Consider the following 56,771-nt stretch of genomic DNA (forward strand, 5'->3'; position numbering starts at 1 on the left):
CCTCGGGGGACGCGGGCTGGGGGCGGCGGGGGGCCGGGCGGGGCGGGGGCAGGGTGGGGTTAGAAGCCTTGGGCTTGGGCTCGGCGTTTTACCTCGCGGGCCTGATCGCCGGAGAGGGCGGCGGCCGGGGTGGAGCCGGGCAGGGTGTCGTCCGGCTCGTAGAGCCAGCGCAGGGCGGCCTCGTCGTCGTAGCCGTTGTCGGCGAGCAGGTTGAGCACACCGGGCAGGTGCTTGAGCACGGTCTGGTTGGCAACCAGGTCCGCCGGGATGCGGCGGACGCCGTCGCGGCGGACCGCCAACAGCTCCCGGTCACGGATCATCTGGTGCACCTTGCTGATCGACACGTCGAGGCGTTCCGCGACGTCGGGCAGGGTCAACCAGCCGGCCGGGTCGGTGGGTCCGGCGAGCTCCAGGCCGGGCGCGGCCTGATCGGGTACGGGTTCGGTCACCCGACCACCCTGCCACGCCGCCGCCGCGGCGAGCCACCGGCACCCCGGCGACCCGTCGGCACACGCTCTCGTGAGCGCCCCTGACCAGCGAACAAGGGGCACACCGCGCGGCCGGACGGCCCGGGCCGGCGTACGGCTGTAGCATCCTGTTCATCCTTAGCCCCCTGGACACATAGACTCCCTGCCGATGGACACTCAGGTCGCCGACACGTTGCTGGGCTCGCTGATCGACGGGCGCTACCGCATTCGCGGTCGCGTGGCCCGTGGTGGCATGGCGACCGTGTACACCGCCACGGACGAGCGCCTTGAGCGCACCGTCGCTGTCAAGATCATTCACCCGACCCAGGCGAGCGAGGCGCGCGCCAGGATCGCCAACTTCGTGGCCCGGTTCACCGACGAGGCGAAGACGATCGCCCGGCTGACCCACCCGAACGTGGTGGCGGTCTACGACCAGGGCACCCACGCCGGTCTGCCGTACCTGGTGATGGAGTACGTCCGTGGCCGCACGCTGCGCGACGTGCTGGCCGAGCGCCGCCGACTCAACCCGGACGAGGCGCTGGCCATCACCGAGCAGATGCTCGCCGCGATCGCCGCCGCGCACCGGGCGGGTCTCGTACACCGCGACGTCAAACCGGAGAACGTGCTGGTCGCCGAGGCGCCCACCGGTGGCGTCGCCAACCTGGTCGACAGCGTCGTGAAGGTGGCCGACTTCGGGTTGGCCCGGGCGGTCGAGGCGAGCGCCGACGAGGAGCAGGGCAACCAACTGATGGCCACCGTGGCGTACGTCGCCCCGGAACTGGTCACCGAGGGCCGCGCCGATCCGCGCACCGACGTCTACTCGGCCGGCATCGTGCTGTTCGAGATGCTCACCGGCCGGGTGCCGTACGACGGGGACCGCCCGGTGGACGTCGCCTGGCAGCACGTCGACCGGGACGTGCCGGCGCCCTCGACGCTGGTGCCGGGCCTGCCGTCGGTCCTCGACGACCTGGTGCAGCGGGCCACCCGGCGTGACCCCGGCGCCCGGCCCGCGGACGCCGGCGCTCTGCTGGCCGAGGTGCAGGTTGCCCGGGATCGGCTGGGCGACGCCAACAGCCACACCGCCGTGCTCCGCCCGGTCAGCGACGAACCGTTGCTCTCCCAGCCGACCATGATGGTCGCGACGGTCCAGCCGCCCAACCGCCCGTCCTGGGCACGGCTGCCCGAGGGGGCCAGCAGCCAGGGGCCGGGTCGGCGTCGGGCCGCCCCGGAGCCCGCCGAGGGCCTGGGCGCCCGGCTCGCCGCGCTGCGCACCACGGTGCTGAACCACCCGCGTGGCCGACTGGCCGTCGCGGCCGTGGTGGTGACGCTGGGGCTGGTGGCCGCGATCGGTGGTTGGTGGTTCGGCGTCGGTCGCTACACGGACGCTCCGCAGCTGGTGAGCCTGAGCAAGGCCGAGGCGCAGGCACAGGCCGACCGCGCCGGGCTCGTCCTCGAGTACGCCGAGCCGCGCTTCGACGAGAAGGCCCCGAAGGACAGCGTGCTGGGGCAGGATCCGGCGTCCGCAACCAAGATCGTCAAGGGTGGCACGATCACCCTGACCCTCTCGCTGGGCCCGGAGCGTTTCCCCGTACCGGACGTGATCGGCAAGGAGTTCGAGCTCGCCGAGGCGGACCTGCTCAACGCGAAGCTGGTGGTGGCCAAGGGCACCCCCCGCTACGACGACAGCCTGCCGGCCGGCGTCGTGGTGGAGAGTTCCCCCAAGGTGGGCGCCGAGGTCAAGCCAGGGACGAAGGTCACCCTCATTTTGAGCCGGGGCAGGGCGCCGGTGACGGTGCCGAACCTGGTCGGCAAGAGCCTGACCGAGGCCCGGACGACCCTGGCCCAGCTCAACCTGGTGCTGGTGGAGAACTACAAGGACTCCGACAAGCCGAGGGACGAGATCCTCGGGCAGAGCCCGGCCGATGGCGCCGGCGTGGAGAAGGGCACCCAGGTCAAGTTGGACGTCAGCAAGGGGCCGCCGCTGATCGCCATGCCGCGGGTGGTGGACCTGCCCTGCCAGCAGGCCAAGCAGGCGCTGGAGGGCCAGGGGTTCCCGGTGACGGTGGCGATCAACCCGAACGCCGTGGTCCGGATCCAGATCCCGGGCGAGAACCAGCAGGTGGCTCCGGGCACCCCGGTCACCCTGACGTGCTTCTGATGCCGACGATCTCGCGGCCGGTGGGCACGCACACTCCGACCTCGGGTGGGCTGGCGAAGGCCGCCCTGCCGTACGCCGACGTGACGGGTGCGCAGGTGGTGCAGGTCTACGTCTCCAATTCGCGAGGCTGGGCACTGCCCAACGGCGACCCCGGGCAGGACGCCCTGTTCCGCGACGGTTGCGCCGAGCGGGGCATTCCCGCGTTCATCCACGCCGCGCTGCTGGTCAATCTCGGCTCGCCCACCCCGGCCACCGTGGAGAAGTCGGCCCAGACGCTGGCGCACGCGCTGCGTCGGGGGGTGGCGATCGGCGCGCGCGGGGTGGTGTTCCACGCGGGCAGTTCGGTGGACGAGGGGCACGCCGAGGCGGCGATGCGACAGGTTCGCGAGGTGTTGCTGCCGTTGCTCGACTGGACCGCCGACGCTGGCGGGCCGATGTTGCTGGTCGAGCCGAGCGCGGGTGGAGGCCGGTCACTCGCCTCCCGGGTGGAGCAGCTCGGGCCCTACCTGGACGCGGTGGACCGGCACCCCATGCTCGGGGTCTGCTTCGACACCTGCCACGCCTGGGCGGCCGGTCACGACCTGGCGGCCGAGGGCGGCATGACGGCGACCCTGGACACCCTGGTGGCCACTGTCGGTGCGGACCGGCTGCGGCTGGTCCACGCCAACGACTCGAAGGATCTGTGCGGTTCCACCCGGGATCGGCACGAGAACATCGGCAAGGGCACCATCGGTGAGCCGGCCTTCGCCGAGCTGATGGCCCACCCGGCCACCGCCGGCGTCCCGACCGTCGTGGAAACCCCCAGCGAGAAGCACGTGGGCCACGCCGCCGACATCACCACCCTCACCCGCCTGACCCCCCAGTAACCCCACCTGACCCCACCGGGAACCGCACCTGGTTGATCAAGAGGTTTGCGTCATCCGGGGGCCGGAATCTGACGCAAACCTCTTGATCACCGAGGTGAGCGGTGGGGTGGGGGTTGGTTGGGTGGGGTTAGGCGTTGGCCAGGATGCGGGGTAGGGCCGCGAGGGCGCGGTCGATGTCCGCGTCGCTGACGCCCAGGTGGGTGACCAGGCGGGCGGTACGGGGGCCGAGCACCGAGATGAGGACACCCTCGGCCCGTGCCGCGGCTGCCAGGGCCCGCGCGTCCAGAGTGTGCTTGGTGAGGTCCAGCGCGACCAGGTTGGTACGGACCGTCGTGGCCAGCACACCGAACGGCGCGACCGCCTCGGCGAGCCGGGCCGCCTTCGCGTGGTCGTCGGCCAGCCGGTCGATGTGCTGCGCGAGCGCGTACCGACCGGCGGCGGCGAGGACGCCGGCCTGGCGCATGCCACCGCCCATCCGCTTACGGATCGTCCGAGCACGCTCGATCTTCTCGGCGCTGCCCACCACCAGCGAGCCGACCGGCGCGCCGAGGCCCTTGGAGAGGCACACCGACAACGTGTCGAAGAGCCGGCCGTACTCGATCAGCGGCACCCCGTCGGCGACGTGCGCGTGCCAGATCCGGGCGCCGTCGCAGTGCAGCGCGACCCCCGCCTCGTCGGCGACCCCGCGCAGATCCCGCAGAGTCGCCAGCGGAATCACCCCACCGCCGCCCCGGTTGTGGGTCTGCTCGACGGCGATCGCCCGGGTGGGAACGGCGAAGTAGCCGTCCGGCCGGATCATCCCGGCCACCACCTCCGGGTCGATGTCCGCGCCCACCGCGGGCCAGGTCCGCGAGGAGATTCCGCCGTACGCGGCCGCGGCACCAATCTCGTACGTGACCACGTGCGCGTCGGCGTCGCAGAGCAACTCGTCGCCGGGCGACACCAACAGTTGCAGGGCGATCTGGTTCGCCATCGACCCGCTCGGGGCGAACAGCGCCGCCTCGTGCCCGAACAACGCGGCGACCTCGGCCTCCAGCGCGTTGACGCTCGGGTCCTCGCCGTACACGTCGTCACCGACCTCGGCGGCGGCCATCGCCTCCCGCATCCCGGCGGTGGGTCGGGTCACCGTGTCGGACCGCAGGTCCACGAACAGATCAGCCACTGTCATCCCTTCGGTTCGCCGACTGCGGGGCTCGCAGGCTCAGCCATGCGGGGGCTCGCGAGATCAGCCACGCAGCATCTCCGCCACGAGGAACGCCAACTCCAACGACTGCTGGGTGTTCAGTCGCGGGTCGCAGGCGGTTTCGTACCGGTCGGGCAGGTCGAGGTCCTCGATGCCCTGGGCGCCACCGAGGCACTCGGTGACGTCCTCGCCGGTCAACTCGACGTGCAGGCCACCGGGGTGGGTCTCCAGCCCTCGGTGCACCTCGAAGTAGCCGAGCACCTCGTCGACGATGCGGTCGAAGTGCCGGGTCTTGTAGCCGTTGGACGACTCGTGCGTGTTGCCGTGCATCGGGTCGCACTGCCAGACCACCTTGGCCCCGGCAGCGGTGACCTTGGCGACGATCGGCGGCAGCGCGTCGCGTACCCGGTGGTTGCCCATCCGGCTGATCAGGGTGAGCCGGCCCGGGATGTTGTCCGGGTTGAGCTTCTCGCACAGCTCGATCGCCTCATCCGGGGACGTGGTCGGGCCGAGCTTGACCCCGATCGGGTTGGCGATCCGGGAGATGAAGTCGATGTGCGCCCCGTTGATCTGCCGGGTGCGCTCGCCGATCCAGAGGAAGTGCCCGGAGAGCCCGTAGGCGCGCCGGTCGGAGACCCGGGTGAGCGCGCGGTCGTACTCCAGGGCGAGGGCCTCGTGGGAGCAGTACAGCGTGACGGTACGCAGCGCCTCGTCGTCGGTCATGCCGCAGGCCCGGATGAAGGCCAGCGCCCGGTCGATCTCCCGGGCGATCGCCTCGTAACGCTCCCCCGCCGGGGAGTTCTTCACGAAGCCCTTGTTCCAGTCGTGCACGGCGTGCAGGTCGGCGAGCCCGCCGGCGAGGTACGCCCGGAGCATGTTCATCGCCGCGGCCGAGTTGGCGTACGCCCGGATCATGCGCTGCGGGTCGGCGACCCGGGCGGCCGGATCGGCCTCCAGCGAGTTGATCATGTCGCCGCGGTACGCGGGCAACCCACGGGCGTCGGTCGGCAGCGAGCGGGGCTTCGTGTACTGCCCGGCGACCCGGGCGACCTTGACCACCGGCAGTGACGCGCCGTAGGTGAGCACGATCGCCATCTGGAGCAGGGTGCGGGCGTTGGCCAGCAGGTGGCTCTCGGTGTTGTCGACGAACGTCTCGGCGCAGTCACCGCCCTGCAACAGGAACGCCTTGCCCTCGCAGACCAGGGCCAGCTTCTGCCGGAGCTGGTCCACCTCGTAGGGCGCGACGACCGACGGCACGGTGTCGAGGACCTTGCAGACGGCGGCGACGGCGGTCGGGTCGGACCACGGCGGAACCTGCTCGCGGGGCAGCTCCCGCCATCGGTCCAGGCCGAGCGCGGCGTCCTCGGCGGAGTCGACTGTCGGACGGCTGGTCTGCAGGCCCGGGCTGCCCACCGCGGGATGGCTCAGCTGATGCCACTCATGGCGCATGACAGAAAGCGTACGGCGACCGTCGCGGTGCCCGGGCGGCGAGGGGGACGGTTCCGGCAGATGGGAGATCAATTCGCCGGGCGCTGGTCAGGACGCGGGGGTAGGGGGAGCCTTCGCCGGCGGCGCGCTGTCGGCCGGGGCACCCGGTGCCTCACCGGCGATGCACCAGTCGCTGCCGTCGCGGGTGACGGTGAACACCAACGGCCGGACAACGGTGCGCTTACCGGCGGTGACCGAGACCGAGACGCTGACCTCCTGCCCGAGCGGGCCGGACCGGATGTCGGTGATGGCCGCCTCGGGCACCTGGAAGTGGTCGGCGAAGTCACCGTTGGGGCCGGTAGCGCCCAGGTCGAAGCCGTCGTGCAGCAGCGCGCAGAGCTGGCTGCGGCCGGCGGCGACGTCCTTGGCCGCCATCGCGTCGAGGTACGCCTGCACGCGCTCGCGGGAGCGGGTGGTGGCCTCCTCGGCGGGCGCTCGGGCCGGCTTGGCGGCGGACTCGTCCTCGTCCCCGCCGCCGATCCCGCAGCCGACCAGGGCGACCGGCAGCAGCATCAGCCCGGCGGCGGTCGCCGCCAGCCCGCGGTGGGTCGAGCGCATGATCACCTCCGTCGACGCTGAGATCGAGACGTGCCGAGCCGCGAGTCTGCCACATCCAGCTGATCGAACCCAACGGTGGCGGCCCGGGCGACGCGGGGCGTCGACCGGGCCGCTGTGTCACGGGCGGGAAGGGACGGTGCGGGTCCCTTCCCGCCGTGTGGGTGGTGCGCCGGCCTTCGGCTCAGCCGAGGCCGCCCTTGATGGCGCCGATGAGCTCGCCGTTGCTCGTGTCACCGGAGAGTTCCCAGAAGAACGCGCCACCGAGGCCCTGGTTGTTCGCGTACGTCATCTTGCCGTTGATGGTCGACGGGGTGTCGTAGCTCCACCAGTTGCTGCCGCACTTGGCGTACGCGGTGCCGGCGATCGTGCCGGTGGCCGGGCAGGTGTTCTTGAGGACCTTGTAGTCCTCGATGCCCGCCTCGTAGGTGCCCGGTGCCGCGCCGGTGGCGCTGCCGCCCGGCGCCGCCTGGGTGACACCGGTCCAGCCCCGCCCGTAGAAGCCGATGCCGAGCAGCAGCTTGCTGGCCGGGACACCCTTGCTCTTGAGCTTCTGGATCGCCGCGTCGGAGTTGAAGCCCTGCTGCGGGATGCCGGTGTACGAGGTCAGCGGCGAGTGCGGCGCCGTCGGCCCCTGGGCGTTGAACGCCCCGAAGTAGTCGTACGTCATCGGCATCAGCCAGTTGAGGTTGCCGATGGCGCCGGCGTAGTCGGTGGCGTCGATCTTGCCGCCGTTGCTGCCGTCCGCGGTGATGGCGGCGGTGACCAGGGCGTTGGAGCCGAACTTCGACCGCAGCGCGCTGATCACGTTCTTGAAGGCGTTCGGGCCGCTGGTGTCACAGCTCAGACCGCAGGCGTTGGGGTACTCCCAGTCGACGTCGATGCCGTCGAAGACGTCCGCCCAGCGCGGGTCCTCGACCAGGTTGTAGCAGCTCTCGGCGAAGGCGGCCGGGTTCTGCGCGGCCTGCGTGAAGCCGCCGGACCAGGTCCAGCCACCGAACGACCAGATCACCTTCAGGTGCGGGTTCAGCTGCTTGAGCTTGCGCAGCTGGTTGAAGCTGCCCCGCAGCGGCTGGTCCCAGGTGTCGGCGACGCCGTCGACGCTGTCCGCCGCCGTGTACGCCTTCTCGTAGTCGGCGTAGCTGTCACCGATCGAGCAGCGACCGCCGGTGGTGTTGCCGAACGCGTACAGGATGTGGGTCAGCTTGGCGGCCGAGCCGCTGGTCTGGATGTTCTTGACGTGGTAGTTGCGGGCGTACACGCCCCACTCGGCGAAGTAGCCGACGACCTTCTTGCCACCGGTGTTCGGCGGCGGCGTGGTCGGCGGTGGCGTGGTGGGTGGCGGGGTGGTCGGTGGCGTCGTGGTCGGTGGGGTGGTGGTCGGCGGGGTCGTGGTGGGCGGGGTCGTTCCGCCGCCGCACGCGGCACCGTTGATGGTGCAGTTCAGCGGTGCCTTGTAGGCGCCGCTGCCGTTGTAGCCCCAACTGAACGAGGCGCCGGGGGCGAGGCCGCCGGCCCAGCTCTTCTTGACCGCGACGTAGTGGTTGCCGCTGCTGGTGACGTCGGCGTCCCACGCGCTGCTGATGGTGGTGCCCGACGGCAGGTCGAACTCGATGCGCCAGGTGGTGACGGTGGCACTGGACCCGTTGGTGACGGTCACCCTCGTCTCGTGACCGGTCCCCCAGTCCTGCGCCTTGGTGAAGGTGGTGGTGACCGTGCCGGCGCCGAACGCGGTGGTCACCGGCACCGCTGCGACGGTCACGGCGACCACGGCACCGGCCCAGAGGGCTCGGCGGAGCGATCTTTTCATGCGGCGTCTCCCGAACTGTTAGGAAACTTTCCAAAAGAGATGGTGAGACGGTACTCACGCCGTCATCAGTTCGTCAAGATGTGCATGTTTCGATTTCTCCTGGTGCACGGAGTGCACACGCTGCGCCCATACCCGGCCGACGCCCGGCCCGCGAGTAGCCTCGGTCCATGACCGTCTTCGACATCCCGATCGACGCCCTCAACGGCGGCCCCGCCGACCTGGCCCGCTACCGCGGCAAGACGTTGCTGGTCGTCAACGTGGCCTCCCGCTGCGGCCTCACCCCGCAGTACGCCGGCCTCCAGAAGCTCGCCGACTCCTACGCCGACCGGGGCCTGGTGGTGCTCGGCGTGCCGTGCAACCAGTTCGCCGGGCAGGAGCCGGGCAGCGCCGCCGAGATCAGCGACTTCTGCCAGGTCAACTACGGGGTCACCTTCCCGTTGACCGAGAAGGTCGACGTCAACGGCCCCGACCGGCACCCGCTCTACGCCGCGTTGGTGCAGACTCCGGACGCCGACGGGCACACCGGTGACGTGCGGTGGAACTTCGAGAAGTTCCTGGTGGCCCCGGACGGCTCGGTCGCCGCCCGCTTCGCCCCCACCGTCGAGCCCGGCTCGGACGAGCTACGCACCGCCATCGAGAAGACCCTCCCTACCTCCTGACACCCCAGGGCGCCGCGCGTGCCGCCCTGATCACGCTCGAACATGGATGTAGTGGCCTCCCGGCTTCCGGACGCCACTACATCCCGGATCGAGCACGATCTTGCGGGCCGGGCCGGGCCGGGCCGGCACCGCACGGCGGCCGGCACGAACCGCTGGCCACCGGAGAGGGGCATGTCACCGGAGAGCCGGTCGTCGACCAGCGTGAGCAGTACGTTGTCCAGGACGGGTGCGGCGCCACCAGGCACCCGCCGGGAAGGCGAGGTCGCGAGCAGCCCCCGCCGGGTGAGCGAGTCCGTGGGCAGCCGCCCGCCGGGGTGACCGGAATAACCCACCAGGCTGGTCGGGAATGCGTCGCGGGTGGACGGAGTTGGGAACGAGCATGACAACTGTGGGACTGATCGGCAGTGGCAACATCGGCGGCACCGTGGCCCGGCTTGCCGTCGACGCCGGCTACGACGTGGTGCTGAGCAACTCGCGCGGCCCGGAGACCCTCACCGACCTGGTCGAGGCCCTGGGCGGGCACGCCAGCGCCGGCACCGCGCAGGACGCGGCACAGGTGGGTGACCTGGTGGTGGTCAGCGTGCCGCTGAAGGCGTACCGCGCGGTGCCCGTGGAGCCACTGGCCGGCAAGGTCGTCATCGACACCAACAACTACTACCCGCAGCGCGACGGGGCCTTCCCGGAGCTGGACTCCGGCGAGATCACCAGCAGTGAGCTGCTGCAGCGGCACCTGCCGCAGTCGCGGGTGGTCAAGGTCTTCAACAACATCTACTTCAAGGGCCTGGCCGCGCTCTCCCGGCCGTCCGGTGCGGCCGACCGCAGCGCCCTCGCGATCGCCGGTGACGACGCCGACGCGAAGGCCGAGGTGACCGCCTTCCTGGACCGGATCGGGTACGACGCGGTCGACGTCGGCCCGCTGGCCGAGGGGTGGCGCTACCAGCCGGACACTCCGGCGTACGGCACGCTCTACTCCGCCAGCCCTACCGACTGGGAGCACCCGGCCACCGGCGACGCCGCGAAGCTGCGCGCCGCCCTGGCCGCCGCCACCCGCTGACCAACCGCCGCCGCCCTCCTGCGACCGCCTACCGGCTCCTCGCGCGGAGGGCGGCGGCGAGTTCGTCGTCGTAGCTGGCGATCGGCCGCCCGTCCGCGTCGTACGCGACGAGCCGGCCCTGCGCCATGCTGGCCGAGCGGAACGAGAACGTCCGGCTCCCCGGGTACGCGTCGAGCAGCGGAATGACCCGGGGTGGCCCACCCGGGGCGGAGAAGTATTCCAGCCTGGTCACCTGCGGGGAGACCACCCCGTTGACCCGCACCTTGGTCCTCTCGGCCCGGGTGCCGAAGGTGACCGGCGCGTCCGTGCCGTAGGCGGCGCACTCGACCGGGCCCCGGCAGACGAAGAAGTATCGCGGGTTGACCACGTCGTCGAGGGCGTACGCCTTGAAGGTCGGGTCGGCACCGGCGGGCAACGGTTGTACCGCGAAGAACGCGACAGCCACGGTGGCCGTCACGCCCACCCGCAACCAGCCCCGTCGGCCCGCCGGTCGCCGGTGCGGGCGGGCGGCGGCGACCGCGACGCCACCGAAGCCGACCAGGCACAGCAGGAGCACCCCGATCGCGCGGGCGTTCTCGAAAAGGAACTGCACCCCCGGCCGCGTCGACACCGGACTGAGCACCGCGCCCAACGAGACGACCATGGCGGCCAGCAGCGCTCCCCCGGCCGCCCGCTGGGTGACGCCGGACGCGCCGATCAGCAGCATCGCCGCGAGCACCGGCCACACCTGGTGGTGGGTCCAGGACACCGGGGACGCGGCGACGGTGGCGCAGCCGACCAGCACCGCCGCGTGCCCGCTGCGGCCCTGTCGCGTCAACTGTCGCGCCCGCAGCAGGGCCGCCACGCAGACGAACGCCACCAGGGTGGCCCAGAGCACTGGCAACGCCGCCTCGTCCACGCCGACGCGCAGCAGCATGCCGTGCAGGGACTGGTTACCCAGTGACGCCAGGTTGCCGATCCGTGAGGTCTGCCGGACGGCCTCGGTCCAGTAGGTCCAACTCTCGCCGGGCAGCACGATCCCGGCGAGCCCCGCGCAGGCCAGGAATGTCGCCACGGCGCGGCCCGCGTCGCGGTAGCGGCCGGTGGCGAGGAAGTAGACGACGAACAGCAACGGGGTCAGCTTGATCGCCGAGGCGACCCCGACCAGCACCCCGCGCAGCCGGGGCGGGACCAGGCCCACCCCGTCGAGCAGGGCCATCAGCACGATGAAGATGCTGACCTGACCGAAGCGCAGATTGCTCTGCACCGGTGCGGAGAGCATCAGCACCGTGGCCGCCACCGCCACCACGAGCGGTCGCCGGGACCGCCGGGTGGTCAGCGCGACACCGACCGTCCCGGCGATGGCGACGACCGCCGCGCACGTCGCCACCAACCAGATTCCCTGCAGGACGCCCTCCGGCACGGCGGTGATCGGCCCCAGCACGAGGGCGGCGAACGGCGGATAGGTGAACGGACCGCCGTTGGCCGCCACGAAGCCGTACAGCGGCCGACCGGCGTGCAGGTCGGCCAGCGCGCCATAGTAGATGTGCAGGTCGGAGAGGCGATCCGGACGGCGCAGAACGAGCACACAGGACACCAGCGCGACGACGACGAAGGCCGCCCACGCCAGCGCCACCCGGCGATCCCGCATCGACCGAGAATAATCGGGACGGCACCAAGAAACACCCGCTGGGGCAACTTGCGCCGTAGTCCCGTTCACGGGACCCTGTTCTCTGGGTTGCCAACCGCTCACCGAACGTGCCCCCGGAGGCGACATGCACATGCCCCGTACCCTCCCCCGCCGACTGCTGGCCGGCACCGGCGTGCTCCTGCTCGGCACCGCCCTCGCTGCCGCCGGCGTCGGTGTTCCGGCCGTCGCCGCGACGGGCGCGGACACCGTCGGATACGTCCGGCTCGCCCACCTCTCCCCCGACACCCCGGCCGTTGACGTCTACCTGGCCGCACCGGGCACCGCGAAGCCGCGGGTCTTCCCGGGGGTCGGCTACGGCGTGGTCTCCGACTACCTCGAACTCGCGCCCGGCCGGTACGCGGTGGCGATGCGCGAGGCCGGCGCTCCCGCCAGCGATCCCCCGGTGCTCACCACCGAGGTCGCGGTGACCAGTGGCGACGCGTTCACGGTGGCCGGTGTCGGGCGGCACGCCGACCTCGGCCTGCGGGTGCTCAACGACGACCTCAGCGCCCCCAGCGACGGGCGTGCCAAGGTGCGGGTCGTGCAGGCGTCGGTGCGGACCCCGATCCTCGACGTGGCCGCCTCCGACGGCCCGAAGATCGCCGACGGGGTGCAGTTCGCCACCACCACCGACTACCAGCAGGTCGAGCCGGGTAGGTGGCGGCTGAAGCTGACCGGTGCCGGTGGTCCGAGCACCGACGCCGAGGTGCGGCTCACCGGCGGCGCTGTCTACTCGCTGCTGGTGCTCGACGCGAAGCAGGGCGGGCTGACCGCCGAGCTGCGCCGCGACGCCGAGGGCGGCACCGTCGTCCCGGCCGGTGGGGTGGACACCGGCGCCGGGGGCACCGCCCGCACCGGGCTCGACGCGTACCCCCTGGTGGCCGGCGGCCTGGCCGCGGTGGCCGGGGTGGTCGCGTTGCTGCTCTGGCGTCGGCGGCGCAGCACCTGGTGAGCGCCGGGCCGGGCCCGTCGATCCGGCGGCACCGTGACCGTCGGGTGCCGCTGGCCGCGCTGGTCGCGGCCGGCGCGGCGGTCTGCCTCGCCGCGAGCACCGGGGTCGGGCTGGCCACCACCGACCCGCCGCCGCCGGTCGCGACCTGGCACCCCGGCTGCGGCGACGACTGCCCGTCGGTGGCCGCCGCGCCCACGCCACACGGTCCACCCACGCGGGTACGCGTACCGCACATCGGTGTCGACTCACCGCTCACGGTGCTGGGCCTGGACGGCGCGGGCGCGCTGATCCCGCCGACCGACTTCGACACCGCCGGCTGGTACGGCGGCGGCCCGGCTCCCGGCGACACCGGCCCGGCCGTACTCGCCGGGCATCTGGACTCACGACGCGGGCCGGCGGTCTTCGCCCGGCTCGGTGAGCTGCGGCCCGGCGACCTGGTGGAGGTGTGGCGCGGCGGGCAGCGGTTGCCGTTCCGGGTGACCGGGTCGTTGCGTACCCGCAAGGACCAGTTTCCGACGGCAGTGGTCTACGGGCCGACGCCCGGGGCGGAGCTGCGCCTGGTCACCTGCGGGGGCGACTTCGACCGGCGGCGCGGGCACTACGTCGACAACGTCGTGGTGTTCGCGGTGACCGAGGCCGCAGGCCCGGTCCTGCCGACGTCCGCGGCGGGTTGAGCCGCGCACCCGGCCGGCATGGGCCCGCGCCGCGAGGTCCCGGCCCGCCGCGGCCCGCGCCGCGAGGTCCCGGCCCGCCGCGTGATCAACTCGGGTTCAAGGAAGTCGCGGTGTCCGGCGTGCCCGGATGCCGCGACTTTCAGGAGCCCGAGTGGATCAAGCCTTCAACCCGGCGGCCTCGCTCCGCCTCGGCGCGGATCAGCACGGCAGGCCGCGCGGGCCCCGGCGCCAGGGCCGGGGGTGTCAGAGAGGGCGGCGGCCGGCGAAGCCGCACTCGGCCCGGTGATACCAGCGCACGTCGGAGTCGCCCTCCAACCAGCACCAGAGCACGGCCCGGCCGGCCCGCTCGCCGGGGAAGTCGAGCAGCACCGGGGCGATGCCCTTGACCTGGATGTCGTGCTGGTGCAGCTCGTCGACGACGGCGTGCAGCCGGGCCTCCAGCGCCTTCACCTCGGCCAGCCCGCCGAGCGCGCTCACGCCGTGGTCGGCCAGGTCGGCGCGCAGCTCGGTCAGGTCAGCCCGCACCCGGATCAACTCGTCGACGCGGGGTTGCAGAGTGGCCACCAGGTGCCGGGCCTGGGCAAGTGTGAACACCCGGCCAGTATGCGGCACGCACGGCCCCGCGACGTGCCCGCAACCGCTGGGCGTGACGCGTCCGGACGGTCAGTCGGCCTGTGCCGCCAGTTCGCGCGCCCGATCCCGGGCGGCCTCCAGCGCGGCGAGCAGCGCCGCGCGTACGCCGTGCTTCTCCAGCTCGCGGATGGCGGAGATGGTGGTGCCGGCCGGCGAGGTGACCGCCTCGCGCAGCTTGACCGGGTGCTCACCGGAGTCACGCAGCATCACCGCCGACCCGATCGCGGTCTGCACGATCAACTCGTGTGCCACCTGGCGGGGCAGCCCGAGCAGGATTCCCGCGTCGATCATGGCTTCGACCAGCAGGTAGAAGTAGGCCGGGCCGGAGCCGGAGAGCGCGGTGACCGCGTCCTGCTGCGACTCGGGCACCCGGATCGTCTGGCCGAGCGGCTTGAACATCTCCTCGGCCAACGTCAGGTGCGCCCCGGTGGCGTACGCACCGGCGGAGATCGCGGTCATCGCCTCGTCGACAAGCGCCGGGGTGTTGGTCATCACCCGCACCACCGGGGTGCCGTCGGGCAGCCGGCGGCTGAAGAAGCTGGTGGGAAGGCCGGCGCAGAGCGAGATGACGAGCTTGTCGGCCGGCACCTTGGGGCCGACCTCGTCGAGCAGCGCGGCGGCGTCCTGGGGCTTCACCGAGATCGCGAGCACCGCCGCCTCGTCCACGGCGGTCAGGTTGTCGACCACCCGTACGCCGTAACGGGCTGTCAGCTCCTCGGCCCGAGCGGGCCGGCGGGCGGTGGCCAGCAGCCGGTCCACCGGCCATCCCGAGCGCAGCAGCCCGGAGAGCATCAGCTCACCGATCTTGCCCGCGCCGATCACCGCGACCGTGTGCACTCCGGCGGACATGTCGGCCGTACCCCCTCGCGTCGGGTCGCGGGGGGGCGGGGGGGGGGGGGCCCGCGGGCCCGCCACGCCGTCGACGATCGATCAGCTGCCGAAGAAGACCTCGGCCTCGGCGTACCGCTCCAGCGGCACGGTCTTCAGCTCGCGGGTCGCGTCGGCCAGCGGCACCCGGACGATGTCGGTGCTCTGCATCGCGACCATCTTGCCCCAGTCGCCGTCGTTGACGGCGTCGATGGCCTGCAGGCCCAGGCGGGTGGCGAGCACCCGGTCGAAGGCGGTCGGGGTGCCACCGCGCTGGATGTGACCCAGCACCACGGTGCGGGCCTCCTTGCCGGTCTTGGCCTCCAGCTGCTCGGCGAGCCACTGGCCGATGCCGCCGAGGCGGACGTGGCCGAAGGAGTCGAGCTCCTGGTTGGCGAGCACCATCTGGCCGTCCAGCGGCTGGGCGCCCTCGGCGACCACGACAATCGGGGCGTACTGGTGCTGGAAGCGCTTCTCGACGTAGCCGGCCACCTGGTCGACGTCGAACTGGCGCTCGGGCAGCAGGATCACGTTGGCGCCGCCGGCCAGGCCGGCGTGCAGGGCGATCCAGCCGGCGTGGCGGCCCATCACCTCGACGACCAGGGTGCGGTGGTGGCTCTCCGCGGTCGTGTGCAGCCGGTCGATGGCCTCCATCGCGATGTTGACAGCGGTGTCGAAGCCGAAGGTGTAGTCGGTGGCACCGAGGTCGTTGTCGATCGTCTTCGGCACGCCGACGACGTGCACGCCCAGCTCGTAGAGCTTGGTGGCCACGCCGAGGGTGTCCTCGCCGCCGATCGCGATCAGCGCGTCCACGCCCTGGGCGGCGAGGTTGTCCTTGATCCGCTCGACGCCGTTCTCGATCTTGAACGGGTTGGTACGGGACGAGCCGAGGATGGTGCCGCCGCGGGGCAGGATGCCGCGGACGTCGGCGATGTCCAGCGGCCGGGACAGACCCTCCAGCGGGCCCTTCCAGCCGTCCCGGAAGCCCACGAACTCGTGACCGTAAGTGGCGACGCCCTTGCGGACCACCGCCCGGATGACCGCGTTGAGACCGGGGCAGTCGCCGCCGCCGGTGAGCACGCCGATACGCATGATCCGCTCATCCTCCTGGAGCATCAGGTAAAGCCCGATTTGCCCCAGGATATGTGTCAGGTCAGACCATCGGCGCCGTTGCCGGCCCGGGGCGGGCCGTCACTGCGCACTGTAGTCGGCCCGCCGGTACGACGACAGCGCGCCCCGGCCACCCACCCCCGGTCAGTAGGTCACCTCGTGGTTCTCGCCGAGCTCCGGTGGCCGGCCGGTGACGGCGGACTTCGCGTAGCCGAGCAGGTTCACCACGGTGCTGCTCGGCGAGTCCCAGTACTCGGCGGAGCTGGCGTGCACCTTGATCAACGTCAGCCCTGGGGTGTCCAGCCCATCCGGGAACCACACCTTGAGCAGCGGGTTCCACAGCTGCTCGGCGCGGGCCCGGTCGAACCCCTCGGTGGCGGTGCCGGAGATCGACACCCAGGCGTTGTGCTTCTGGTCAGAGAAGGCGATGTTGACCTCCGGGTTCACCCGGATCTGGCGGACCTTGGCCGAGTCGGCAGAGGCGAAGAACCACAACTCACCGTCGAACTCGGCCTCCTGGAGCCCCATCGGCCGGCTCACCTGCCGCCCGTCCAGAGCGGTGGTGGTCAACATGCAGATCCGCGCGGCACGGGCCAGGCCGGTGACCCGGGCGCGCGCCTCCGCGGCGCTGGTCGGCTGGTCGCTCATGGCAATCTCCCTCGGCTCGGCTGGTCGAACCGTTGCCCGGGACAGAACCGGTCAAACCTAACGGCGGCGTGGCCACCACTAGCGGGCGGTCATCGCCCGCCAGCGGGCCAGATTGTGCCGGGCATCGACCAGAGCATCGTGCCGGGCCGCGTCCGCGTCCGGCAGGGGCGGCCTACCCCGGTCGTCCCAGAGCTGCCGCAGCTCCTTGGTGTAGCGGGGAATCTCCCGGGGCAGGGCCGGCATCGCACCCCAGAGCTGGGCGAGCACCACGTGGTCGTACGCGGCGAACCAGGCCCACAACTCCAGCTGCTCCCCCGGCCGGTCCCGGATCGGCTCGATGAGGAAGTCGTACAGGTCGTCGCGGATGCGCTCGCGCGAGCGCCAGGCCCGGTCCGCCGGGGATGGCAGCTTGTCCAGCACGTTGCGGCGGACCCAGGGCACGGCGCGGGAGTCGTCGAACTCGGTGGAGACCGCGTAGAACTCGCGGCCGTACTCGTCGACGACACCGATCGAGACGAGGTCGACCGTCGTGCCGTCCTCGATGAACTCGCAGTCGTAGAAGTAGCGGTAGACCATTCCGGGCATCTTCGCCCACCGCCGCTTCATCGTCCCCGGCGGGGCCCACCCCGCGCCCCGGCGACACCTTGTGAGTGGCGCGTCGCAGCTCGTGACGGTCACGGAAGTGCTTCGAGGGGTGTACAGCAAGCGACCGGACCGTCATGATCTGATGTGTACCGCTACCGGACGCCGAATCGGTGTCAGTTCACCTTGTCGGGGCCCATCAGGTTCGCCCGGTGAGCGAGTTGTGGTCCATGACCGGGGGAGGGGTTGGGCCGTGGAGGTTCGCCTGCCGGAGCCGGGTGACGCGCTCACGGGTGTGGAGATGTTCGCTGGGCTGGAGCCCGAGGTGCGGCAGCGCGTCATCGCCGCCGCTGTTCCACGTACCTATCGCAAGGGCCAGCTGCTCTTCGTGGAGAACGACCCCGGCGAGTCACTGATAGTGCTGCGCCGTGGCGCGGTGGCCGTGTTTCGGACCGCGCCCACCGGCGAGCGGGCCGTGCTGTCGGTTATCCGTCCGCCGGACGTGCTCGGCGAAGTCTCCCTGCTCGACGCGTCCACCCGGTCCGCCTCGGCGGAGGCCATCGAGGACTGCGCGGCGCTCGCGCTGTCGCGGGGCGCGTTCATGGAATTGGTGCACTCCAACCCCCGCATCCTGGACGCGGTGATGCGCTCACTGGGCGGGTTGATCCGCCGGCTCACCGAGCAGAACGCCGACCACGTCTTCCTCGACCTGCCCGGTCGGGTGGCGAAGACGCTGGTCCGGCTGGCCGGCGAGAGCCAGGCACCGATGATCACGATCGAGCTCAATCAGAGCCAGCTGGCCGAGATGGCCGGGGGTTCCCGGCAGAGCGTCAACCAGGCGATCGGCTCGTTCGCGAGTCGCGGCTGGCTGCGTACCGAGGGTCGTCGGATCGTGGTGACCGACGTGGCCGCGCTGCGTCGGCGCGCCGGCATGAACGACCGCTAATCGGTCGGCCGGCACCGGGCGGCTGCACGACGGGTGCGGCCGGCGGACCGAGGGCCCACCGACCGCACCCGGGCGATCAGTTCTCCGTGCTGTCGGCCGGCGGCGCGCCCGGCCCCGGACCGATCTTCTTCGGATCGGTCGGCTTACCAGCCGTGGACGTGCTCGACGAGGTGGTCGTGGTCTCCCCCGACCCGCCCGACTGACCCTCAGGCTCTTCCACCATGCCCTGCTCCTCCAGTTCGGCGAGAGTGACAGCATCGACGTCGATCGTGTCGCCCGGAGCCCACTGTGTGCCACCCGGATCGGTCCACGAGGCGGACAATCGTACTTGCACGGCACTCTCCCTGACATGAAACTTCCTGGTACGGAACACTAACCCCGGCCGATCGACGACGTTGCCCGTCCACCCGTCGGTTACCCGACTGGCGGGTCAGCCGCGATACTGGCCCCTCTCGCCCACGGAGCTGAACATCGACCTCAAGTGTGGACACTGCGCCCGCGCGGCCGGGCCGGACGACCGCTTCTGCGGCGGCTGTGGCCAGCCGCTCGGCGTCAACTGTGCGCACTGCGGGCACGCCAACAGCACCGAGGTCAACTTCTGCACCAGCTGCGGTCAGCCGCTGCGCGACCACGTCGTCGTGGTGCAGGAGGACCGGCGTCAGGTCAGCGTCCTCTTCGTCGACATAGTGGACTTCACCAGGTACGCGGAGCAGGCCGACCCGGAGCAGGCCCGCAGTCTGCAGCAGACCTACTTCGCCACGGTGCGCCGGATCGTGCACCAGTACGGCGGGGTGGTCGAGAAGTACATCGGTGACGCGGCGATGGCGCTGTTCGGCGCGCCGGTGGCCACCGACAACGACGCGTTGCGGTGTGTGCGCGCCGGCCTGGAGCTGCAGCGGAGCCTGGCCCGTCAGCCCGCCGGTCCGCAGCCGCCGCTGGGCTTCCGGGTCGGCATCGCGACAGGCGAGGCCCTGGTCGACCTCTCCGCCACCCGCGACGGTGGGCAGGCGTTCGTCACCGGAGACGTGGTCAACACGGCCTCCCGCCTGCAGGGGTTCGCCCCACCGGGCGGTGTCGTCGTCGACGAGAGCACCTGGTCGGCCACCCGGCACGAGATGGAGTACGCCGACCAGCCACCGGTCACCCTGCGCGGCCGGTCCGCGGTGAGCCGGATCTGGCTGGCCGTCCAGGTCCGACCGCACCGGGACCCGCGCGGCGCCGAGCTGACCCCGATGGTGGACCGGGAGCACGAGCGCGGCCTGCTGGTCAACGCGCTGCACCGGATGGTGACCGAGCGGACCTCCCAGTTGGTGACGGTGTTCGGCCCGGCCGGTGTGGGCAAGAGCCGGCTGCTGCGCGAGCTGGCCCGCAACGCCGGCAGCATGCCCGGCCCACCGGTCACCTGGCTCGTCGGGCAGTGCCCGCCGTTCGGCGAGAACGTCACCTGGGCCGCACTGTCGGACATCGTGAAGACCTGGGTGGGCGTGCCGGAGGTCGACGACCCGGCCGCGCTGCGCGAGCGGCTGCGGGCCCGGCTGGCGCAGCTCGCCGACCCGCACGCGACCCGGCTGGCCGAGGCGCTCGGGCCGCTGATCGGCGTACCCGGCGAGCGGCTCACCCCCGGCGAGACCGAGGCGGCCTGGCGGCGCTTCCTGCTCGCCCTGGCCGCCACCGGTCCGACCGTGCTCGCCTTCGAGGACATGCACTGGGCGGACCAGGCGATGCTCGCCTTCGTCGAGCAACTCGGCGCGACGGCGCGCGGCATACCGCTGCTGGTCGTCGCGACCGCCCGCCCGGAACTGCGGGAACGGCACCCGGCCTGGACCGGCACGATCAGTGGCGCGATGTCCATCTCGGTGCCGCCGATGCACGACACCGACATCGACACGCTCTACTCGCTGCTTCTCGGGCAGTCGACGCTGCCCTCCGCCTCGCGTACCCCGCTGATCGAGTTCGCCGACGGCAACCCGCTCTACGCCCAGGAGTACGCCCGGATGCTGCTGGATGGTGGCCTGCTCGACGGCGTCGACTCGGTCGCCCGCCCCGACCTCGACGGCGGCCCGGAGATGCCCCGCACCGTGCAGGCGGTCATCGCGAACCGGCTGGACCTGCTGGACCCGGCCGACCGGGCGGTGCTCCAGGCCGCCGCCGTGGTCGGCGTGGTGTTCTGGGCCGCGCCGGTGGCGATGGCGCTGGGGCGGCCGGTGGAGTGGGTCGAGCGCGCGCTGGACCGCCTGCAACGTCGCGACCTGGTGTACGAGCAGAGCACGTCGACGATGCCCGGTCAGCCCGAGTACCGGTTCCGGCACATCCTGGTGCGCGACGTCTGCTACCAGCGGCTACCCCGGGCCGAACGGGTGCTGCGTCACCAACGCACCGCCGACTGGATGGCGCAGCTCACCGACGGCCGCCAGTACGACCTGGCCGAGGTGCTGGCCCACCATCGCTGGGCGGCACACGAGATCGCCCGGACCGTCGGGCTGGACACCGCCCCCTACGCCCCGCCGGCTCGGGCCGCGCTGCACCGGGCGGCCCGCCGGGCGTACGAGCTGCACGCGCTGGACACCGCCGCCGCGCTGGTCAGCCGCGCGCTGGCCCTCGACGTCGGGCCGGACCCGGCGTTGGAGCTGTTCGACGCGGAGCTGGCGTTCTATCGGGACGGGGACGCCTTCCTGGTGGCGGGGGGCACGGACACCCTCAGCCGGCTGGCCGAGCGGCTCACCGCCGGCGGCGACCGGACGGGGGCGGCGCGCGCCTGGACGCTGCTGGCCACCGCCGCGTGGAGCCGGGCCGACCGTTCGGCGACGTTGCACTGCCTGGACCAGGCGATCGGCATCTACAGCGACCTGCCGGACAGTCAGGAGAAGGCGGGCGCCCTGCTGGAGCTGGCCCGGGTGCACATGCTGAACGCGGAGACCGAGCCGGCGTGCGCGGCGGCGCGGGCGGCAGCAGCCCTCGCCGAGCGGCTGGAGCTGCGCGAGGTCCAGGCCAACGCCCGGATCACCCTGGCCGTGGCGCGCTACCTGGCCGGCTCCGCCTCGGCGTTCCCGGAGCTGGCGGAGGTGACCGAGCACTGCCGGGTGGAGCGGCTGACCAGTCGACGGCGGGCGGTGCAGAACCTGGCCTGGGCGTTGCAGGAGGAGGGCGACCTGGCCGGCTCGGCCCGGTTGGTCGACGAGCAGCTCACCCTCGACCTGGGCGGCGAGCACAGCCTGGCCACCAGCTTCGCCGACCAGTGGGCGCGGTCGTACTACGCGGGTGACTGGACGGCGGCGCTGGCGATGGCCGCGGAGTCGACCCGACGACCGACCGCGGAGTGGGATCTGCACATCGTGGCGGTCTCGGGTTGGATGCGCGGGCTGGCCGGAGCCGAGCTGGACGAGACCGCGGGACCGGACGGACCGGGTGGGGACCTGGTCGAGCAGGCGCTGGTGGCGGCGCGGCGCAGCGGATTCCACCGGGTGCTGCGCTCCACCCTGGCGCACGCCGCGTTGTGCCGGGCGGTGCAGGGCCGCCGCGACGAGGCGATGGCGCTGCTCACCGAACTGGACGAGGACTGGCGGCGGACCCGGATGATTCCGTTCGCGGAGTGGGTGCCGACGGTCGGTCACGTCGCCGGAGTGCTCGGCGCGGACGCGGCCCGGCTGGTCCGGCAGCTGCTCGACCGGGCGCCCCGGATGACCCCGTGGGCGCACGCCGCCGGTCAGGTCGCCGACGCCACGCTGGCCCGGCACGTCGGGGACGCCCCGACCGCGGCGAGCCTGCTGCGGTCGGCGGCAGGGAGCTACGCCCGGATGACCGACGTGACCGACGAGGTCATCACACTGGCGCTGGCAATCGGCCCGCTGGCCGAGACCGACCCGCCCGCCGCCGCGGCGACCCGGGCCCGTCTGCACGACTTCGCCACCCGCCACCGCGCCCCCCACCTGCTCCAGCTGCCCTGACCGTCGACGGGCGGTGGCTAGGCGGCCAGCGGCGCCGGGATGGGTTCCTTGAGCTTCTGGGCGTAGATGTCGACGTACTCCCGGCCGGAGAGCTCCATCAACTCGTACATGATCTCGTCGGTGACCGCGCGCTCGACGAACCGGTCGCCGGCCAGCCCGGCGTAGCGGGAGAAGTCCAGCGGCGCCCCGAACCGGATCCGCACCCGGTCGATCTTGGGGATGAGCTTGCCCGGCGGTTGGATCTCGTCGGCGTTGAGCATCGCCACCGGCACCACCACCGCGCCGCTCTCCAGGGCGAGCCGGGCCACCCCGGTCTTGCCCCGGTAGAGCCGCCCGTCCGGGGAGCGGGTGCCCTCCGGGTAGATGCCGGCCACTCCCCCGGCCCGCAGCACCTGCAACTGGGTGTCCAGGGCGGCGCGGGCGGCCCGGCCGCCGGAGCGGTCCACCGGGATCGTGCCGGTGCCGACGAAGAACATCTTGGTCAGCCAGCCCTTGATGCCCTTGCCGGTGAAGTATTCGGCCTTGGCGACGAAGGTGACCTTCCGGGCGGTGATCAGCGGTGTGAAGATCGAGTCGGAGAAGGAGAGGTGGTTGCTCGCCAGGATCACCGGGCCGGTCGCCGGCACGTTGTGCAGGCCCTCCACCTGCGGGCGGAAGATCAGCTTGAGCAGCGGACCGAGGATGACGTACTTCAGCAGCCAGTAGAGCACCGGCGTCCTTTCCCGTGGTGTGCCCGCGACAGCGCCAGCCGTCGTCGCCGCCGAGCCTACGAAGCGAGCGCTCCCACCACAACGGACGGCGCTGCGGGGCTGCGGCATCGAGCTATGCCACGATCACCGAGATCGCACTTGTCGCGCAAGAACGGACAAAGGAGCCCTGCCGCGACCTGCGGGAGGAGCCGTGACTTTGGAAGACGCGACACAACGCACTCCCGGAACCATGCCCTGACGTGTCACGATTCAGAGCACGGCGTACGGACGGGCGTCGAAGGGCAGCGGTGGCCGCGCCGGAAGGCGCGTTAAGGGGGATGTCCGGGTGTCAGCGGGTGGGGCCCGCCGGGGACGGCGGGACAACGGGCTCGACGCGAACGAGTACGCCGTCGTCGGCGACGTCGATCCGCGCGTCGGCGAGCACCTGCTCGACGTGCTGGCCGCCGGTGGGATCGCCGCCTACCTCCAGCCCTCCGCCGACCTCAACCCGGTCACCCGCACCACCACCGTGCCGGCCCGACCGGTCGACCGGCTCTACGTCGACCGGTCGCATCTGACCACCGCACGGGACTACCTGACCCAACTCGCCGACGAGACCGCCGTGGAGCAGCCGCCGGCCCGCGACGAACCGGACATCGACGCCGAGTGGGCGCGGATCGTGGAGGGCTTCCACACCACCTCCGCACCCGGTGACCACCCGTGGCCCGCCTCCGAGGACGTGGACGAACGGGACACCCGGGACGAGTCGACCCCCGGGTCGTTGACCCGCTCCAGCACCGACGAGCCCGGTCCGACCGCCACCGACGTTCGCCGGCTCCCGTCCGCCACCGACATCTCCGGGATCTCCGTGGGGCGCGGCACCCGACCGGACGAACCCTCGCTGCTGGACGGGCTGGACACCTTCGGTGCCGACCTGCCCGACGACGATGACGACGAGGGCTACCACCCGCCGCCACCGCCCCCACTGCCACGGGTCAGCAAGTACGCGGTGATCGGCGTGCTCGGGGTGGTCGTCGGTTTCGTGCTGTTCCTCTTCCCGTGGCTGCTCCCGATCGACCGCTCGGCGGTCACGCTGTTCGGGTTCACCGGCATCCTGGCCGGTTTCGTCACGTTGGTCTGGCGGCTGCGCCCCGGCGACGAGGACGACGACGACCCGGACAACGGCGCCGTCGTCTGACGTCGGCCCGCATCCCGGGACAGCAGCGCCCCGCCGGTGGCGTAACAGTGGTGTAACTTACTGTCAGTAGGAATACCGCTGTACGTCACTTCCCCCGCTGACTGACCGGTTTTCCCTTGCTCGCGGCGGTCAGTCCTCTGCTGATCGGAATGCCCGAGATGCGACAGAGTTCTCTCGTGGTGGTCGCCAACCGCCTCCCCATCGATGACAATCAGGCGCCCGACGGCGCCTGCGAGTGGCGGCGCAGCCCCGGCGGGCTGGTCAGCGCACTGCACCCGCTCCTGCGGCACACCCCGGCGACCTGGGTCGGCTGGGCCGGTGGCACCGGGCCTGCCCCCGCACTGCCCGACGTCGACGGCGTGCGGATGCACACCGTCGCGCTCAGCCCGGAAGACCTGCGCGACCACTACGAGGGGTTTGCCAACGCCACCCTCTGGCCGCTCTACCACGACTCGGTCGAGCAGCCGCAGCACCACCGTCGGTGGTGGGAGGCGTACCAGCGGGTCAACCAGCGCTTCGCCGAGGCGACAGCGGAGGTGGCCGAGCCGGGCGCGGTGATCTGGGTGCAGGATTACCACCTGCAACTGGTCCCCGGTCAGTTGCGCGCGCTCCGCCCCGACCTGCGCATCGGGTTCTTCCTGCACGTGCCGTTCCCGCCGCCGGAGCTTTTCATGCAACTGCCCCGTCGGGCGGAACTGCTGCGCGGCATGCTCGGCGCCGACCTGGTCGGCTTCCAGCGCGTGCAGGCGGCGCACAACTTCGCCCAACTGGTGACCCGGGTGCTGGAACTGCCCGCCACCGACCGGCGGATCGGCATCGACGACCGGGTCGTCCGCATCGGCGCGTTCCCGGTCTCCATCGACACCGCCGAGATGGCCGCGCTGGCCGACCGGCCGGACGTGGCCGCGCGGGCCCACCGGCTCCGACAGGACCTCGGCGATCCCCGGCAGGTCATCCTCAGCGTCGACCGGATGGACTACACCAAGGGCATCGAGCAGCGTCTCAAGGCGTACAGCGAGTTGCTCGCCAGCGGCGACGTCAAGGTCCGCGACACGGTGCTCGTGCAGGTCGCCATGCCGAGCCGGGAACGCGTCGGCCAGTACCAGATCCTGCGCGAACGCATCGAGCGCGAGGTCGGCCGGATCAACGGCGAGTTCGGCCGGGTCGGCGAGCCGGCGATCCACTACCTCACCCAGCCCTTCGACCGCGCCGAGCTCGCCGCGCTCTACCGGGTCGCCGACGTGATGGCGGTGACCCCGCTGCGCGACGGAATGAACCTGGTCGCCAAGGAGTACGTGGCCGCACGGGTCGACGACACCGGCGCCCTGCTGCTCAGCGAGTTCGCCGGCACCGCCGCCGAGCTGTCCCAGGCGTACCTCGTCAACCCGCACGACCTGGAAGGGCTCAAGCAGGGCCTGCGGGCGGCACTGCGGGCCAGCCCGGCCGACACCACGCAGCGGATGCGCGCCATGCGCGCCCACCTGCACCAGCACGACATCCGGGCCTGGGCCCGCTCCTACCTGCGCGCCCTCGACGAGGGCGGTGCCCTGATCAGCCGCCTGACCAGCACCGAAACCGGCTCCGAGGGCACCGCGCGGGTGCCCCGGCCGGTCGCCCCGACCGGCAGCCCGGCCGTCCACCAGGGCGGCACCTGAGCACTGTCGGCCCGGCTGCTCAGTGCGCCGCGGGCTCCTTCTCCAACCAGTCCAGGATCGCGTCGATCGGCTCCGCCCACCGCACGTCCACCATCAGGTCGTGGCCCATCCCGGGAAAGAGCAACGGGGCCGACCCGTACCGGCGGGCCACCCGGGTCAACGTCGACGCCGGCACCACCCGGTCGTCCGGGCTGCCCAGCACCAGCACCGGGGGCGCGCCCACGGCCGGCTCCGCCTCCGGCGCGCCCAGCAGCGCCCACTGCGCCCGCCGACCCGCCCGACCGAGGCGTCCGACGTAGCGCCGAGCCTCCTCGTCGGGCAACTCACTACTGAACAACTGCCGCCGGTTGAGCCGCAACGGCCCGCCGAACACCGCCGGCAGCGTCCCCGCGGGGTTGCGGCGCAACGCCGCGCCCAGCAGACCCCAGCCGCCGAAGACCGGCGCCACCAGCACCGCGCCCCGCGCCGGGTAGCGGGCCAACGCGTGCGCCACGACCAGGGCCCCGGCGCCGTGCCCCACCAGCACCGCCTGCCGCGGCAGGCTCGCCGCCACCTGGACCACATCGTGGGCGTACGCCCGCAGCGTCGCCTCCGGCGCCGGCTCGCTGCCACCGTGCCCCCGCAGGCTCACCGCGTACGCCGGGAACCCCCGCGACGCGGCGTGACCCAACCAGTGCTCGGCGAACGCCCACGCGCCGTGCCCGAACCCGGGCACGAAGAGCAGCGGCGGACGCCCCTCCTCCAGCTCGGGGATCGCGCTGAGCACCTCCCGCCGGGCCGGCCGGACCGGGCGCGACCACTCCCGGCCGCGCATGATCCGCAGCTCGCTCACTGGTCTGCCTTTCGTTCGCGACGATGCGGCTGGGCGCTCACTTGCCCTCCAGCTCGGTCAGGGCGCGTTGGACGGCGCGCAGGTAGTCGGCGTGCCCGACCTCGAACCAGTGCCGGCTGCTCTCCTTGACCGGCCCGGAGTACCGCTCCCCGGCCCGCTCCCGCACCCGGGACGCGAACGCCGCGGCGCGTTCCGGCCGGTCCCGACGGGCCCGCAGCAGCCGGGCGAAGAGCACCGTCTGCCAGTGCGACAGGGTGAACAGCCCGGAGTCCGGTTGCAGCAGCCCGGCGACCGCCAGGGTGGGATGCCCCGGGGTGAACGCGTTGAGCCACAACGTGGGCCGACCCGCGCCCGCGCTGTCACCGAACACCGACGCGTCGAGGAACTCGAAGCGCGGCAGGTAACCGGTGGCGAAGACGACCACCTCGGGGTCGATCTCGCGGCCGTCGGCCAGCTCCACCGCGTACGGGTGGAACCGGGCGACGTCCGGCACCGGACCGATCCCGCCGTGGCCCACGTAGTAGACGAGCTGGCTGTTCGCGATCGGGTGCGTCTCGTACACCCGGTGGTCGGGCTTGGGCAGCCCGAAGCGGGTCAGGTCACCGACGGTCAGCCGCAGCGTCCAGTGGTAGAGCCACTGCCGTACCCGCAGCGGCACCCGCAGCGCCAACAGGGTGTCGTTGACCTGGTCGGCGGGGCGACCGAGGACGTACTTCGGCGCGTACCAGTAGCCGCGCCGGGTGGAGTGCCAGCAGCGCGACGCCTGCTGGGCGGCCTCGACGGCGATGTCGCAGCCGGTGTTGCCGGCGCCGACCACCAGCACCCGCTTGCCGCGCAGCTGCGCCGGGTCCTTGTAGGACGAGGCGTGCATGACCTCGCCACGGAACTGTTCCAGGCCCTCGTAGCGGGGCAGCTTCGGCGACCAGTTGTGCCCGTTGGCGATCACCACGGCGGCGTACCGGGCGGTGCGCTCCGGGCCGTACCCGCCGGTGGAGCGGGTGGTGACGTCCCACCGATCCCCCTCGACGGGCTGGACCCGGATCACCTCGGTGCCGAACCAGATGTGCGAGCGCAGGTCGAAGTGGTCGGCGTACCGCTCGAAGTACGACAGCACCTGACCGTGGTGCGGATAGTCCGGCCAGGAGTCCGGCATCGGGAAGTCGGGGAACTGGGTGAACGGCTTCGACGAGATCAGGTGGGTGCTGGCGTACACCGGGCTGCGGTCGTGCCGCCAGTTCCAGGCGCCGCCGACGCCCGTCTCCCGCTCGTAGCAGTCCACGCCGAACCCGTGCTCGCGCAGGTTCTTGATGGCGGTCAGCCCGCTGGCCCCGGCCCCGATGACGCAGACCGTGTCGCCCCGGTCGGAGACCGGGCGGCCGTCGCTGTTCGCCGCGGGCGAGGTCGCCTCCGGGTCGGGCCGGCCGTGGTCGGTGGAGGTGGACACCGGGGACATCTCCTTTTGGTACGGCAGGCGTGCCGGTCGCCGCGAAATCCTCTCCACAACGGGGCCGGATGTCCAGTCCTGGAGCGGACGCGTCGACGCGCGGGCCGGGGGCGGAGGTCAGCCGGTGGTGGGCAGGAGCAGGTCGACCAGGACCGGGAAGTGGTCGCTGGCCCGCCGGGTCTGCGGGGTGTCCACCACGTCGTAGTCGACAACGGTGATCCGTGGGTCGACGAAGAGCGCGTCGATGCGCCGGCGCGGGTCGGCGCACGAGTACGTGAGCCGTTCGGCCCGGTCGGCCGCCACCGCGGCGTCGGTCAACCCGCGCGACACCGTGGCCCAGGCGGGTCCGTCCGGACCCTCGTTGAGGTCCGCGCCGGCCAGCACCGGGCTGGTCGCCGCGTCCAGGCCACGCTTGAACTCGGCGGCCTGGGAGGGCCGCTCGGCCGGGTCGGTGGACAGATGCGAGCCGGCGACGGTGAACGCAGCGTCGCCGACCCTGCAGTCGGCGTACGCGGCGCCGCGCAGGTGCCGGCCGGGGGTCAGCGGGAAGCGCTGGCAGCGGGTGGCGCGCACCTGCACCCGCAGGCTGGTCAGCAGCAGGTTGCCCAGGGCGGGCAGCCCACCGGCGGCCACCACCAGACCGAACGACTCGGCCAACGTGGCGGACTTCTGCCGCCACCGGAACCGGCGCGGCCCCTCCTGCACGATCACCACGTCCGGCTTCGCGGCCCGGACCACCGCCGCCAGCGCGGCGGTGTCGTCGCGCTGGCTGTGGATGTTGTACGACACCACGCGCAGCGGCACACCCATCCCGACCCGCCTCAGATCCGGCGGGCCAGGTCAGCCGCGCCGATCACCCCGGCGCTGTTGCCCAGCTCCGCCGGGAGCACCTCGGCCACCGGCAGCCGACCGCGCTGGGCGAGCGCGTCGAGGTACGAGCGGCGGGTGGGCCCGAGCAGCAGGTCGCCGGCGTCGATCACGCCGCCGCCGACGACAAGGGTCTGCGGGTCGAGGATCTGCGCCATGTCGGCGAGGCTGGTGCCCAGCCACCGGCCGATCTGGGCGAACGCCTCGGCGGAGACCGGGTCGCCGCCCTGGGCGGCGGTGGTCACCATCGGGCCGGTGATCGCCTCGGCCTCGCCGCCGGCCAGCTCCAGCAGGGCGGTGGCCCGGTTGGGCTCCTGGCGGGCGCCGGCCCGGGCGAACCGGACCAGGGCGCTGCCGCTGGCGTACTGCTCGATGCAGCCCAGCCGGCCGCAACCACACTGGTGCCCGTCCGGTACGGCCAGCATGTGGCCCAGCTCCGCGGCGATGCCGTGCGCGCCGCGCATCAGATCGCCGCCGAGGACGATGCCGCCGCCCACACCGGTGCCGATGGTGAACATGATCATCGAGTCGTCGGCGTCGCGGGCCGCGCCGTAGCGGAACTCGGCCCACGCGGCGACGTTCCCGTCGTTTTCCACGATCACGGGCAGACCGACGGCCTCGCTGACGTACTCGCGCAGCGGTTCGTCACGCCAGGCCAGGTTGGGGGCGAAGAGCACCGTCGAACGGCCGGCGTCGATCCAACCGGCCGCGCCGATGCCGACGGCCTCGATGCTCCGCCCGGTGGCCAGCTCGGCGACCAGCTCGATGATGACGTCGCGGGTCTTGGCGACGTCATCGGCGGGAGTGTCCCGTCGGGTCTGCACGAGCACCTGGCCGGTGTCGTCCACGACACCGCCGGCCACCTTCGTGCCACCGACGTCGACTCCGATGGTCAGCGTCACCGCTGCCGCCCCCCTCTGCTGTGCTGTCCGGCCCAGGTTCCGGCCCAGTGCCGGTCCGGGTCGGAAATGTCCCGCGCTCAGGCGCCGTCGCCCGATGCTTCCGCGTCGGCGTCATCGGGCACCCGCGAGGCGGGCACCACGGGACGGGTGGTCGGTGCCGGTACGGTCGCCGACCCGGCCTCGTCGACGGGTGGTACGGCGGCCGGGGCGAGTGGGTCCGCCGTCCGGGTGGCGACCGACCAGACATCCCGCTCCGGCGCCGGCTGAGAATCATGCCCGGTACGGGTGGCATCGCGCCACACGTGGTCGTCGCCGGTCGCCGGGGACGGGGTGCTCGGGGCTGGCTCGGCAGGCACGTCGTCGGTGGTCGCGGCGGGTGCCGGCGACGGCGCGGCCGTCGGTTCGGCGGAGCTCGGTTCGGACGGTTCCGCCGGGGAGAACGCGCGGAGCAGGCTGGCCACGCCCGCGGCGAGGTCACCGGCGCCGGTGGCGAGGCGTTCGGCGAATTCCGGACTCGGGTCCCGCAACGCGGCGATGCCCCGACAGACCGGGCAGACGCAGCATTCGGCCGAACCGGTGGCGAAAGCACCACCGGTGCCGGAGCGCCCGTCGGGCCCCGCACTGTGACCGAGGACACCGGACACCATCGCACCCAGCGAGCCGAACGCGCCGCCCGCCGAGCTGGCGGAGGCCAGCCGCGCCCCCGCCAGCAGGGTGGCGACCAGCCGCTCCGCCTCTTCCCGGGCCGAACCCGGATCCGTTCCGCCCACCGTCGGCTCCTCTACCGTGCCACCGGACACGTCACTGCGCCGCACCGGTTGCTTCTACCCGGCGCTTGAGCTGCTTCAACGCGGTGTCCATGATCATCTTTTCGGCTTTGCGCCGAAACATCCCGAGCATTCCGACCGACAGCTCGACCTCCAGCGTGTAGGTCACAGTGGTGCTGCCGTCCGGGTTACCCACCAGGTCGTACGAACCGTGCTGGGCCTTCTGCATCTTCGAGGGGGCGACCAGGTGCCACTCGATCCGGGACAGATCCTCGGCGTACTCGTAGGCGAGCACGTATTCGTCGGCCATCACCCCGGCGTCGATGGTGAAATGCACCTGACTGGCGTACCCGTCCTCGTACTCCTCGACGACCTCGGCGCGACGCACCGCGTCGGTCCACTCCGGGTAGCGCGCGAAGTCGCAAATGACCGCCGTCACCCGATCCGGTGCGGCGCCGATGATGATCGACTGGGTGGAGGAGTCCGCCATGTGGGGAGGCTACCCGCCTCCTGCCTGTGCCACCCCGACCGCCCGCCGGGTAGGTTTCGACACAACCGACGCCCCGGGCGACGACCAGCCCGACCAGTGCGAGCACGAAGGAGTGCAGGTGCGCGAGTTTTCCGTCCCGCCGATCGTCACCGTTGGCGACGCGGCCAACCTCACCGATCCGGTCTGGGACAACGCCGAAGTCGCGCCCGACACCGTCCAGTTCGCCCGCCCGGTCCCGAGCGCCGAAGGCACGGTCACCGCCTGGACCGAGGTGACCTGCCTCCAGTTCCGTGACGAGGTCACCGCCGTGGCCCGCGGGCTGATCGCCGCCGGCATCGAGCCAGGTGTCCGGGTCGGGCTGATGAGCCGCACCCGCTACGAGTGGACCCTGCTGGACTACGCCATCTGGGCCGTCGGCGCGGTGACCGTGCCGATCTACGAGACGTCCAGCGCCGAGCAGGCCGCGTGGATCCTCGAGGACTCCAACGCGGTCGCCGTCGTGGTCGAGACCGAGGCGCACGCCGCCCTGGTCGCCGGGGTCCGGCACCGGCTGCCCGAGCTGGGCCAGGTCTGGCAGATCGATACCGGCGGGGTCGACGAGATGGTCACCACCGGTGCCGCCGTCGAGCTGGCCGAGGTGGAGCGGCGGCGCAAGGCCGTGCGCGCCGACGACCTGGCGACGATCATCTACACCAGCGGCACCACCGGCCGCCCCAAGGGCTGCGTGCTCAGCCACCGCAACATGTACGCCGACATCGCCAACGCGGTGCCGGTGCTGCCGAACCTGTTCAACACCGGCGCGAGCACCCTGCTCTTCCTTCCGCTGGCGCACGCGTTCGCCCGCCTCATCCAGATCGGCGTCGTACAGGCGCGGGCCACCATGGCGCACTGCGCCGACACCAAGAACCTGGTCGCCGAGCTGCAGGCGTTCCGGCCGACCTTCGTGCTCTCCGTACCCCGGGTGTTCGAGAAGGTCTACAACGCCGCCAAGCAGAAGGCCGAGGCGGACGGCAAGGGCGGCATCTTCGCCCGCGCCGAGCAGGTCGCCATCGCGTACAGCGAGGCGCTGGAGACCCCGGGCGGACCGGGCCTGGCGCTGCGCGCCCAGCACGTGGTCTTCGACCGGCTGGTCTACCGCAAGCTGCGCGCCGCGCTCGGCGGACGGTGCCGGGACGCGATCTCCGGCGGCGCGCCACTCGGCGCCCGGCTCGGTCACTTCTTCCGCGGCATCGGCGTGACGGTCCTGGAGGGCTACGGCCTCACCGAGACCTCGCCCGCCGCCGCCGCGAACCTGCCCACCGGCACCCGGATCGGCACCGTCGGCCGCCCCCTGCCCGGCGTGACAGTGCGGATCGAGGACGACGGCGAGATCCTGATCTCCGGCGAGTTGATCTTCCAGGGCTACTGGCGCAACGAGACGGCGACCGCCGAGACGATCAGTGCCGACGGCTGGTTCCGCACCGGCGACCTCGGCCAGCTCGACTCCGACGGCTACCTGAGCATCACCGGCCGCAAGAAGGAGCTGATCGTCACCGCCGGCGGCAAGAACGTCGCCCCGGCGGTGCTGGAGGACCTGGTCCGGGCACACCCGTTGATCAGCCAGTGTGTCGTGGTCGGCGACGGGAAGCCGTTCATCGCGGCGCTCGTCACCATCGACGAGGAAGCGCTGCCGGCCTGGCTGGAGAGCACCGGGCTGCCCCGCGAAACCCCCGTCGAACAGCTGCGCGAGCACGAGGGGCTCCGCAAGGAGATCCAGACCGCGATCGACGTCGCCAACCAGGCCGTGTCGAAGGCCGAAGCGATCAAGGTGTTCCGGGTCCTGCCCCAGGACTTCACCGAGACGACCGGCGAGCTGACCCCGTCGCTCAAGGTCAAGCGCCAGGTTGTCCACAAGACGTACGCGGCGGAGATCGCCGATATCTACCGAGGCTGACTACCATCCGTCACGTGCCCGCATCCACAGTCACCGCACCGCACCCGCATCCCCTCGCCGCGGCCGCCCGCCTGGTGATGCTGGCGCTGATCGCCGTCCTGACCCTGTTCGCCACCCGCGACGTCGCCCAGCTGTGGTGGATCGTGTTGCTGGCGGTGGCCGGGCTGCCGTCGCTGCTGGCACCGCAGCACCGGCTGGTCGGCCCGGTGAGCCGGGTGGCCGAGGTGGTGGTGCTGGGGCTGGCCGCGAGCCACGTCGCCGCGGTGGCGTCCATCGGCGGCACTGTCGACGGCCTGGGCGCGTCGGCGGTGCTGCCCTACCTGGCCGTCCCGGTGACCGTCACCGCGCTGCGCCGCCGCTTCCCCGAGGGCGCCGCCCTGCTCGTGGTCACCGCCGTCACCCTGCTGGTCAGCGGCGCGCTGACCCGGGTCGACGGCGGGTCCCAGCTCGGCCAGCCGGGTTACCTCGCGGTCTGCGCGCAGTGGCTGATCCTGGCGGTGCTGGGGCTCTACGCCGCCGGCACGCTGCACCGGGTGATGGCGGTCCGCGGCGAGGGCAAACCCCAGCCGTACGCCGAGGCGACCCGGCTGCTGACCCAGCTGCGGACGGTGGCCCGGCAACTGCCCGGGGCGACCCTGGACCCGGGCGGCATCTCGGAGCACCTGCTGGAGGAGCTGCGGACGGTGGCCCGCGCGGACCGGGGCGCGGTGCTGTCGGCCAGCGGCGGCGGTCGGCTCGTGGTCCTCGCCCAGGCCGGCGTCGACCGGGTGGACTGGGAGACGACGCTGGACGCCGACTCGGCGATCGCCGACGCCTGGGCCACCCAGCAGGCCACCACCGCCGCCCGGTCCCAGTCCCGCTCGCACCGTGGCGGCGACGTGTCCGCGCTGATCATTCCGCTGGTCGCCGGGGTGCGCACGGTGGGGCTGGTGGTGCTGGAGGCCGACGCCGCGCAGGCGTACCCGCCGCCGGTGGTGTCCCGGGTGACCGCACTGACCCGCCCGGCCGCGCTGCGGCTGGAGGCGGCGCTGCTCTTCGACGAGGTGCGCTCGCTGGCCACCAACGAGGAGCGGCAGCGGCTGGCCCGGGAGATCCACGACGGGGTGGCGCAGGAGCTGGTGATGGTCGGCTACGGCATCGACAACGCCCTGGCCACCGTCTTCGACGACGCCGACGAGACCGCCGAGGCCCTGCGGACGCTGCGCGGCGAGGTGACCCGGGTGATCCAGGAACTGCGGCTGAGCCTCTTCGAGCTGCGCAGCGAGGTGGACCGGCAGGGCGGGTTGGCCGCGGCGATCGCGGAGTACGCGCGCACTGTCGGCGCGTCCGGCGGGCTGCGGGTGCACCTCTCGCTGGACGAGTCCACCGCCCGGCTCCCGGCCGCCACGGAGGCCGAGTTGCTGCGCATCGCGCAGGAGGCGGTGACCAACGCGCGCAAGCATGCCGGGGCGTCGAATTTGTGGGTCACCTGTGAGGTCGACCCCCCGTACGCGCAAATAGAAGTGTCGGATGACGGTCAGGGGATGGCTGACCAGCGCCCGGACGGGCGGTACGGTCTTGCGATCATGGCCGAGAGGGCGGAACGTATCCGGGGCCGGTTGGAGATCAGGCCGCGGCAACCCAGCGGCACGACCGTGGCGGTGGTTCTCGGCACCTCGGCCCGGCGCGATAACGTGCGCGGCAGCGCAGCACCAGAAGGGGAGTAACCCGAGGATGACCACAAGTCCGATACCGGCCACCCGTACCAAGGTCCTCCTTGTCGACGATCATGACCTGATTCGCAAGGGTTTGCGGCACGCCTTCGAGCGCGACCGCCAGTTCGAGGTCGTCGGTGAGGCGGCCACGGCGGCAGAAGGAGTACGTCAGGCCGGCGCGTTGCAGCCGGACGTGGTGATCATGGATCTGCGGCTGCCCGACGGCAGTGGCCTGGAGGCCACCCGCGCGCTGCGCAAGTCCAGCGCGTCGATGGGCATCGTGGTGCTGACCATGTACGCCGGCGACGATCAGCTCTTCGGCGCCCTGGAGGCCGGCGCGAGCGCCTTCGTGCCGAAGACCGCCCCGGCCGACGAGGTGGTGGCCGCCGCCCGGCACGCCGCCTCCTCCCCCAGCGCGTTCACCGCGGCCGACCTGGCCGAGGCGATGAAGCGGCGGCTCGCACCGTCCGGCCCGCAGTTGTCTCCCCGGGAGGGGCAGGTGCTGCGGCTGCTCGCCGACGGGATGAGCGTGGCGGGCATCGCCAAGCAGCTGTTCGTCAGCGAGTCCACGGCGAAGACGCACATCTCGAAGCTCTACGAGAAGCTCGGCGCGGCCAACCGCGCTCAGGCCCTCATGACCGCACTCCGGCTCGGCCTGCTCGAGGCACCGGACGCGCCCAAGTTCTGACCTGCCGCCCGCTCGTCGAGCGGGACGTCGCGACCGACGGTCCGCGCCAGCTTCTCAGCCGGCGCGGGCCGTCGCGCATCGACCGACGTCGGCGGGCAACCTCCGGCGCGCTATGGTCTGGCGTGCGTGGCGGGTGCACAATACCCGCGCGGGCGACGACGCCCGCGTCGCGGATTCGAGGGGTGAAACGCATGCAGCGGCCGGACTGGGCACCCGACACCATCGACATCGAGCGCCCGAGCGTCGCGCGGATGTACGACTACTACCTCGGTGGCTCGCACAACTTCGCCGCTGACCGGGCCGCAGCGCAGGCGATGGTCGCCGCGGTGCCGGAGGCGCCGCTGATGGCCCAGGCCAACCGGGCGTTCCTGCGCCGGGCCGTGCACCATCTCGCCGAGGCCGGGATCCGGCAGTTCCTGGACATCGGCTCGGGCATCCCGACCGTCGGCAACGTGCACGAGATCGCCCAGCAACTCGACCCGCGGTCGCGAGTGGTCTATGTGGACGTCGACCCGGTGGCGGTGGCGCACAGCCGTGAGATCCTCGCCGGCAACGAGCGGGCCACCGTGGTGCAGGAGGACCTGCGCCACCCGGAGGCGATCCTGGCCCACCCGGACGTCCGCAAGCTGCTCGACCTGAGCCAACCGGTGGCCGTGATGGTCGTGGCCGTCCTGCACTTCGTCTCCGACGACGACCGACCGGCCGACCTGCTGCGGACGCTGCGCGACGCGTTGGCGCCCGGCAGCTACCTGGTGTTGTCGCAGGCCAGCGACGACGGGCGCAGCGAGGACGAACGCGCCGAGGCGGAACGGGTCTACCGGCGCACCGACAGCCCGCTGTGGGTGCGCAGCCGCGCCGAGCTGACCGCGCTCTTCGACGGTTTCGAACTGCTCGACCCCGGCGTGGTCTGGGTGCCCCAGTGGCGACCGGACACCCCGGAGAGCGCGGAGGACGCCGAGCGCGCGGTCTTCATGGGCGGCGTCGGGCGCCTCGGTGGCTGAGTCGCCGGGGACGACGCCCGGTCCGGGCACGTTCGCCCGGGCCTGGGCGAAGGCGGTCTCCGGCACCAGCTACCTCCCGATGACCCAGGCCCAGTTGGAGTCCCTGCTGGACCGGCTCACCGGGGAACTGGCCGGCGCGTTGCTGACCGAGCCGTTCGACCTGCGGGCCGGGCACCGGGTCGGTGCCGAGTTGGTGGCCGCGCACATCGCGTCCGCCGAAGGGCTGGGCCGTACCGTCGAGGTCATCCAGCTCCGCCTGGTGCGCGACCTGGGGTTGGTGGCCGAGGACGTCGAGGACCGGATGGCCCGGCTGCTGGCGGCCGTGGCGACCGGCTACGCCCGCGCGCTGCGCGACCGGACGCTCGACGAGCAGGAGTCGATCCGCCGCGCCGCGATGCGGGCCCGCACCCAGGCCGAGCGTGCGCTGCGGGCCAGCGAGGCCCGGTTCCGCCATCAGGCCACCCACGACCCGCTCACCGGCCTGCCCAACCGGACGCTGTTCACCGAACGGCTCGCCGCCGCGATCAACGAGCCGGGCCGGGGCGCGCAGCGGGTCGGGGTGTGCTTCCTGGACCTGGACCGTTTCAAGGTCGTCAACGACACCCTGGGGCACCAGATCGGTGACCTGCTGCTGGCCACGGTGGCGGAGCGGCTGAGCAAGGCCATCGGTGAGCACCTGGTGGCCCGGCTCGGCGGCGACGAGTTCGTGATCCTGGTGGAGCGCACCGCCGGCACCGACGACATGGTCGCGGTGGCCGAGGCCGCGCTCGCCGCGGTGCGCACACCGGCGCTGGTGGACGGGCACGAGCTGCAGATCTCGGCGAGCATCGGCATCGTCGAGCGCCAGGTTGCCGGCGCCAACCCCACGGACCTCATGCGCGCCGCCGACAGCACCCTGCACTGGGCGAAGTCCGCCGGTGGGGCGCGCTGGGCCCTCTACGACGCCGAGCGCAACCAACGGGAACTGGCCCGGTACGCGCTCTCCGCGGCCATCCCGGCGGCCCTGGAGCGGGGCGAGTTCTACCTCGACTACCAACCGCTGACCTCACTGCGCGACGGCAGCCTCGTCGGCGTGGAGGCGCTGGTCCGCTGGCGACACCCCGAGCTGGGGGTGCTGCGCCCGGACAGCTTCATCGGGTTGGCCGAGGAGACCGGCCTGATCGTCCAGTTGGGCGGGTGGGTGCTGGCCGAGGCGTGCCGCGAGGCCGAGGCGTGGTCGGCCGGGGGTGCCGCCGCGCCGTTCGTCAGCGTCAACCTGGCAGTACGGCAGGTGCACCGGCCGGGGTTGGTGCAGGAGGTCCGCACCCTCCTGCGGCAGACCGGCCTGCCCCCGGAACGGCTCCAGCTGGAAATCACCGAGAGCACCATGATGAGCACCGCCAAGGAGCCGGTACGCGCCCTGCGGGTCCTTGCCGACCTCGGGGTACGCATCGCCATCGACGACTTCGGCACCGGCTACAGCAACCTGGCGTACCTGCGGGACCTGCCGGTCACCGAACTGAAGGTGGCCGGCGAGTTCGTGGCCGGCCTACGGTCGTCCTCCGTCGGCCGCACCGACGAGCGGATCCTCGCCTCGCTGGTCTCGCTGGCGCACGCGCTGGACCTGACCGTCACCGCCGAAGGGGTGGAGACCGCCGGGCAGGCCGAGCGGTTGCGCGCGATCGGCTGCGACGCCGCCCAGGGCTGGCACTTCGGCCGCCCGGCCCCCGCCGATCGCATCCTGGCCCGCATCCGCTGACCTTCGGGCCCGCCCACGCCCCAACCGTTCCCGCCCACTCCCCCAACCGCGGCTCACCCCGACGTCACGACACCCGCAGTGGAGCGGCCGTGGGGTCGAGCGGACAGCGCGGGGCCGGACTCCGTTGAGGCTGATGTCGGTGAGTCATCTCGATGACTCACCGACATCACGCTGATCCCGGAAAGGCATCGGCAGGTCACCGAGACACGCCTGCTTGAGCCGACCCACCGGCGAGGTAGACACTGTCTACGCGGCATGGTAGACAGTGTCTATGGACGCCGACGAGACCGGGCTGCGCGCGCGGCTGGTAGCCGTCGGGGTGGACCTGGTGCTCAGCGAGGGCCAGTCGGCGGTGTCGCTGCGGGAGATCGCCCGCCGTGCCGGGGTCTCGCACGGCGCACCGCGCCGCTATTTCCCCACCCACGTCGACCTGCTCTCCGCCATCGCCCGGGAGGGCTTCGCCGACCTCACCGCCCGGGTCGAGCAGACGATGCGCGACGTCGGGCCGGATCCGCGTACCCGATTGACCGCCCTGGCCCGGACGTACCTGGACTTCGCGGCGGCCCACCGCGGCATGTTCGAGCTGATGTTCCGGCACGACCTGCTGGACAGCGGCCGGCTGCGGCTGCGGGAGACGAGCCTGCCGCTGTTCGCCGTGCTGGCCGACCTGGTGGCGCAGGTGCGCCGGCCCACCGACGCCCCTGCGGCGGTGCTCGCCGGCGCACTCTGGGCCAACCTGCACGGCATCGCCCAGCTCTGGGCCTGGGGCAGCCTGCCGCTGGCCACCGGCGCCACCGACGACGACGCCCTGCTGCGCGCCGCGCTCGACGCCCATCTCGGCCCGCCCCCCACCTAGCCGAACCCGGAGAACCCGTGCCCCTGCTGTACGACCTCACCAAGCTGACCGTCGGCACCACGCTGCGGCTGGGCTGGCGGCCCCGGGTGGAAGGGCTGGAGCATCTGCCCCGGCACGGCGGCGCGATCCTCGCCGGCAACCACCTGTCCGTCGCCGACGAGTTGTTCCTCGTCACCTCGACACCCCGCCACGTCACCTTCTGGGCGAAGGTCGAGTACTTCAACGGCCGGGGGCCGGGCGGCTGGCTCAACCGGCGGATCGTCGCCGGCATGGGCGCCATCCCGGTCGACCGCACCCACGGCCGGGCCGCCCTGCGCGCCCTGGACGCCGCCGTCCCGGTGCTGCGCGCCGGCGGCCTGGTAGCCGTCTACCCGGAGGGCACCCGCTCACCGGACGGGCGGCTCTACCGGGGCCGCGTCGGAATGACCCGACTGGCCCGTGACGCCGAGGTGCCGATCATCCCGGTCGGCGTGACCGGCACCGCCGAGGTGCTGCCCGTCGACGCCCGGCTGCCCCGCCGACACCCGGTCACCCTGCGGTTCGGCCCACCGATCCCGGTCGCCGGACGGATCAACAGCCCACGCGACATCCGGACGGTCACCGACGAGGTGATGGCGGCGATCCAGCAACTCACCGGCCAGGAGTACGTGCCGCGCTACGCGCCCGCCCGGGAGCGCTGAACGCGGGCAGCGGTCAGCCGGCGAGCAACGCCGCCATGCGGTCCGCCTGCGCCTCCCAGCGCCACTCCCGTTCCACCCAGGCCCGGCCCGCCGCGCCCAGTTGGCGAGCCAGGTCCCGGTCGGCGAGCAACGCGGCGACCCGGTCGGCGAGCTGGCCGACGTCCCGGCCGCGTACGACGTAGCCGGTCTCCCCCTCACGGACCGCGTCCGGTGCGCCTCCGGAGTCACCGGCGACCACCGGCAGGCCGGTCGCGGACGCCTCCAGGTAGACGATGCCCAGCCCTTCGACGTCGAGGCCACGGTTGCGGGTGCGGCACGGCATCGCGTAGACGTCACCGGCCGCGTAGTGCGCCGGCAGCTCGACCGACGGCACCGTGCCGGTGAACACCACATCCCGTTCCACACCGGTCTGGCGGGCCAGCTTCTCCAGGGTCGCCCGGTACGGCCCGCCACCGACGATCAGCAGCGCCGCGTCGGGCACCCGGCGGCGGATTTCCGGTAGGGCCCGGATCAGCGTGTCCTGACCCTTGCGCGGCACCAGCCGGGACACGCAGACGACCACCGGACGGTCGGTCAACCCGAGCCGCGCCCGAACCTGTTCACCGTCCACGGTCGGGTGGTACATGTCCACGTCGACCCCGGGCGCGAGGCGACGCAGGTCGGTCACCCCGTCCAGCACCCGGGCCAACCGGCTACGGGTGTACTCGCCGAGATAGGTGGTCACGTCCACACCCCGGCCGATACGCCGCAGCGCCGGCCGGGCGGCCGGCACCGCCGCCCAACCGACCTCGTGGCCGTGGGTCTGCGCCACCACCCGCTGGATGCCGGCCCGTCGCCGCAGGCCGGCCGCGAGCAGCCCCAGCGGGGCCGCCGCGCCGAACCACACCGTGTCGCAGTCGTACGCGCGCGCCAACCGGGCCGCCCGGCGGGCGACCAACGGGGTGGGCAGCAGGACCCGGGTGCGTTCCCGGATCACCTCGAACGGCTGGTCGGCGTCGAACTTCGCGGCTCCGCGCCAGCTCGACGCGTAAACGACCACCGAGCCGGCCGGTTGCCGGACCGCGAGGTTGTGCACAAAGGACTGGATCCCACCCGGGCGGGGCGGGAAGTCGTTGGTGATCAGCAGGGTGCGACTCATCGGCCAGCCTCCCGGGCGTACGCGCGGGCGGCGGCCATCCGCTCCACGGTGGACGGATGCGAGGCCGAGTAGAGGTATTCCCAGCGGGGCGGGTCGGGATCGCCGAGGTTGACCGAGCCGAGCCGGCGCTGCATCGACTCGAAGGACTCCGGGTCGTTGGTGAGCGCGAGCGCGTGTGCGTCGGCCCGCGCCTCCACCCGACGGGACATCAGCGCCTGCACCGGGGCGGCGACCAGCCCGGCCACTGTGACCAGGGCGACCAGCAGCGGAAACGCGGCAGGTTGGGCCACCGAGTCGACGCCGGCCAGCCGCAGCAGTGGACCCCACGAGCCGAGCAGGTAGAGCGCCACCACCGCCGCCGCCGCACCCAACGCCCCGGTCAGCGTGCCGACCGCCACGTCGGAATCCTTCGCGTGCCCCAACTCGTGCGCCACGACGGCGGTCACCTCGGCCGGGGTCGCCTCACGCAGCAGCGTGTCGTACACGACCACCCGGCGGGTCGGCCCGAGACCGGAGACGTACGCGTTGACCGCCCGGGTGCGGCGGGAGGCGTCGGCGACCAGCACGTCTCGCACTGGCACCCCGTCGCGGGCGGCCATGCTCATCAGCTCGGTGCGCAACGGGCCCTGCTCCATCGGGGTGAACCGGTTGAACACCGGCTCCACCAGCACCGGCAGCACGAACGACAGCAGCACCACCAGCACGGCGGCGCCGGCCGCGCCGAACGCCCACCACCAGCGCGGCGCGAGCCGGATGACAGCGTAGAAGCCGAACAACGCCACCGCGCCGATCACCGCGCTGACCGCGTACGACTTGAGCAGGTCGACAGCCCAGCCGCTCCAGCCGTTGGTGCTCAACCCGTAGCGGGTGAGAACGCTCTGCCGCCAGGCGGCGAACGGAAGTGTCACGAGGTCGGCGACGAGCATCACCGCCAGCCCGCCGAGCACGGCCTGCGCGGCCCAGTGCCCGCCGAACGGCCGGCCCACCAGCTCGACCAGGCGACTGCCCAGCGGGGTCAACCCGAGCGTGAGGGCGATCAGCAGCCCGACGGCGAGCGCGGCGTAGCCGCCGGGGCGCAGCGCGGCCCGGAACTCCCGCCCCTTGGCCACCTGCTCGGCGGGCAGGTCACCCAGCGCGGCGAGCTGGTCGGCGCGGGGCGCCGGTGGACGGTGCCACGGGATGAGCAGCGCGGCCAGCACGACCAGCGCGACGGTCAGCCCGGCCAGGGCCAGCAGCGCCCACCCGCGCGGGGTCACCGCGTCACCGCCCGGCGGGTCGGATCGCCGCCACCGAACGCGGCGCCGCCGACGAGCCCGCCGTCGTCCCGCCGTACCTCGCTCATCGCGCCGCTCCTCCCGCCGTGACCGCTCATCCTATGGCCCGGGATAAGCCCGCTTCCGGGCGCGGTGTGGCGCTCAGGCGACCCGGCGGGTGGCCCGGCGGCGAGCCGCCGGCGGGCGCACGGGCGCGGCCAGCACTTCCACCTCGAAGCCGGCCCGGGCGAGCACCTCGATGGCCTCGACCTCGGCGGCGACCAACCCGGCCGCCGGGGACGTCTCGTCGAACAGGGCGGTCAGCGGGCAGCCGGAACAGCCGTCGGCCCGCTTCGCGCACCCGTCGCAGTCGATGAGCATCACGCCTCCTGATCGGCTCGCGGCACCCGGGCGACTCTCGTCGTCGCCGGCCGAGCACCGTCGGTGACATCGACACTAAACACCGGGTACGACAGGAACCCCGTCCGACCGCCCGTTTCAGGGCTAGATCCACTCCACATCAGCGATATCGGGGTATCCCACCCTTTCGGAACGCCCGACATCACGGAACTCTGCCGGTCGAGCGAGCGGCATCGTTTGGTCGCTCGGTCAGTCGGGCACTGAGCGACGGTGGCCGACCTCGATGCTTCGTCCGTCGTGGACTTCCGGTACTCCCCCCGTCGACATCGCCTCGCCAAGGTCCTCGTTCTGCTGGGTGCCGCGGCCCTCCTCGCCTTCTACACAGTGGTGTTCGACGAGGTGTGGTGGAAGGTGCTGCTGCGGTTCGGGATGATCGGCGCCATCGTCGCGCTGACCACCAACTGGCAGCTGCGCCGTCAGCCTCGGCTGCCGCTGCGGCTGACCGAGGAGACGCTGCACCTGACCGGGCCGAACGGAACCAGTCTCAGCATCGACTGGGTCAACATGGCCAGCGCCCAGGTCCGAGGCCGCATGGACCCCCGGCTGGTGGTCACGCCACTCGACCCGGAGCAGACACGGCCCCCCATGCGGGCCGGGCAGTGGTCGACCCCCGGGCGCGGCCCCTATGAGTTGGTCGTCCGGCTCGCCTGGATGACGCCGGGCACCGACGCACTGCGTCGTGAGCTGGCCCGGCGACTACCGACCAGCTGACCCCGAGCGTCCGCCCGGTCGTCGGGGTTGGGTGTCAGCCCTGCGCGTCGAGGTCACGCAGTGCGTAGCGGAGGTGCTGCCACTCCTCTTGAAAGATCACGTGCAGGCAGTGCCGGACGGACACGACGTGCTCGGGCCACCAGGCGCTCGGCCGAGACTCGGCGAGCACCTCCGGCGTGACGGTCGCCAGAAACTCGCGCACCATGGCCTGCCGCTCGGCCCGCACCTGGAGGACCGCGTCGAATGTCGGCTGCTCGGTAGCGAAGACCGACATGTCGAAGCCGTCGGTCTCATACTCGGCGTGCCACTGACCCAGCGGGTGGAACGGCTGCGGCAGGCGCAGGACTGCCTTTCCCAACCAGGCGTCGGCGGCGAACGCGAGATGACGCAGCGTCTGCGCGAACGACCACTCCCCGTCGATCGAGACGTCGACAGCACCCTCGGGCATGGACACGGCCCGGTCGACAGCCGCCGCCCAGGCCCGTTCGAGCGCGGCCCACCCCGCCCGAAGGTCGTCCGGGTTCTCGGCCCGCCGGAGGTCGCGCCCGGGAAAGCGCCGGTTCAGCTCGGCCTCGACCATCGGCACGACATCGACGCCGTTGATCAGCAATGTGCCCTCGGCCAGCCACGGCGCGTCGATGTCCAGACCATCGACGTCAACGCCGCGCATCACCGCACCGGCCAGCGTCGACCTGTTGAACCGGGCACCCCGCAGATCCTGGTCGACGAAGACCGTGACGTCGTCCCGTGCCATGGTGACTCCCTCCGCCGACGACAGCGGCGACGTTAGCCCTCGGGTACGACAGCGGACCACCCGACAATCGATTGAGCAGGATCGACCGGGTTCAAGGACCATGGGCCATCCCAACCGGTCGGACACCCCGACATCATGGAACTCGTGTCGATCACGACGCCGGAGTCCGGATGTACGGATGGAAACCAGCGTGTGGCGGGGACGTCAGGACCGGGCGAGCCGCCGCAGCAGGGAGTCCGCGCCCAGCGGGTACGCCCCGTGCCGGCGTACCCCGTCGGCGACCTCGCGGTCCGACGAGACCACGACCACCGGCCGGCCCGCCGGTTCGGCGCGGACCAGCCGCCGGATCAGCTCGTCGGCGGTCTCGCCCTTGCGGGAGAAGAGCACCCGCACCCCGCGCGGTGCGGGCGGCAGCCCGTGCATCCGCTCGGCGCCGTCGAAGACCACCGTGACCTCGTCGCCGGTCTGCGCGGCGATCCCGCCCAGCCCGGTGATGAGGCGTTTGCGCTGCTGCTCCAGGGACATCTCACCGAAGCCGCGCTTGGTGACGTTGTAGCCGTCCACCACGAGGTGCGCCCGGGGCAGGGCGAGCAGTTGGTCGAGCCGGGCCGGGTCGTCGGTGTCGCGGGCGCGGGTGGCCGGGCCGGCCGGGGCGCTGCCCGGCTGCTCGGCGAACGCGTCGGCGACGAAGTCGGCGGGGAGTTTGTCGACCGGGTCGAGCGCCAGCTCCCGGCGCAGCCCGACGGCGGCCTGGCCGATGGTCTCCAGGAGCAGCCAGAGCCGGGCGTCGTCGACCGAGCGTGCCTCCTTGGCACTGGCCCGCGCCACCCCGGCGGCGGCCTCGGCCTCGGCCAGCCGGGCCCGGGCGCGGCGGAGTTCGGCGTCCACGTCGGCGCTGGCGCGGGCGGCCCGGCCGCGTTCGGTGGCCAGCAGCTCGGTGGCCTTCCGTTCGCGGGCCTGGGTCTCCCGCAGGGTGCGGGCCAGTTGCCGGGACTCCTCGCGGAGCTGGCCCAGCTCCTCGCGGACCCGGGCCAGTTCGTCGCGGAGCTTGTCGGCCTCGACCCGGGCCACCGCGCGATCGTGCTCGGCACGGGTGGCCCGCTGCTCGGCCTCGCGGACCAGCTCGGCGACGACGGCGCTGTCGGCCTCGGCGCGCACGGCCGCCCCGCTGGCGTCGATCAGCTCCCGCCAGCCCCGCGGCCGGGCCAGGTAGGCCAACGCGGCCACCTCGACCGGGTCGGCGGCGGCCGGCGCGGTGCCCTCGACCACTGCCGCGCCGAGGTCACCGGCGTCGGCCAGGACCCGCGCGGTGACCCGCTGCCGGAACAGCGGGTCGGCGGTGAGCTGGGCGGCGATGACCGGCGCGCCGAGCCGGGCGCGCCGGTTGGGGGCGAACTTGGCCACCCGGCGCAACGGCACCGGCACCTCGTCGGTGGGGAGGGTGGGCAGCACCGCCGCGGTCAGCGTCACGATCCGTTGCCGGACCGGCTCGGGCAGGGTCGGCTCGGGCTCGGCGGCGGGGCCGTCGTCCGTCGTCGACTCCGGTGCGTCGGATGGGCCGTTGACTACGTTGTCGTCCGGGTTGCCCACACCGTCGAGCGCGACCGGATCCTCCTGCGGGAGGTGGTCGTCGAACGGCTCGGTGAGGGGCATGTGGCAAGTCTCCCACCGCGACCGGGCCCACCGCCCGGTGAGTGAGCCGATCTCTCATCCTAGCCCCATGGTGACGGATGGGACGGCTGCGACGGGAGTGTCGCACCGGGGCGCTAGCGTGCCGCCGATGGCACAGGCGGAGTACGTCCAGGAGTCACTTGCCGGTCTCGACCCGGCGGTGGGCGGGGTGGACCCGGCCCTGCCGCTCTACGCGACGACCTTCGTGGTGGTCGACCTGGAGACCACCGGCGGCGCGCCGGACGGCGGCGGCATCACCGAGATCGGCGCGGTGAAGGTGCGCGGTGGTGAGCAGTTGGGGGTGTTGGCGACACTGGTCAACCCGGGGCAGCCGATTCCGCCCTTCATCACGGTGCTGACCGGGATCACCCAGGCCATGCTGGTGCCGGCGCCCCCGATCGAGCAGGTGCTGCCGAGCTTCCTGGAGTTCATCGACGACGCGGTGCTGGTGGCCCACAACGCCCCGTACGACGTGGGCTTCCTCAAGGCCGCCTGCGCGAAGCACGGCTACCGCTGGCCCAACCCCCGGGTGCTGGACACGGCGGCGCTGGCCCGCCGGGTGCTGACCCGCGACGAGGTGCCCAACCGCAAGCTCGGCACCCTGGCCGCCTACTTCCGCACCAGCACCCAACCGACACACCGGGCCCTGGACGACGCGAAGGCAACCGTCGATGTGCTGCACGGACTGATCGGCCGGCTCGGCGGGCACCGGGTGGACACGGTCGGCGACGCCATCGAGTTCGCCCGCGCGGTCACCCCGACCCAGCGCCGCAAACGGCACCTGGCCGAGGGGCTGCCCAAGGTCCCCGGGGTCTACATCTTCCGGGCCGCCGACGACCGACCGCTCTACGTGGGCACCTCCGTCGACATCGCCACCCGGGTGCGCAGCTACTTCACCGCCGGCGAGAAGCGCGCCCGGATCTCCGAGATGCTGGGCGCGGCCGAGCGGGTCGAGGCGGTGGAGTGCGCCCACTCGTTGGAGGCGGAGGTCCGTGAGCTGCGGTTGATCGCCGCCCACGCCCCGCCGTACAACCGCCGGTCCAAGTACCCGGAACGGATGGTCTGGCTCAAGCTGACCGACGGTCCGTACCCTCGGCTGTCGATCGTCCGCGACCTCTCCCCCACCGACACCGCGTACCTCGGACCGTTTACCTCCCGGCGCGCCGCCGAGCTGGCCGCCGCCGGTTTCCACGACGCGGTGCCGCTACGCCAGTGCACGCACCGGCTCTCGCTGCGCACCGTCACGCCGGCCTGCGCGCTGGCCGAGCTGGGTCGCTGCCCGGCACCCTGCGAGCACAAGATAACCCCCGAGGAGTACGACGACAGCGCCGTCGCGCCCTTCCGCACGGCGACGGCCAGCGACCCCCAGCCGGTGGTGGACGCGCTGCTCGCCCGGATCGACGTGCTCTCCCGTGACCAGCGCTACGAGGAGGCCGCCGTGGTGCGCTCCCGGCTGGCCGCCGTGCTGAGGGCCACCGTGCGGATGCAGCGGCTGGCCGCGCTGACCGGCATCGTGGAGCTGGCCGCGGCCCGGCCGGCCGCCCGGGGCGGCTGGGAGTTGGCGCTGGTCCGCCACGGCCGGCTGGCCGGCGCGGGGGTCTCCCCGCCGGGCGTGCACCCACGGCCCACCCTGACCACGATCCGGGCCACCGCCGAGACGGTGTCAGGCGGGCACGGTCCGGTGCCGGCCGCCACCGCCGAGGAGTCCGAGCGGATCCTGTCCTGGTTGGAGCGGCCGGAGACCCGACTCGTCGAGATGTCCTCCGGTTGGTCCTCTCCGGCCAGTGGTGCGGGCCGGTTCCGTGACCTGCTGGCGAAGGCCGAGAGCGGCGCGTCCCACCAACTCTCGACCGAACGCTCATGACCAACTGACCGATCGGACTACGTCGACTCGCTTAGGCTGTTAGAGAAGTGCAGTCCTGCCCGATTCGTGGGCCTGCTCCCGCCGCCGGCTTCCGGTGACGCGGAGCCGGGGTGAGGAGGTGTCCCTCGTGGACGTCGACGCCGGACACGGCGCCGCCCTGGGGGGCGCCCTGCCGACACAGCCGGGTGAGCTGCCGCTCGCCCGCCGGCTGCGGTCGCTGCTCAGCTGGCCCACCACCGATTCCGACCCGGTCACCCAACTGGTCCGCACCCACCGGGGCATCCACGCCGGCACCGATCCCGCGGTGCTGCGCCGCGCCTACACGATCGCGGAGAACATGCACCGCGGGCAGTTCCGCAAGAGCGGTGAGCCCTACATCACCCACCCCCTCGCGGTGGCGCAGATCTGCGCCGAGCTGGGAATGGACACCACCACCCTGGTCGCCGCGCTGCTGCACGACACCGTGGAGGACACCCGCTACACCCTCCAGGCGCTCTCCGAGGATTTCGGCGGCGAGGTGGCCCACCTGGTCGACGGGGTGACCAAGTTCGACAAGGCGTTCTACGGCAAGGCCGCCGAGGCGGAGACGATCCGCAAGATGATCGTCGCGGCCGCCAAGGACGTCCGGGTGTTGATCATCAAGCTGGCCGACCGGCTGCACAACATGCGCACCCTCGGGGTGCGCTCCGCGTCGTCGCGGGAACGGATCGCCCGCAAGACCCAGGAGGTGCTGGTCCCGCTCTGTGACCGGCTGGGCATCCAGACCCTCAAGCGCGAGCTGGACGACGTGGTGCTGCTGCACCTGGAGCCCGAGGAGCACGCCCGGCTGGCCCGGCACGTGCACGACCGGCCAGGCTGGGACTCGTACCTCGACTCGGTGGTCGCCCGGGCCCGGGTGGCGTTGCGGCGCAGCCGGGTCGACGCCGAGGTCAGCCCCCGCCCCCGGCACCTCTACTCGATCTGGAAGGACACCATCGCCGGCGGCCACACCGCCCCGTACGATCTGCCCCGCATCGTGGTGGTGGTCGACGGCCCGGCCACCGACTGCTACGCCGCGCTCGGCGCGATCCACGGCACCTGGCGACCGGTGCCCGGCCGTTTCAAGGACTTCATCGCGTCACCGAAGAACAACCTCTACCGATCGCTGCACACGAGCGTCTGCGGCCCGCAGGACCGCACGGTGGAGGTGCTGATCCGCACCGAGGAGATGCACCGCTCCGCCGAGTACGGCATCGCCGCCGACTTCCGTTTCCCGCGCTCGGGCAACGGCGGCGCCGCGGCCCGCGCCGAGCAGTTGGACTGGCTGCGCCGGGTGCTCGACTGGGAACCGGACGCCGCCGACCCGGCCCAGTTCTACGAGTCGCTGCGCTGCGACCTCGCCGAGGGGCAGATCCAGGTTTTCGCCGACGGGCGGCAGATCGTGCTGCCGGCCGGCGCCACGCCCGTCGACCTCGCCTACGAGCTGGGCAGCGAGCGGGGCGACCACTGCCTCGCCGCCCGCATCAACGGTCGACTCGCCCCCCTGAGCTCCGAGCTGGACGAGGGCGACGTGGTGGAGATCTTCACCGAGAACGACGGCGACAACGGCTTCGAGGCCGGGGTGGCGCCGCGGGGCCCCCGCCGGGAGTGGCTGAGCTTCGTCAAGTCGCCGAACGCGCAGATGCAGATCAACAGGTGGTTCGCCGAGCACACCGAGCCGGGCATCACGATCAGCGACAAGGTGCGCCTCGGCCGGGCCACCATCGGGCTCGCCCTGCGTCAGCACAACCGGGGCCTCGCCAGTGACCTGCCGCTGCTGCGCCTCTCCGAGGAGTTGGGCTACCCCGACCTGGAGACCCTGCTGGTCGCGGTCTTCGACCGGGTGATCGAACCGGACACCGTGGTCCGCCAGCTCATCGACCTGGTCGACCATCGGCAGTGACCCGACGAGCCCCAGCGCGTCCGAAGGACATTCGCGACCACTAGCCTGGAGTCATGATCCCCCGCTCCCGCGCCACCGGTCGGGCCCTCTTCTACCAGGCCTTCTACCGGCTGCCGCTGCCGGTGCGCCGGCGTCTGGTCCGGCTGGCGGTGCCCAAGTACGTCGTCGGCGCGGTGACCCTGGTCCGTGACTCCGAAGCGACGGGCGCGGGTCGGCTGCTCATGCTGCGCCAGCCGCCCGGCAAGGCGTGGTCCCTCCCCGCCGGCCTGCTCGACCGGGGCGAGGCCCCGGTGGTCGGCGCCGCCCGTGAGCTGTTCGAGGAGTCCGGCATCCGGCTTCCGCCGTCCCGGCTGCGCCCGGCGGTGCCGAACGCGATCGTGCACGCCAAGGGCTGGGTGGACATGGTCTTCGAGGCCGACGTGCCGGCGTCCAGCACCGACCTGACCGTCGACGGGGCGGAGGTCTTCGAGGCCGCCTGGCACCCCCTGGACGACCTGCCCAAGCTGACCTGGCCGACGGCCCGGCTGCTCGCCTACTACGACATCGGGCCGCTGGCCGGGAAGTTCCCGCCACCGGTGCCCGACGACACCCCGTGACCGGCGCGGCCGGTGTGCCGGCGCAGCTGTGCGCGGTGGTGCTCGCCGCCGGCGAGGGCACCCGGCTGCGCCCCCTCACCGAACGGGTGCCCAAGGCGCTCTGCCCGGTGGGCAACGTGCCCCTGCTGGATCGGGCGTTGGTGCGGTTGGCCGGCCTCGGCCTGACCGGTCCCGCCCGGGTCGCTGTGAACGCCTGCTACCTCGGCGAGCAGATCGTGGAGCACGTCGGCGACCGGGCCCACCTGTCGGTGGAGCCGGGCGACCCGCTGGGCACCGCGGGCGGGGTGGCCAGGCTGCGGGACTGGATCGACGGGCGGCCGGTGCTGGTCGGCAACGCCGACGCGTACCTCGCCGACCCGACCGCTCCCCCGGGCCCGGACGTGGCCGCACTGCTCGACGGCTGGGACGGGCACACCGTACGCCTGCTCGGCCAGCCCGCCGCGGACCCGGCGGCGCCGGGCACCTTCGCCGGGCACTGCTTCACCGGCTTCTCGCTGCTGCCCTGGCGTCTGGTCCGGGACCTGCCGGTCGTCTTCTCGGACCTGGTCCGGGCCGTGTGGCGGCCGGCCGAGGCGGCGGGAGCCCTGGCGGTGGTGCCCTATCCGGGCACCTTCTTCGACACCGGCACCCCGGCCGACTACCTGGCGGCCAACCTGCACGCCGCCGCCGGCGGCGCTCTCGTCGCGGAGTCCGCGACGGTGACCGGCCGCTGCGTGGAGTCCGTGGTCGGCGCTGGCGCGCGGGTGGACGGCGACGTGTTTCGCACTGTGGTGTGGCCGGGCACGACAGTACGCGCCGGTGAGCGGCTGGAGAACGTGATCCGGGCCGGGAGCGACCTGACGGTGCCCTGCGCCGCCCAGGGCTGAGCGCGCCGGCTCCCGCCTCCGGTCCCGGGCCGGAACATCTAGCATGGGCGACGACGCCGACGAACGGAGAAATGCCCCGTGATCACCGCGATCGTGCTGATCGACTGCGCCACCGACGCGATCCCCGAGGTGGCGGAGAACCTGGCCAACCTTCCCGGTGTCAGCGAGGTCTACTCGGTGGCCGGGCACGTCGACCTCATCGCCATCGTCCGAGTCCGCGAGTTCGACCAGATCGCCCAGGTCATCGCGGGCAGCATCTCCAAGGTCGAGGGTGTGCTCAACACCGAGTCGCACATCGCCTTCCGGGCGTACTCCCAGCACGACCTGGAGGAGGCGTTCGCGATCGGCCTGGCCGGCGCCGACTGACCCGCTCACCGCTGCCGGGCCCACGCCGGCCGCACGGCGGCGCGTCAAGCGCACAGGGCGGCCGGCCCACCCCGCTGGGTGGACCGGCCGTCTGCTGTGGCTACGTCAGCTCTCGCTGGGAGCCGGTACCTCGGTGGAGCCACCGCCCGGAGCCGGCGACTCGGTGACCGTGCCACCCGGAGCCGGCGACTCGGTGACGGTGCCACCCGGAGCCGGCGACTCAGTGCCGGTGCCGCCCGGGCTGGGCGTACCGCTGGCGCTGGTCTGCGGAACCGGGATGCCCAACTTGTTGGCGAGCGCCACCAACTCGTCGTAGTGCGTCTGCAGCGTCGGAAGCGCCGTCTGCGCCAGCTGGACCACCGACGGCTCGGAGCCCTGCGAGATCTCCGTCTGGGTGGCCTGGATGGCCTGGACGTGGCCGGCCAGCTCACTTGTCACCCAGAGCCGGTCGAACTCCGCGCCGCTGGCGTTGTTCAGCTTGTCGATGACCGCCTGCTGGTCGGCGCTGGGCTCGTTCGGCAGTTCCACGCCGAGCTGCGACGCGGTCTGCTGCACCGTCTGGTCCAGCTGGGTGTGGTCGGTCTTCAGCATCGCGCCCAGGTCCTTGACCCCCTGGTCCTTGCCCTTCTGCTGGGCGAGGTCACCAGCGGTGATCTCGAACAGGTTGACCTGGTGTACCGCCTGCAGGTACTGGGTGTCCTGCGTCGACGGCTGTGCCGCGGCCTGCGCGGCCGCGGCCGGCGCGACACCGACCAGTACCAGCGCGGCCAACAGGCCGAGGCGTTTGATACCCAACATGCTTCCCCCCCTTGAGACGTTGGACCGCACGGATACCCGGCTCACCGGGGTTATTCCTGCGATCCCCCTGGCGCGCGGGGTCGACCGGTCCTGCCGTGCCCGTCCGACTCCTGGTCGGATGGGCGGGGAGGGTGCGGATACGACGTGGCGCCCGCCGGAATCCGACGGGCGCCACGTAACGGTGCGACTGGGCGGTCAGTGGCGGCTCTCGCCGCTGCCGACCTCCTCGCGCTCGGGCCGGGGCTCGACCGGCGGGTGCCCCGGTGAGACCGGCGCCTCGACCGGCTTCTCGATCGGGTAGAAGAAGCCCCGGATGGCCGGGCCGAGGGCCCCCAGCCGGTTCATCTTCTTCGGTACGACCCAGCCGACGTAGTCGAGCTGGCCGTGGCCGTCCGCGTGCCCGTTGGCCGCGCTGAGCGGCTGGTGCACCTCGACGAACCGGCCGTCCGGCAGGCGCCGGATGATGCCGGTCTCCACGCCGTGCGCGAGCACCTCCCGGTCGTGCTGCTGCAGACCCAGGCAGAGCCGGTAGGTGACGTAGTACGCCAACGGCGGGGCCACCAGCAGGCCGATCCGGCCGGCCCAGGTCATCGCGTTCAAACTGATCTGGAACTTGTCCGCGATCACGTCGTTGGCGCCGGAGAGCGTCAGCACGACGTAGAACGCGACGGCCATGGCGCCGACGGCGGTCCGGGCCGGGGCGTCCCGGGGACGCTCGAGCAGGTTGTGGCTCTTGCGGTCCTTGAGTTGCCGGGCTTCCAGGAACGGGTACATCGTCGACAGGCCCACCAGGATGCCGGGTAGCACCACCGTCGGCCAGAACAGCGGCGGGATGACGTACCCGTCGCCGATCGGGATGTTGATCTCCCAGGCCGGCATGAGTCGGGTCGAGCCGTCGAGGAACATGACGTACCAGTCGGGCTGGCTGGCGGCCGAGACCACCCACGCCTCGTACGGGCCGAACAGCCAGATCGGGTTGATCTGGAACAGACCGCCCATCAGCGCGATGACGCCGAAGACGACCATGAAGAAGCCGCCCTGCTTCAACGCGTACCGCGGGAACATCCGCTCGCCGACCACGTTGTTGTTGGTCCGGCCGGGGCCGGGCCACTGGGTGTGCTTCTGCTTGAAGACCAGGCCCAGGTGGACGCTGATCAGCGCGACCAGCAGACCCGGGATGAGCAGCACGTGGGCGATGAAGAACCGGCTGATGATGATCGTGCCCGGGAACTCGCCACCGAAGATCGACGAGGTGACCCAGGAACCGATCACCGGGATGGACAGCATGATCGCCGAGGCGATCCGCAGGCCGGTGCCGGACAGGCCGTCGTCCGGCAGCGAGTAGCCGGTGAAGCCGGCGAGGAAGCCGACCCAGAACAGCAGCGAACCGATGATCCAGTTGGTCTCACGCGGCTTGCGGAACGCACCGGTGAAGAAGACCCGCAGCATGTGCACGACGATCGCGGCCATGAACAGCAGCGCCGCCCAGTGGTGCATCTGCCGCATCACCAGACCGCCCCGGACATCGAACGAGATGTCCAGGCTGGAGGCGTACGCGGCGGACATCGGGGTGCCCTGCAACGGCGCGTAGCTGCCGTCGTAGACCACCTCGGTCATCGCCGGCTCGAAGAAGAAGGTGAGGAACACACCGGTCAGCAGCAGCACGACGAACGAGAACAGCGCGATCTCGCCGAGCAGGAAGGACCAGTGGTCCGGGAAGACCTTGTTCAGCAGCTTGCGCAGCGGGGTGGCCACCGCGAAGCGGTCGTCCACTCCCACCGCTGCCTTGCCCGGCGTCGCCGCAAGGTCAAACTTTCGACGCTTCATGGCCGCTCCCAGAAATCAGGCCCGACGGTCTCGGTGTAGTCGGACTTCGCCACGAAGAAGCCCTCGGAGTCCACCTCGATCGGCAGCTGCGGCAGCCGCCGGCTGGCGGGGCCGAAGACGGGCCGGGCGTTGTCGGTGATCAGGAACTGGGACTGGTGGCACGGGCAGAGCAGCCGGTTGGTCTGCTGCTCGTACAGGCTGGCCGGGCATCCCGCGTGCGTGCAGATCTTGGAGAACGCCGCGTAGTTGCCCCACATGTAGTCACCGTGGCCGATCCGCTCGTTGGCCCGGCGCGACTCCTGCGCGTCCGAGTCGCGGAGGTGGATCAACAGCGTCGGCGAGTCGGCGTGCTTGTTGCTCACGCCGTGGTCGATGCCGGGGAAGACGGTCAGCTGACCACCGGTGCTGATGTCCGCCGGGCGGATCGGCCGGCCGTCCTCGCGGACCAGGCGGATCCGCTGGCCGCCCTCGGCCGTGGCGAACCCGGTGGTGAACATCTGGTTGTTCTTGTGCGGCTGCGAGATCAGACCGCCGACCAGCGGCGCCGCGGCGACCGCGGCGACCGGCGCGAGACCGGCCAGCAGCGAGATGCCGAGCAGCGGGCGACGCTTCACGCCCAGCTCGTCCGCCATGTAGAGCATGGTCTGGCCGGTGATGGTGCGGCCTTCGGAGTCCACCTGACCCTCGTGCCGGTCCTGGATCGAGACCTCCTTGGGCAGCAACTTCTTGCCCCAGGTCAGGATGCCGAAGCCGACGGCGAGCAGCGCCACGCCGAGGGTGAAGCCGAGCAGCGGGGTGTAGAACTTGTCGCCGCCCCGGCCGGCCTCGTACTGCCACGGCCACCAGATGTAGATGGCCAGGAAGGCGGTCGCGGCCAGACCGGTGATCAGGAAGAAGCCGGCGACCACCCGGGTCAGCCGACGCTCCGCCTTGGTGCCCGGCAGCACCTGCGGCTCGTAGTGGACGATCTCGATGTCGTCCCGGCGCGCACCCTCACGAACGATGTCGAACCGGGTCAGCTTGGGGTCGTTCACGTCGAGCGGCGCCGGGCCCTGCGAGGCCTGGTGCTCGGTGTGGGGGCTCATGCCGTCACCTCGCTACGGGTGGCGCCGAGCGGCACCACAGCACTGAATCGGATGGCCTGCTCGGTCACGACTTACCCGCAATCCACAGGCTAGCGAAGACGAGCGCCACGATGCCAACCAGGAAGATCGCCAGGCCCTCGGTGGACGGGCCGTACCGTCCGAGGTTGAACCCACCCGGGTCCTGGTCGTGCTTCAGCGTCTCCTGGATGTAGGCGATGATGTCGGCCTTCTGCTCCGGCCGGAGCTGGTTGTCGCCGAACACCGGCATGTTCTGCGGGCCGCTCAGCATCGCCGCGTAGATCTGACGGTCGGTCGCGGGGTGCAGGCTCGGGGCGAACTTGCCCGAGGAGAGCGCACCGCCGCCGCCACCGAACGCGTGGCACTGCGAGCAGTTGATCCGGAACAGCTCACCGCCGGCCGCGATGTTGCCGTCCTCGCGGAGGTCGTCGCCCTCGGGAACGACCGGGCCGCCACCCAGCTCCTGGATGTACTGGGCCAGCTGGCGGGTCTGCTCGTCGGTGAAGACCGGAGGCTTGCGGTGCGCCTGGGCCTCCTGGCGGGCCATCGGCATCCGCCCGGAGCTGACCTGGAACTCGACCGATGCCGCGCCGACGCCGATCAGGCTCGGCCCGCGGCCCTCGACGCCCTGGGCGTTGCGGCCGTGGCAGGTCACGCAGCTCACGTCGAACAACGCCTTGCCCTCGGCGGCGGCGCCGGTCAGCTGCGGGTTGTCCTGCGCCTGGGCGCCCGGGGCGAAGACGGTGTATGCGCCGCCGGCGAGCATCAGCGCGGCGATCAGCCGGACCGCGGCGCCCAGCCGGCGGCGGCCCCTGCTGCGCGCGGCGGGCCGCTCACGCAACCGCGCGAGCAGACCGCGTCGGCGGTCGTTGTCAGAAGTCATGAGCGGTGTCCTTAACCGGTTGGACCTGTCTCAGGGGACGGAGCAGCAGCGCGGAATGTGACGCGCAAGATCACTGGAGCCAGTAGATCATGGCGTACAGCCCGATCCACACGACGTCGACGAAGTGCCAGTAGTACGACACGACGATCGCCGACGTCGCCTGCGCCGGGGTGAACCGGCCCATGGTCGTACGGACCATGAAGATGACGAAGGCGATCAGACCACCGGTCACGTGCAGGCCGTGGAAGCCGGTGGTCAGGTAGAACACCGATCCGTACCCGTCTTCGTTGATCTTGATGCCGTCGGCGACCAGGTGCCGGTACTCGTTCAGCTGGCCGAGGACGAAGATCAGGCCCATCACGAAGGTGACGGTGAACCAGCGCCGCAGCGCGTGCACGTCACCCTTCTCCGCCGCGAAGACGCCGAGCTGGCACGTCACCGAGGACAGCACCAGGATCACCGTGAAGGTGGTCGCGTACGGGATGTTCAGCGCCTCGGTGTGCTTCTCCCACTGCTCCGGCGCAGCCGCGCGGATCGAGAAGTACATCGCGAACAGCGCCGCGAAGAACATGAGTTCACTGGAGAGCCACACGATCGTCCCGACGCTGACCATGTTCGGTCGGGTCAGAGAGTGGATCCGGCTCTTGTCAATGGCTGGGGCCGCAGTCACGCCGTCATTATTGCCCCTGACCGGGGCCGGCGATCAGCGGGGTGGCAAACCTGCGCCTTCCGTGGCCCCAGCGTCGGGGTCCGGTTCGCCTGGCCTAGCCTGAAAAGCGTGCTGCACGTCGATCCGATCTTCGCCGCCACCTCGGCCCCGCCGCCGTTCACCGTCGGCGCGGTGCTGAGCGAGACCCGCCTGGACAGCTGGCTGGCCCTCGGCCTGGTGCTCGCCGCCGGC

At 72.2% G+C, this 56,771-nt stretch carries 53 protein-coding genes (1 of these 53 running past the window's edge); 24 read left to right on the forward strand and 29 right to left on the reverse strand.

What is annotated here, in order from left to right; translation table 11 throughout:
- Positions 1-59: 59 nt before the first annotated feature.
- On the reverse strand, positions 60-449 hold the full coding sequence (locus KBX26_RS28510; RefSeq protein WP_030337695.1) for an Rv2175c family DNA-binding protein: 390 nt from the start codon (positions 447-449) through the stop codon (positions 60-62).
- A gap of 187 nt (positions 450-636) precedes the next feature.
- On the opposite strand from KBX26_RS28510, the gene pknB reads away from it, so the two are divergent.
- Positions 637-2,625, forward strand: coding sequence for a Stk1 family PASTA domain-containing Ser/Thr kinase (gene pknB, locus KBX26_RS28515; protein ID WP_030337696.1), 1,989 nt, complete (start codon positions 637-639; stop codon positions 2,623-2,625).
- Complete coding sequence (locus KBX26_RS28520) at positions 2,625-3,491, forward strand: deoxyribonuclease IV (protein WP_030337697.1); 867 nt, start codon at positions 2,625-2,627, stop codon at positions 3,489-3,491. Before pknB ends, KBX26_RS28520 begins: the two co-directional genes overlap by 1 nt.
- Positions 3,492-3,618: 127 nt before the next feature.
- Here the strand turns inward: KBX26_RS28520 and KBX26_RS28525 are convergent, their stop codons facing one another.
- The 4 genes from KBX26_RS28525 to KBX26_RS28540 form a co-directional block, all read right to left on the reverse strand.
- Entirely contained in the window at positions 3,619-4,659 is a 1,041-nt protein-coding gene (locus KBX26_RS28525) for a low specificity L-threonine aldolase (protein ID WP_051708873.1), read from the reverse strand.
- Between the two features lie 57 nt (positions 4,660-4,716).
- The gene (locus KBX26_RS28530) at positions 4,717-6,123 is read right to left on the reverse strand and encodes a class II 3-deoxy-7-phosphoheptulonate synthase (RefSeq protein WP_030337699.1); all 1,407 of its coding nucleotides are present in this window, start codon (positions 6,121-6,123) and stop codon (positions 4,717-4,719) included.
- Between the two features lie 87 nt (positions 6,124-6,210).
- Positions 6,211-6,720 (reverse strand): nuclear transport factor 2 family protein, encoded by a 510-nt coding sequence (locus KBX26_RS28535; RefSeq protein ID WP_210866815.1) that lies wholly within the window; start codon positions 6,718-6,720, stop codon positions 6,211-6,213.
- Positions 6,721-6,901: 181 nt separating this feature from the next.
- Positions 6,902-8,527, reverse strand: coding sequence for a glycosyl hydrolase family 18 protein (locus KBX26_RS28540; protein WP_030337701.1), 1,626 nt, complete (start codon positions 8,525-8,527; stop codon positions 6,902-6,904).
- A gap of 167 nt (positions 8,528-8,694) precedes the next feature.
- Between KBX26_RS28540 and KBX26_RS28545 the strand changes: the two genes are divergently transcribed.
- Together KBX26_RS28545 and KBX26_RS28550 are read left to right on the forward strand one after the other, a co-directional pair.
- Positions 8,695-9,186 (forward strand): glutathione peroxidase, encoded by a 492-nt coding sequence (locus KBX26_RS28545; protein WP_030337702.1) that lies wholly within the window; start codon positions 8,695-8,697, stop codon positions 9,184-9,186.
- Between the two features lie 379 nt (positions 9,187-9,565).
- Positions 9,566-10,240, forward strand: coding sequence for an NADPH-dependent F420 reductase (locus KBX26_RS28550; RefSeq protein WP_030337703.1), 675 nt, complete (start codon positions 9,566-9,568; stop codon positions 10,238-10,240).
- Positions 10,241-10,268: 28 nt separating this feature from the next.
- On the opposite strand, the gene KBX26_RS28555 is transcribed toward KBX26_RS28550, so the two are convergent.
- The gene (locus KBX26_RS28555; RefSeq protein WP_210866816.1) at positions 10,269-11,870 is read right to left on the reverse strand and encodes a glycosyltransferase 87 family protein; all 1,602 of its coding nucleotides are present in this window, start codon (positions 11,868-11,870) and stop codon (positions 10,269-10,271) included.
- A gap of 124 nt (positions 11,871-11,994) precedes the next feature.
- Here KBX26_RS28555 and KBX26_RS28560 point away from each other — a divergent pair, with 124 nt between their 5' ends.
- Entirely contained in the window at positions 11,995-12,861 is an 867-nt protein-coding gene (locus KBX26_RS28560; RefSeq protein WP_247681180.1) for a DUF4397 domain-containing protein, read from the forward strand.
- Positions 12,858-13,535, forward strand: coding sequence for a class F sortase (locus tag KBX26_RS28565; RefSeq protein WP_307857932.1), 678 nt, complete (start codon positions 12,858-12,860; stop codon positions 13,533-13,535). The genes KBX26_RS28560 and KBX26_RS28565 overlap by 4 nt, the downstream gene beginning before the upstream one ends.
- A 243-nt stretch (positions 13,536-13,778) precedes the next feature.
- Here KBX26_RS28565 and KBX26_RS28570 read toward each other — a convergent pair whose 3' ends face one another.
- The 5 genes from KBX26_RS28570 to KBX26_RS28590 form a co-directional block, all read right to left on the reverse strand.
- Positions 13,779-14,129 carry a DUF2203 domain-containing protein gene (locus KBX26_RS28570; RefSeq protein WP_210866817.1) on the reverse strand — a complete coding sequence of 117 codons (351 nt, stop codon included), beginning with the start codon at positions 14,127-14,129 and terminating at the stop codon, positions 13,779-13,781.
- Positions 14,130-14,198: 69 nt separating this feature from the next.
- Positions 14,199-15,017, reverse strand: a complete 819-nt coding sequence (gene proC, locus KBX26_RS28575) for a pyrroline-5-carboxylate reductase (RefSeq protein ID WP_210866818.1) — start codon at positions 15,015-15,017, stop codon at positions 14,199-14,201.
- A gap of 81 nt (positions 15,018-15,098) precedes the next feature.
- A complete protein-coding gene (locus tag KBX26_RS28580; protein WP_210866831.1) occupies positions 15,099-16,127 on the reverse strand; it encodes a 6-phosphofructokinase in 1,029 nt (342 codons plus the stop codon).
- Between the two features lie 162 nt (positions 16,128-16,289).
- Positions 16,290-16,793, reverse strand: a complete 504-nt coding sequence (locus KBX26_RS28585) for a pyridoxamine 5'-phosphate oxidase family protein (RefSeq protein WP_030337708.1) — start codon at positions 16,791-16,793, stop codon at positions 16,290-16,292.
- Positions 16,794-16,871: 78 nt separating this feature from the next.
- Positions 16,872-17,369, reverse strand: a complete 498-nt coding sequence (locus KBX26_RS28590) for a polyadenylate-specific 3'-exoribonuclease AS (protein WP_030337709.1) — start codon at positions 17,367-17,369, stop codon at positions 16,872-16,874.
- A gap of 259 nt (positions 17,370-17,628) precedes the next feature.
- On the opposite strand from KBX26_RS28590, the gene KBX26_RS28595 reads away from it, so the two are divergent.
- A complete protein-coding gene (locus tag KBX26_RS28595; RefSeq protein ID WP_030337710.1) occupies positions 17,629-18,321 on the forward strand; it encodes a Crp/Fnr family transcriptional regulator in 693 nt (230 codons plus the stop codon).
- A 76-nt stretch (positions 18,322-18,397) separates the two neighbouring features.
- Here the strand turns inward: KBX26_RS28595 and KBX26_RS28600 are convergent, their stop codons facing one another.
- Positions 18,398-18,655 carry a hypothetical protein gene (locus tag KBX26_RS28600; protein WP_081884176.1) on the reverse strand — a complete coding sequence of 86 codons (258 nt, stop codon included), beginning with the start codon at positions 18,653-18,655 and terminating at the stop codon, positions 18,398-18,400.
- Positions 18,656-18,716: 61 nt separating this feature from the next.
- Between KBX26_RS28600 and KBX26_RS28605 the strand changes: the two genes are divergently transcribed.
- Positions 18,717-22,265: an adenylate/guanylate cyclase domain-containing protein gene (locus KBX26_RS28605; protein WP_247681181.1), complete on the forward strand. Its 3,549-nt coding sequence runs from the start codon at positions 18,717-18,719 to the stop codon at positions 22,263-22,265.
- A 17-nt stretch (positions 22,266-22,282) separates the two neighbouring features.
- Here KBX26_RS28605 and KBX26_RS28610 read toward each other — a convergent pair whose 3' ends face one another.
- The gene (locus KBX26_RS28610; protein WP_030337712.1) at positions 22,283-22,975 is read right to left on the reverse strand and encodes a 1-acyl-sn-glycerol-3-phosphate acyltransferase; all 693 of its coding nucleotides are present in this window, start codon (positions 22,973-22,975) and stop codon (positions 22,283-22,285) included.
- 325 nt (positions 22,976-23,300) lie between these two features.
- Between KBX26_RS28610 and KBX26_RS28615 the strand changes: the two genes are divergently transcribed.
- Together KBX26_RS28615 and KBX26_RS28620 are read left to right on the forward strand one after the other, a co-directional pair.
- On the forward strand, positions 23,301-24,152 hold the full coding sequence (locus KBX26_RS28615; protein WP_030337713.1) for a hypothetical protein: 852 nt from the start codon (positions 23,301-23,303) through the stop codon (positions 24,150-24,152).
- 158 nt (positions 24,153-24,310) lie between these two features.
- Positions 24,311-25,807, forward strand: coding sequence for a trehalose-6-phosphate synthase (locus KBX26_RS28620; RefSeq protein WP_245233772.1), 1,497 nt, complete (start codon positions 24,311-24,313; stop codon positions 25,805-25,807).
- Between the two features lie 19 nt (positions 25,808-25,826).
- On the opposite strand, the gene KBX26_RS28625 is transcribed toward KBX26_RS28620, so the two are convergent.
- The 6 genes from KBX26_RS28625 to KBX26_RS28650 form a co-directional block, all read right to left on the reverse strand.
- On the reverse strand, positions 25,827-26,621 hold the full coding sequence (locus tag KBX26_RS28625) for an alpha/beta hydrolase (RefSeq protein ID WP_030337715.1): 795 nt from the start codon (positions 26,619-26,621) through the stop codon (positions 25,827-25,829).
- Positions 26,622-26,676: 55 nt separating this feature from the next.
- Positions 26,677-28,083, reverse strand: a complete 1,407-nt coding sequence (locus tag KBX26_RS28630) for an NAD(P)/FAD-dependent oxidoreductase (RefSeq protein ID WP_030337716.1) — start codon at positions 28,081-28,083, stop codon at positions 26,677-26,679.
- A gap of 117 nt (positions 28,084-28,200) precedes the next feature.
- Positions 28,201-28,893 (reverse strand): endonuclease/exonuclease/phosphatase family protein, encoded by a 693-nt coding sequence (locus KBX26_RS28635; protein WP_374224339.1) that lies wholly within the window; start codon positions 28,891-28,893, stop codon positions 28,201-28,203.
- A gap of 11 nt (positions 28,894-28,904) precedes the next feature.
- Positions 28,905-29,852, reverse strand: a complete 948-nt coding sequence (locus tag KBX26_RS28640; protein WP_030337718.1) for an ROK family glucokinase — start codon at positions 29,850-29,852, stop codon at positions 28,905-28,907.
- A gap of 77 nt (positions 29,853-29,929) precedes the next feature.
- Positions 29,930-30,622 (reverse strand): hypothetical protein, encoded by a 693-nt coding sequence (locus KBX26_RS28645; RefSeq protein WP_030337719.1) that lies wholly within the window; start codon positions 30,620-30,622, stop codon positions 29,930-29,932.
- Positions 30,623-30,653: 31 nt separating this feature from the next.
- Complete coding sequence (locus tag KBX26_RS28650) at positions 30,654-31,109, reverse strand: SRPBCC family protein (RefSeq protein WP_030337720.1); 456 nt, start codon at positions 31,107-31,109, stop codon at positions 30,654-30,656.
- 118 nt (positions 31,110-31,227) lie between these two features.
- Here KBX26_RS28650 and KBX26_RS28655 point away from each other — a divergent pair, with 118 nt between their 5' ends.
- The 7 genes from KBX26_RS28655 (at position 31,228) to KBX26_RS28685 (ending at position 39,699) form a co-directional block, all read left to right on the forward strand.
- Complete coding sequence (locus tag KBX26_RS28655) at positions 31,228-33,042, forward strand: long-chain fatty acid--CoA ligase (protein ID WP_210866819.1); 1,815 nt, start codon at positions 31,228-31,230, stop codon at positions 33,040-33,042.
- Positions 33,043-33,056: 14 nt separating this feature from the next.
- A complete protein-coding gene (locus tag KBX26_RS28660) occupies positions 33,057-34,748 on the forward strand; it encodes a GAF domain-containing sensor histidine kinase (RefSeq protein ID WP_030337722.1) in 1,692 nt (563 codons plus the stop codon).
- A 7-nt stretch (positions 34,749-34,755) separates the two neighbouring features.
- A complete protein-coding gene (locus KBX26_RS28665) occupies positions 34,756-35,424 on the forward strand; it encodes a response regulator transcription factor (RefSeq protein WP_030337723.1) in 669 nt (222 codons plus the stop codon).
- A gap of 191 nt (positions 35,425-35,615) precedes the next feature.
- Positions 35,616-36,425 carry an SAM-dependent methyltransferase gene (locus KBX26_RS28670; protein WP_030337724.1) on the forward strand — a complete coding sequence of 270 codons (810 nt, stop codon included), beginning with the start codon at positions 35,616-35,618 and terminating at the stop codon, positions 36,423-36,425.
- Positions 36,426-36,504: 79 nt separating this feature from the next.
- On the forward strand, positions 36,505-38,163 hold the full coding sequence (locus KBX26_RS28675) for a bifunctional diguanylate cyclase/phosphodiesterase (protein WP_245233773.1): 1,659 nt from the start codon (positions 36,505-36,507) through the stop codon (positions 38,161-38,163).
- A gap of 271 nt (positions 38,164-38,434) precedes the next feature.
- Positions 38,435-39,019, forward strand: coding sequence for a TetR/AcrR family transcriptional regulator (locus KBX26_RS28680; protein WP_030337726.1), 585 nt, complete (start codon positions 38,435-38,437; stop codon positions 39,017-39,019).
- Positions 39,020-39,036: 17 nt separating this feature from the next.
- A complete protein-coding gene (locus tag KBX26_RS28685) occupies positions 39,037-39,699 on the forward strand; it encodes a 1-acyl-sn-glycerol-3-phosphate acyltransferase (RefSeq protein WP_210866820.1) in 663 nt (220 codons plus the stop codon).
- Positions 39,700-39,712: 13 nt separating this feature from the next.
- Here the strand turns inward: KBX26_RS28685 and KBX26_RS28690 are convergent, their stop codons facing one another.
- The 3 genes from KBX26_RS28690 to KBX26_RS28700 form a co-directional block, all read right to left on the reverse strand.
- Positions 39,713-40,837 (reverse strand): glycosyltransferase family 4 protein, encoded by a 1,125-nt coding sequence (locus KBX26_RS28690; RefSeq protein WP_030337728.1) that lies wholly within the window; start codon positions 40,835-40,837, stop codon positions 39,713-39,715.
- Entirely contained in the window at positions 40,834-42,093 is a 1,260-nt protein-coding gene (locus tag KBX26_RS28695) for a M48 family metallopeptidase (RefSeq protein WP_210866821.1), read from the reverse strand. The genes KBX26_RS28690 and KBX26_RS28695 overlap by 4 nt, the downstream gene beginning before the upstream one ends.
- Before the next feature lie 159 nt (positions 42,094-42,252).
- On the reverse strand, positions 42,253-42,471 hold the full coding sequence (locus KBX26_RS28700; RefSeq protein ID WP_210866822.1) for a hypothetical protein: 219 nt from the start codon (positions 42,469-42,471) through the stop codon (positions 42,253-42,255).
- A 249-nt stretch (positions 42,472-42,720) separates the two neighbouring features.
- Between KBX26_RS28700 and KBX26_RS28705 the strand changes: the two genes are divergently transcribed.
- Positions 42,721-43,221 (forward strand): hypothetical protein, encoded by a 501-nt coding sequence (locus tag KBX26_RS28705; protein WP_210866823.1) that lies wholly within the window; start codon positions 42,721-42,723, stop codon positions 43,219-43,221.
- A gap of 34 nt (positions 43,222-43,255) precedes the next feature.
- On the opposite strand, the gene KBX26_RS28710 is transcribed toward KBX26_RS28705, so the two are convergent.
- A complete protein-coding gene (locus KBX26_RS28710; RefSeq protein ID WP_210866824.1) occupies positions 43,256-43,975 on the reverse strand; it encodes a DinB family protein in 720 nt (239 codons plus the stop codon).
- A 204-nt stretch (positions 43,976-44,179) separates the two neighbouring features.
- Positions 44,180-45,628 carry an NYN domain-containing protein gene (locus tag KBX26_RS28715; protein WP_210866825.1) on the reverse strand — a complete coding sequence of 483 codons (1,449 nt, stop codon included), beginning with the start codon at positions 45,626-45,628 and terminating at the stop codon, positions 44,180-44,182.
- A 127-nt stretch (positions 45,629-45,755) separates the two neighbouring features.
- Here KBX26_RS28715 and KBX26_RS28720 point away from each other — a divergent pair, with 127 nt between their 5' ends.
- The 5 genes from KBX26_RS28720 (at position 45,756) to KBX26_RS28740 (ending at position 51,259) form a co-directional block, all read left to right on the forward strand.
- A complete protein-coding gene (locus KBX26_RS28720) occupies positions 45,756-47,510 on the forward strand; it encodes a DEDD exonuclease domain-containing protein (RefSeq protein WP_210866826.1) in 1,755 nt (584 codons plus the stop codon).
- A gap of 127 nt (positions 47,511-47,637) precedes the next feature.
- On the forward strand, positions 47,638-49,431 hold the full coding sequence (locus tag KBX26_RS28725; RefSeq protein ID WP_030337735.1) for a bifunctional (p)ppGpp synthetase/guanosine-3',5'-bis(diphosphate) 3'-pyrophosphohydrolase: 1,794 nt from the start codon (positions 47,638-47,640) through the stop codon (positions 49,429-49,431).
- 53 nt (positions 49,432-49,484) lie between these two features.
- A complete protein-coding gene (locus KBX26_RS28730; protein WP_030337736.1) occupies positions 49,485-50,027 on the forward strand; it encodes an NUDIX hydrolase in 543 nt (180 codons plus the stop codon).
- The gene (locus tag KBX26_RS28735; RefSeq protein ID WP_210866827.1) at positions 50,024-50,893 is read left to right on the forward strand and encodes a sugar phosphate nucleotidyltransferase; all 870 of its coding nucleotides are present in this window, start codon (positions 50,024-50,026) and stop codon (positions 50,891-50,893) included. Before KBX26_RS28730 ends, KBX26_RS28735 begins: the two co-directional genes overlap by 4 nt.
- Positions 50,894-50,971: 78 nt before the next feature.
- Positions 50,972-51,259, forward strand: a complete 288-nt coding sequence (locus KBX26_RS28740; protein WP_030337738.1) for an Lrp/AsnC family transcriptional regulator — start codon at positions 50,972-50,974, stop codon at positions 51,257-51,259.
- 105 nt (positions 51,260-51,364) lie between these two features.
- Here KBX26_RS28740 and KBX26_RS28745 read toward each other — a convergent pair whose 3' ends face one another.
- The 5 genes from KBX26_RS28745 to KBX26_RS28765 form a co-directional block, all read right to left on the reverse strand.
- Entirely contained in the window at positions 51,365-52,057 is a 693-nt protein-coding gene (locus tag KBX26_RS28745; protein ID WP_030337739.1) for a DUF4142 domain-containing protein, read from the reverse strand.
- 195 nt (positions 52,058-52,252) lie between these two features.
- On the reverse strand, positions 52,253-53,884 hold the full coding sequence (locus KBX26_RS28750; protein ID WP_030337740.1) for a ubiquinol-cytochrome c reductase cytochrome b subunit: 1,632 nt from the start codon (positions 53,882-53,884) through the stop codon (positions 52,253-52,255).
- On the reverse strand, positions 53,881-54,969 hold the full coding sequence (locus KBX26_RS28755; RefSeq protein ID WP_030337741.1) for a ubiquinol-cytochrome c reductase iron-sulfur subunit: 1,089 nt from the start codon (positions 54,967-54,969) through the stop codon (positions 53,881-53,883). The genes KBX26_RS28750 and KBX26_RS28755 overlap by 4 nt, the downstream gene beginning before the upstream one ends.
- Positions 54,970-55,033: 64 nt before the next feature.
- Positions 55,034-55,870, reverse strand: coding sequence for a cytochrome c (locus KBX26_RS28760; RefSeq protein WP_030337742.1), 837 nt, complete (start codon positions 55,868-55,870; stop codon positions 55,034-55,036).
- A gap of 70 nt (positions 55,871-55,940) precedes the next feature.
- The gene (locus KBX26_RS28765) at positions 55,941-56,540 is read right to left on the reverse strand and encodes a heme-copper oxidase subunit III (protein WP_030337743.1); all 600 of its coding nucleotides are present in this window, start codon (positions 56,538-56,540) and stop codon (positions 55,941-55,943) included.
- Between the two features lie 108 nt (positions 56,541-56,648).
- Here KBX26_RS28765 and KBX26_RS28770 point away from each other — a divergent pair, with 108 nt between their 5' ends.
- A protein-coding gene (locus KBX26_RS28770; protein ID WP_374224340.1) for a cytochrome c oxidase assembly protein crosses the window boundary here: on the forward strand, positions 56,649-56,771 show its start. 810 nt of this gene lie beyond the right edge of the window; 123 of the gene's 933 nt are visible here — the first part of the coding sequence; the start codon lies at positions 56,649-56,651; its stop codon lies beyond the right edge, outside the window.

The sequence above is a fragment of the Micromonospora sp. C97 genome (genome assembly GCF_018070385.1).
Taxonomy (GTDB): Bacteria; Actinomycetota; Actinomycetes; order Mycobacteriales; family Micromonosporaceae; genus Micromonospora; species Micromonospora parva.

What these genes read in the sequence shown, in the direction of transcription:
- pknB (WP_030337696.1), top strand. Translation starts at nt 637, where the DNA reads ATGGACACTCAGGTCGCCGACACGTTGCTGGGCTCGCTGATCGACGGG.
- KBX26_RS28520 (WP_030337697.1), top strand. Translation starts at nt 2,625, where the DNA reads ATGCCGACGATCTCGCGGCCGGTGGGCACGCACACTCCGACCTCGGGT.
- KBX26_RS28525 (WP_051708873.1), bottom strand. Translation starts at nt 4,659, where the DNA reads ATGACAGTGGCTGATCTGTTCGTGGACCTGCGGTCCGACACGGTGACC.
- KBX26_RS28530 (WP_030337699.1), bottom strand. Translation starts at nt 6,123, where the DNA reads ATGCGCCATGAGTGGCATCAGCTGAGCCATCCCGCGGTGGGCAGCCCG.
- KBX26_RS28535 (WP_210866815.1), bottom strand. Translation starts at nt 6,720, where the DNA reads ATGCGCTCGACCCACCGCGGGCTGGCGGCGACCGCCGCCGGGCTGATG.
- KBX26_RS28540 (WP_030337701.1), bottom strand. Translation starts at nt 8,527, where the DNA reads ATGAAAAGATCGCTCCGCCGAGCCCTCTGGGCCGGTGCCGTGGTCGCC.
- KBX26_RS28545 (WP_030337702.1), top strand. Translation starts at nt 8,695, where the DNA reads ATGACCGTCTTCGACATCCCGATCGACGCCCTCAACGGCGGCCCCGCC.
- KBX26_RS28550 (WP_030337703.1), top strand. Translation starts at nt 9,566, where the DNA reads ATGACAACTGTGGGACTGATCGGCAGTGGCAACATCGGCGGCACCGTG.
- KBX26_RS28555 (WP_210866816.1), bottom strand. Translation starts at nt 11,870, where the DNA reads ATGCGGGATCGCCGGGTGGCGCTGGCGTGGGCGGCCTTCGTCGTCGTC.
- KBX26_RS28560 (WP_247681180.1), top strand. Translation starts at nt 11,995, where the DNA reads ATGCACATGCCCCGTACCCTCCCCCGCCGACTGCTGGCCGGCACCGGC.
- proC (WP_210866818.1), bottom strand. Translation starts at nt 15,017, where the DNA reads ATGTCCGCCGGAGTGCACACGGTCGCGGTGATCGGCGCGGGCAAGATC.
- KBX26_RS28580 (WP_210866831.1), bottom strand. Translation starts at nt 16,127, where the DNA reads ATGCGTATCGGCGTGCTCACCGGCGGCGGCGACTGCCCCGGTCTCAAC.
- KBX26_RS28585 (WP_030337708.1), bottom strand. Translation starts at nt 16,793, where the DNA reads ATGAGCGACCAGCCGACCAGCGCCGCGGAGGCGCGCGCCCGGGTCACC.
- KBX26_RS28590 (WP_030337709.1), bottom strand. Translation starts at nt 17,369, where the DNA reads ATGGTCTACCGCTACTTCTACGACTGCGAGTTCATCGAGGACGGCACG.
- KBX26_RS28620 (WP_245233772.1), top strand. Translation starts at nt 24,311, where the DNA reads ATGCGACAGAGTTCTCTCGTGGTGGTCGCCAACCGCCTCCCCATCGAT.
- KBX26_RS28625 (WP_030337715.1), bottom strand. Translation starts at nt 26,621, where the DNA reads ATGCGCGGCCGGGAGTGGTCGCGCCCGGTCCGGCCGGCCCGGCGGGAG.
- KBX26_RS28635 (WP_374224339.1), bottom strand. Translation starts at nt 28,893, where the DNA reads ATGGGTGTGCCGCTGCGCGTGGTGTCGTACAACATCCACAGCCAGCGC.
- KBX26_RS28650 (WP_030337720.1), bottom strand. Translation starts at nt 31,109, where the DNA reads ATGGCGGACTCCTCCACCCAGTCGATCATCATCGGCGCCGCACCGGAT.
- KBX26_RS28665 (WP_030337723.1), top strand. Translation starts at nt 34,756, where the DNA reads ATGACCACAAGTCCGATACCGGCCACCCGTACCAAGGTCCTCCTTGTC.
- KBX26_RS28670 (WP_030337724.1), top strand. Translation starts at nt 35,616, where the DNA reads ATGCAGCGGCCGGACTGGGCACCCGACACCATCGACATCGAGCGCCCG.
- KBX26_RS28675 (WP_245233773.1), top strand. Translation starts at nt 36,505, where the DNA reads ATGACCCAGGCCCAGTTGGAGTCCCTGCTGGACCGGCTCACCGGGGAA.
- KBX26_RS28680 (WP_030337726.1), top strand. Translation starts at nt 38,435, where the DNA reads ATGGACGCCGACGAGACCGGGCTGCGCGCGCGGCTGGTAGCCGTCGGG.
- KBX26_RS28690 (WP_030337728.1), bottom strand. Translation starts at nt 40,837, where the DNA reads ATGAGTCGCACCCTGCTGATCACCAACGACTTCCCGCCCCGCCCGGGT.
- KBX26_RS28700 (WP_210866822.1), bottom strand. Translation starts at nt 42,471, where the DNA reads ATGCTCATCGACTGCGACGGGTGCGCGAAGCGGGCCGACGGCTGTTCC.
- KBX26_RS28710 (WP_210866824.1), bottom strand. Translation starts at nt 43,975, where the DNA reads ATGGCACGGGACGACGTCACGGTCTTCGTCGACCAGGATCTGCGGGGT.
- KBX26_RS28715 (WP_210866825.1), bottom strand. Translation starts at nt 45,628, where the DNA reads ATGCCCCTCACCGAGCCGTTCGACGACCACCTCCCGCAGGAGGATCCG.
- KBX26_RS28720 (WP_210866826.1), top strand. Translation starts at nt 45,756, where the DNA reads ATGGCACAGGCGGAGTACGTCCAGGAGTCACTTGCCGGTCTCGACCCG.
- KBX26_RS28730 (WP_030337736.1), top strand. Translation starts at nt 49,485, where the DNA reads ATGATCCCCCGCTCCCGCGCCACCGGTCGGGCCCTCTTCTACCAGGCC.
- KBX26_RS28745 (WP_030337739.1), bottom strand. Translation starts at nt 52,057, where the DNA reads ATGTTGGGTATCAAACGCCTCGGCCTGTTGGCCGCGCTGGTACTGGTC.
- KBX26_RS28750 (WP_030337740.1), bottom strand. Translation starts at nt 53,884, where the DNA reads ATGAAGCGTCGAAAGTTTGACCTTGCGGCGACGCCGGGCAAGGCAGCG.
- KBX26_RS28755 (WP_030337741.1), bottom strand. Translation starts at nt 54,969, where the DNA reads ATGAGCCCCCACACCGAGCACCAGGCCTCGCAGGGCCCGGCGCCGCTC.
- KBX26_RS28760 (WP_030337742.1), bottom strand. Translation starts at nt 55,870, where the DNA reads ATGACTTCTGACAACGACCGCCGACGCGGTCTGCTCGCGCGGTTGCGT.